Raw genomic sequence first — 46,463 nt, 5'->3', positions numbered from 1 at the left:
TTTAACTAAAAATAAAGCAGCTTAATTAATAATCCGAAATTTAAAAGATTACTCTTGTTTTATAGGGGTCAAAACAATGTCAACAAAGTATCTTCTAGAATAGAAGTGTTTTTTAATATCAACAATAGCGAAGCTCTTAGGCTTAGTCCATGCTCGAAAAGGCTCTGCTCCTTTTCTCCCCGTACTAATCCTAACCACAACCGTTAGCAAATATTTTCGAGCGATATTTTTAGAAATAAAATTTTTGTAAATTTGCAGTATGACTAAAAAAGAAGACATACAAAATTATATATCTAATCTGAAAAATAGATTAAAAGATGAGCTTCCTAGAATTTCAGAAGAAATTCGTGTCTATGAAGAAAAACTTGCAGAAGGAAAATTAAACCCTAATCCTACACCAGGACCACAATTTAATGGATAAACCAATATTACTAGTAATTGCTGGTTGTAACGGTTCTGGAAAATCTTCTTTCTCAAAAGCTTTCACTGAAGGAGAAACAAAAGCTTATGATTATGACAAAGTCTATAAAGAAAAGTACGAATCACTAATTGATACTGAATTTAGAGACAGAATGGCTCATAATCTTGCTAGAAAAGATCTTGAAAATACAATAAAATCTTCTATTAAAAACAGAGCTGATTTCTGTTATGAAACAAACTTCAACTCTACTCCACTGTATTGGCCTAAGATTTTTAAATCTGAAAATTATAGAATTGAAATAGTTTTCTTTTGCTTAGATTCAATTGAAAAAGCAAAGGAAAGAGTTCGTATTAGATTTGAAAATGGTGGTCATTTTGTACCAGATAATGAAGTTAAAGAAAGATATGAATTAGGTTTTAAACATTTAAATGAAAATTGGAAGTTTTTCGATTCCGTTACTCTTTTTGAAACAAGTAAATACAATGATACCCCAAGTCACTTATTTACAATTGAAGAAGAACAATTTATATTAAAAAATGATTTTCCTGAATATCTTGAAGAATACATTCCTAGTATAAAAGAGCTAAATAAAAAACATTAGCCAACCAAGAACTGAGGTAAAAAACAAAAATTTCATCATAAGTCCTACCGGATTTAGCAATGGCAAAACACTGTTTAAGCAACTTATTATCATCCGCTATTAATGCTAGTTTTCTTGCTTTTTACTTTGTAACAAAACTCTTTTAATTTATTTTTATCAAAAAAGGTTTCTTGATTTGAAATTTATTTCTCATCATCTATTTTAGAAGCCCTATAAAAAGAAGAATAAACTCCTAATTTATTTATGGACCTACAAACATTAATAAGCGAGTTAAGTTTTAAAGCTAGTAAAAGTTCTGGAGCAGGTGGACAACATGTCAACAAAGTATCTTCTAGAATAGAAGTGTTATTTAATATCAACAATAGCGAAGCTCTTAATCTAAGAGAAAAAGAAATAATTCTGTTAAAGCTAAAAAACAGAATTAACAAAGAGCAAATACTTAGTTTGAGTTGCGAAGAAACTAGATCACAACATAGAAATAAAGATTTGGTTACAGAACGTTTAATTACTTTACTGAAAGCAAACTTAATCCGTCCAAAAATTAGACGAGCAACAAAACCTACCAAAGCATCTGTAAAACGAAAAACTGAAAACAAGAAAAGACAGTCTTCAATAAAAAACTTACGAAAACCACCTAAATCAGATTGAAAATTCTAAATTTAAAAGATACTGAATTAGAAAAACGCAATAGCCAACACTCGCTAAAATTAATATGAGGTTTGGTGCTTACTCATAGTTTTGCTTATATTTACTAAATTGCCAAATTTTGTTCGTTTGGATTTGTAAAATTAGAAATACACATCTAAATAAAACTTCATATTAGTAGCTGTACTTAAAGGATTTACTCCTTTTGCTCACTAATAAGTTTGACCGAAATAATTGAATAACATGAAAAATTATAATAAATACTAAAAACATGAAAAAATTAATTTTAATAAATTTTATTATCTTTTTCAACACTAATTTATTTTCTCAAGAAACAAAATGTGAATGTTATTCAAAATCTGGAATTAAAGAAAAACACGGTATTGGAGCTTGGACTTCTGTAATTGGAGAAAATGAAAATGGAGAAACATTACAATACCATTTTTACTCTGCTTACTTTCCGCCGCAAGAACTTTGTATACCACGAGATGATATTTGGTGGAGAAAAGTGAACGGAGCAATTCTGAAAGCAATAAAAACCCATCCTATTTATAAAAGTTCACAAGTAGCTATAAAAAAAGGACATTTTACTGCAAATGCCGAACAACTAACAGGTCAAGCATTTATTACTCAATCTGAAATCAATCGCATAAAGGCCAATCCCGGAACAATAGTTCACGTTGATGCCTACCTTCATACTTTTGCTAATAAATTGAGTTTGTGTGATACGGATAATTTAAATGAGGATCCAAAAATTCAACCATCAGAACTTTCTAAAAATGAAAACTCTACCATCATAAACTCCCCTTCAAATAGTATAAACGATGAAAAGCAAATTAGAAGAACAGCTAAAGAAAAGCAACTTGCAGATGCTCAAAATTTTATAGCCAAACAAAATGCTGCAAGTGAGAATTATAATACTGCCTTAAAAAATTTGGGTAATACCTTAACCACTCAATTTACCGAAATATCTAACAATTGGGCAAAAGAACAAGATTATATAAATCAAATATCTAGTCTTTCTCAGATAAACTCAACAAATGTAGACGGTATTATCAGAGAGGCTAAACAAAAACAAAGACAGTTAGAAATTGTTTTTGATAGAAAATCTAGAGACCTAGAAAGAGAATTAGCCACATCAAGAACCCAAGTATTAGCCGCTGCAAAAAATGAAACTCAAGCTGCCGTAGGAGAATTATTAGCGACAACCGCTATAGTAATGGCTAGAAGAAAACTTGAAAAAAATGAGCGTGAAGCACGTCAAAATTTAGAAAGACAAAAAGAAAAAGAATTATCAAAAATAGCAGAAAAATTAAAGAATAAATATCTCCCTCAAAAAAAAGAAGCTTTTAAAGCAGCCATTCTAGCAGTGTCAGAAGAAGCAGAAACATATTACCTAGAAAAGTATGAATTTGCAGATTGTATGATTGAAGATGCAGCAAATATTATACTAGGAAATAGAAACTATTGTGATGACCCTGGGAAACAAAAATTTGTTAACAACAGAAAAAAAAACACGAGCAAAATATATTATGATGCATACAAACGAAAATCAAAAAGTAGATACGATGAGTTTAAAGAAAATGCTCCTTATTTTTTAGAACTAGCTCTCCAAAAAAATCCTAAGAATACTGCTTGGCTTTATGAAAAGTCACAATTAACTAATATTGAACTTATCGATAAATTAGCAATTCTTAAAAAGATTACTCTTTTAGACAGTAAAAATAGTACTTATAAAAATGCTTACAAAGAAACACTAGATAGCTATAAGGATCTTTTAAATCAGCAACGAATTTATGAAGAGCAAAAATCTAAATACGGAAGCGATATTATAAGAAACACACTGTTGAATTTGGTACACGAAAACTACAACTGGGATAGTCACGAAAATTTAAAGCTGATACATGTTAGAGATTATAATGAAATATTCTTTATCAATCAAAAGGGAGAGACCATACTAGAAGTTTCAAATTACAATTCTGTCACAGATTTTAATGAAGGGCTTGCTTTAGTAAGTAAAGATGGATTGTATGGATTTATAAATTCTCTGGGTGAAATTGTGATTCCTATTAAATATCTAGGAGCTAGCAATCTATCAGAAGGACTCGCTGCTATTCAAGATCCAACAACACAACTATGGGGATACACGGACTCCAAAGGAAATTTAGTTATTCCTTTTGCATACTCCGAAGCGGATTCGTTTTCAGAAGATTTAGCTTTTGTGAAAAAAAAGGTTAAAGAAGGAAAATGGATTTTATCAAATAGTTTGTATATAGATCCTAAATACCAAGCCTGTTATATTAATAAAAAAAATGAAATTGCTGTTAAAGAAAGATTTGATACAGGAACACCTTTTAAAAATGGTATCGCCCAAGTAAAAAGATATACAAGAAACGATTCTTTTATGGGAGGCGGAAAAGACAAAACTTATTTTATTGATAAAAACGGAAAAAAGATCAGTCAAAATAAATCTAATTTGGCAAGTTCTTTCAATCCTATTAATGGATATGCTATCTTGAAAAAAGGTAAATATTATGTAATTATTAACAACGAAGGAAAAATTGTATCAGAACTAAAATTTCATAACATCCCAAAATTTATAGACGGAATTGCTATTGTAAGTACTTCTACAGCTTGGAGAGCTGTATTTGGAACTTATACAAAATACGGTTATGTTCATTACACAGGTAAAACAATTTCTAAAATAAAATATACTTCCGCAAAGCCATTTGTTGATGGAAAAGCATTGGTTGAATTAGATGGTCAAACTTTTTATATTGATAAAGAAGGAAATACCATTTCAGACTAGCAAAAATAACTCTAAGCTGATGGTGTTCTCTAAAACCTCAACAATTTTACAATCCACACTGCTGAAGCCTAGCCAAAACTGTAAACAACAATTACACACGCCACAAATTGATTAATACCTATATTGAACGAGATAAATTACTCAACAACAACTTTCAACAAATAGAAATTTATATTAGCTCTTGATTTTCTATATTTGATAGGCAATACAACCACTAGTAAAAAGCTTATTCTTCTTTATTTGGTATTGTCAATAATTAAAAAATGAAAAGACTACTCAGTTTTATTTGGCCACAAACAACAAAAGTAAATTCAGAATACAACGGAATGTTAGAAGTAACATTCGTTAATGGAAAAAAATTGCTTGATAGTAAAAATGCCAATTACTCTTTTGGATCCTTGCAAAAAATATTAGAAACAGGAATTTCTAAGGTTGATTTAACAGCTGTAAATTCCATTTTGTTATTAGGGCTCGGTGGTGGAAGTATCATTACTTCTCTCAACAAAAAATTTAGTTACACTAAAAAAATAGTTGCTGTTGAATTAGATCCTAAAATTATTGAAATTGCGCAACAGGAATTTTCTATTTCTAGTTCTGACAATCTAAAAATAGTAAACCAAGATGCATATCATTTTGTAAATGTCTGTACTGATACATTTGACTTGATAATTGTAGATTTGTTTATAGACAACAGAGTACCAAGTCAATTTTATTCTGTAACATTTTGCTCCAATTTATCCAGACTTTTAACTAAAAAATCTTCACTAATCTTTAACTTAGGAATGGATGAACATGATGCAAAGAAAAAAAACAACGTGCTACAATATTTTAAAAACACCAAAAGCTTTACAGTATCTGAATATGAAAAAGTAACAGGAACAAATTCATTGTTAATTGCACACAAAATTCAAAACTTTTTAATTTGATACGTAGATAACGTTAATTTGGTACTTGATATCTTGATTTGTTAAAAACGATTGCTTCTATTCATTACATACAAACCGTTAAAAATAAAAGCCTTCAAAATCAGAACCTCAAACAAGAATGATTGATTTAAATAGTTGAAAACAATTACAATTCTAGTCAGTCTATTTGATAGGAATCCATATTTCCTCTTCAGAATTTGGATCGTTGTTTTGATATTTTTCTCCCAAAACTTCAAAATGAGGTCTTTTATCTAATTCATATGCTGAATTGGGCAACCATTCTGTAAAAATATATTGAAAAACACTAAAATCATTGCTCAATCCTTTGTAATCAAAAACGGCATACATTCCTCCTTCTAAAACAAACATGTCCATATTTTCGGGAACGTTGTTAAAATTTTCTACTTCTACAGCAGCCCATTTTAAAAATTCTTGATAAGGGTCAAACGTTTTAAAATACAATAGATCATTGTAAATTTGCATAGAAATTTTATCACTAGAAACCCTTTGTTCTATTTCTTGAATTCTGGGAGCAAAACCACTCCAAAGCTCTTTGGTTTTATTATTAGCAATACTCATCACTTTTGTATTTCCAATCAGCTTTTTCTCTTCTAAAATTTCTATTCTTGGTTCCATTTTTTTCAACGAATAAGTTCACCTACGAACATAAAAAAATCCGCTTAGAATAGCGGATTTTTATGGATAAAAGTACAGACATTATTCCAAACCTTTTAAAACATCTTTAAAATCAACTATTTTAAAATTTTGATTGCTAATTACATCCGCATCTTTATTTTGTCCATCTTGTGCGATAAAAAAGCCTTTGGGAAAGTTAGAAAAACTTACCGAAGTTACATCTATTCCGTCTGTATCGTTGGTTCCATCAATATGACCTTCTTCAATCGTAAAACTTTTTATGTATTGATTAGAGACTCTATCAAAAACAGCATAAGAATTGTTTCCTTGAGACGATAAAATCAAATAACCTGTATCTTTTGATTTTTTATAAATAGTTACTCCTTCAAAATCATCCTTTAAATTTACCTCATCTGTTTTAGCCACTAAAACTCTTTCTTTGGTCAAATCATCTGCGTTGTATTTCCAAAGAGCCACGTCTTCTTCGGCAATGTAAACAAAGCCAAACACATCATCTGCAACCATTCCTTCTGTTTGTGAACCAATTTGGATGGTTGTTAACAACTCTCCAACAACACCAAATTCTGTTGCCACCAACTTCCATTTTTCTACACCTCCAGATTTTCCAGAAAGAAAAACAAAAGTTTCATTTGAGGTTTGATACATACACAAACCATAAATTTCTGCAAGGTTAGACTTTATAGGTTCTTGAACAAGATCTTCTAAAGTTCCATCATTATTTACTTTGTGTACCGTAACGGTATTGTTACTTCTGTTAGAAGCGGTAACCACCGAAATTTTTTCTCCTTTGTAGTCAAAACCATCTCTTACGTCTACATTGTTCACCTTTCCTACTAAGTAGTTGTACAACAACTCTCCTTTTAAATTGTAAACGCACAGACCTTGTTTTTTATTGGTTCCAATGATTGTTGATTTTTCTACATCTGTAGGATGAATCCATACACACATATCATCAGCAGCGTCATCGGTTGTTTTTACAGGAGTAGTTTCTGTCACAGCATGTACAGCAAAAACCAATTTTTTATTTTTTAAAGCTTTTTGACAAGAAACCATTCCTACCAAAATCACACTTAAAACTAGTATCTTTTTTTTCATAATTGTTGTATCAAAAAATGCCTATAGTAGAATATAGGCATTTTTATGAATTTTTAGATTGTTTAGAAATTGTATTTTAAACCGATATTCCAATTCATACCGTAATACTCATTTTGCATGGTATAATTTTTAGAACCTTGGTAATATCTTAAAGGTTGATTGGTTAAGTTTTTTAACTCAGCAAAAAATCTTAATCCTTTAGACAGTTCATAGTTTCCGTTAATATCTAAGAACATTTGAGAATCGTAATACCTATCTTCAAACGCTTCACTTCCATATTCATCAATATAATCACCAGCATAGTTTAAAGAAGCTCTCATTGTTAACTTTCTAGTTTCGTAAGCCAATGAAGTGTTGAACATGTTTTTAACAGCTCCTGCCAATGCTAATTTTCCTCTACCTTCTAATTCAACTTCTGAATCTGTGTAGGTATAGTTTACATAAAGACTTACGTTTTCTAATTTTTCAGAAATAAAACTCAATTTGGTTTGTAGTGATGTTTCCAATCCAAAAACAGTTGCTTCGTCACCATTTCTTGGCTGAGAATAACTCTCATATGTATTTCCAGAAATTGGATCTAAATAATCATTTTCAGAATAGTTAAAAATAAAGTTGTCTAGGTTTTTATAGAAGGATCCAAAAGAGACAATTCCTACCGATGAAAAATAGTGTTCAAACATCAAGTCAAAGTTTCTAGCTTCTGTAGCTTTCAATGCTGAATTTCCCGCTTCCAATTCATTGTCATCAGAATTGATGTTTAAATAAGGAACCAAATCGTAATAATTAGGACGAGCAATGGTGTTAGAATAAGCCAAACGAGCAATGGTGTTTTTTGTAAAGTTGTACTTAAATTGTAAGTTAGGCATTACATTGGTATACTCTTTTGTTTGGTTGATTTTTTCAGCATCATCTATAGTTTCAGCAGTTTCTACGTCAATTTTATAACCCGTATAATCAATGTTTGTATTTTCTATACGCAAACCTGCTAGCAAAGATAATTTCTCACTCAAATTCTGCGTAATCATAGCATAAACAGCGTTGATTTTTTCCGTAGCCTTATAGTTTCCGGGTACGTATTCTCCTATAACATCTTCTCTGTCAAACAACGTTTGGTTTTGTAAATTTAAAGAAGCTAAGTATTCTTTAGAAGCAAAATTACCCAATACATATCTTTCTCCAGGCTCAAAATCACTCAATGTTTTGTCTACAAAAGAAATATTTTCCAAATCTGAAACAGGCTCATATTCTGCAAAGTCATTGTTCCTTAATTTGTCTTTTTGTTGAAATTTGTAACCTGTTTTAAGCGTATTTGTATACGTTCCTGATTTTATAATCGGAAATTCAAAATCTGTTTTAAAACTGTAATTCTCTTCAGATGTATATTGATTTTCTTCTGTGATTTCATCCAAATCAAATTTAGAAAGATCATTGTAATCTCCGTTAGATGGCACCATGTAAGGATACTTGGTGTTGTTTAAATTTTGTCTTACTTCTACATCTTCTTGACTAAAAGAAATGTATCTTTCATCTGGTCTTTCTTCAGAAGCTTTAGAATAACTTGCTTTCCAATCTGCTTTAACAATCCCAAATAAAATATGATCTCCATTCAAAGCAAATTTCTGAATTTGCTGTTCTTCCAAACGAGCATCTTTTTTCAAACCTCCTTTGGTTTCTCTTACTACTTCTGTAGAATATAACATTGGATTGTCTTTAGACTCCACATCTTTAAATTGTACTCTATACCTGTTTTCCCAATCTTTTCTATTGTTTAATACAGAGTGGAAATAAATGGTGTTTTCATTGTTAATCTTATAATCTAAATTTAACGCAATACTTTGTCTTTGTCTTGTCAAATCATAACGTCTAATATCGTGTTCTTTAACCACCAATTCATCATTGTCATTTTTATCCCATTCAAACTCCACATTGTCAGAACCAAATTCGTTAGACTGAGAAGAAGCACTAATCACCGCTCCTAATTTGTTGTCAAAAAATCTATCTGCTAAAACTGTAGAAAAGTTGTGAATCAATCCTTCTCTAATTGGGTTTTGTCCGTAAGCAACTGTAGCAGTAATTCTTCTTGCAGATGCAGCACGTGTCACCAAATTTACAGAACCTCCAATGGCATCTCCTTCCATGTCTGGAGTTACTACCTTGTTTACTTCTACTGCTTGTACCATGTCCGATGGAATCAAATCCATTTGCACATTTCTGTTATCTCCTTCTGCAGATGGAATTCTTTCCCCGTTTAACGTTACCGAATTCAACTGTCCTGCCAAACCTCTTACGATGATATTTCTAGCTTCACCTTGGTCATTCTGCACAGCAATACCCGGAATACGTTTTACAGCATCTCCAATATTTGCATCTGGAAACTTCCCTACTTGATCTGCAGCAACAACATTGGTTACATTCATATTGTTTTTCTGCTTGTTCAACGCTTTTGCTTGACCTCTACCGTTACTTCCCTTTAGAACAATTTCATTCAAACTATTTACAATAACTTCTAAAACAAAATTTACCATTTCTGTTTTTTCACCTAGCGTTACCTCTTTGGTCATATCTTCGTAACCTAAATAAGAAGTACTTACTTTGTAGGCTCCTTCTTTCAATCCTAAAAGGATAAAGTTTCCATCAAAGTCTGAAACTGTTTTAGTGTTTAACGATTCAATCGTAATTACAGCTCCTGGTAAAGGCAAATTATTTTCATCAAACACATGTCCGCGAATGATTCCTTTTTGAGCAAAACTTGCCAGTGTGACTAGCAAGAAAATACTTGTTAAATAAAAATTTTTCATTGTTTAGTTTTTAGTTTAGTTGGCAACAAACTTATTACTCTATACATATGTTAACGTTACGATACAATCATCTTACAATCAAAAAAAGGTTTTAAAACTGTTAATTGTAAGTTATCGTAATAACTGTTCTTTACAATTGATTGGTTTTACTAGAAAAATCAAATTTTATCCCACACAATTTTTTAACATCACAAACGGAGAGCATAATAGTATCATAAGAATCTACTAACCTCAAGTTTCCTTATTAACTAGAACTTTACCAAAAACAAACTAATATCGACATGACAAAAAACAACAACAGTAGAAGACAATTTATTCAAAATGCTTTAATGGCTACGGGGGGAATTCTTTTAGCTCCTAATTTTATCAGTTGTAGTGATGATGACGTTACAGATAGCAGCGTAAATACTGAAGGTTATACAAGTACCAATTTTCAACAAGGAGTTGGAAGTTTTGACCCTACTTCATCTCAAGTAATTATTTGGACTCGTTACAACGCAGCCAACAAAGAAATACTATGGGAAGTTGCTACAGATATAGATTTTACAGATATTTTAAGAAATGGATCTGTTGTAACAGAAACATCTAGAGATAACACTATTGCTATTGAGTTGACTGATCTTTCTGAAGGATTGAAATTGTACTACCGTTTTGTTAACAAAGAGGACAAACAAACCTCAGCAATTGGAGAAACCATTACTTTGCCAGAAAATGCTTCTAGTTTAAAGTTGGCAGTTTGTTCTTGTTCTAATTTTCAGGCAGGACTTTTTAATGTATACAATGCCATGGCAAATTCAGAAGCTGACATCATTGTACATTTAGGTGATTACTTTTACGAATACCAAGCGGGTGGTTATGGTAGTTCGGATGAAAACGCATTTTTAAACCGTTTTCACCAACCAGAACACGAAATTGTTTCTTTAGAAGATTACAGAACTCGCTACAAACAATACAAACAAGATGCAGATTTGCAATTGGCTCATCAAAAAAAGCCTTTTATCTGTGTCTGGGATGACCACGAAGTAGCCAACGATACTTACAAAGATGGTGCTGAAAACCATTCTGCTAGCGAAGGTTCTTTTGAAACTAGAAAAAACAATGCTTTGCAAGCCTATAGCGAATTTTTGCCTTTTTCTAGATTGGATGCTGACAACCAAAGTTTGATTTACAGAACCTTTAATTTAGGGAATTTGGTAGATTTGATCATGTTAGACACTCGTGTTATAGGACGTGACAAGCAATTAGACTTAGCAGATTATTACACCGCTACCGGTTTGGACGGAGCTGCTTTTCAATATGCCCTTTTTGATACAAACAGAACGTTGTTAGGAACTACACAACGTGATTGGTTGCTAGGGCAATTGAATACAAGTACTAGCAAGTGGCAAGTTTTAGGACAGCAGGTATTGATGGGAAAAATGTACATTCCTGGTGATTTATTGGCTGCTTTTGGAACTGCTAATTTCAATACTATTTTAGCTGAATTGGTTCAAATAAAAATGAGATACCAAGCTGGAGACCCTACTTTAACTACCGAAGAAATTACAAGAATTCTTACCGTTATACCTTACAACCTAGATGCTTGGGATGGATATCCTGTAGAAAGAGAATTAATTTACAATGCTTTGGGTGATAAGAAAGTAATTGCATTTGCAGGAGACACACACAACGGATGGAGTAGCAAATTAACCAAACAAGATCAAACAGAAGTAGGAATAGAAATTGCAACTGCTGGAATCAGTTCTCCTGGTTTTGAACAATATTTAGGAAATCCTAGCGCAGAAACACTTACTGCTTTTGAAGGTGCCTTAACTACTTTGATAGACGATTTGAATTATTTTGATGCTTCAAGAAGAGGATTTGTCATGACTACTTTTACCAATACAGAAGTAACTTCTGAATGGATTTTTGTAGATACCATTTTATCTCAATCATACGCAACTATAGTTGGACACACAGTTACTTTCTCTTAATTAGCAAACACAACTACTAAAAAAAGAGAAGCTATACAGCTTCTCTTTTTTTATAAAAACATGCTTTCTGCTTCAAATACATTCCATAATTTTACACTATGGATTTTAAAGTGGTTTCTAAATATTCTCCCACAGGAGATCAACCCAATGCTATTAAGGAATTGGTTGCAGGTGTAAACAATGGTGATCAGTACCAAACACTACTAGGTGTAACGGGATCTGGTAAAACCTTTACGGTTGCCAATGTTATTCAAGAAGTCAAAAAGCCAACCTTGGTATTGGCTCATAACAAAACGTTGGCTGCTCAACTGTATTCTGAATTCAAGAATTTTTTTCCAAACAATGCCGTAGAATACTTTGTTTCTTACTACGATTATTACCAACCTGAAGCTTTTATTCCCTCTACAGGAGTTTATATAGAAAAGGATTTGTCTATTAATGAGGAAATTGAACGTTTGCGTTTAAGCACTTCTTCTTCTCTTTTGTGTGGCAGACAAGATGTTTTGGTCGTAGCTTCCGTTTCTTGTCTCTACGGTATGGGAAACCCTGTTGAATTTAAAAACAACGTCATTACCGTTAATGTTGATCAACAAATTAGCAGAACCAAATTTTTACATCAGCTAGTACAAAGTTTGTATGCTCGTACCGAAGCAGATATGAAAAGTGGAAACTTTAAAGTAAAAGGAGATACGGTGACTATTTTTCCATCATATGGTGAATATGCATACAGAGTTCATTTTTTTGGTGATGAAATTGAAGACATAGAATCCTACGATTTAGAAAACAAACAGGTCATAGAACGTTTTGAAACCTTAGATATTTATCCTGCCAATTTGTTTGTAACCTCTCCAGATGTATTGCAAGGAGCCATTCATCAGATTCAAAACGATTTGATGAAACAATACGATTATTTTAACGAAATAGGAAAACCTTTAGAAGCCAAACGTTTGAAAGAACGTACCGAATTTGATTTGGAAATGATTCGTGAATTAGGGTATTGTAGCGGGATTGAAAATTATTCTAGGTATTTAGATGGAAGAAATCCCGGGGAAAGACCTTATTGTTTACTAGATTATTTTCCAGATGATTTTTTAATGGTCATTGATGAAAGTCACGTAACCATTCCACAAACCCATGCCATGTATGGTGGAGACCGCTCTAGAAAAGAAAATTTGGTGGAATTTGGTTTCCGTTTGCCCGCTGCTATGGACAACCGTCCGCTAAAATTTGAAGAGTTTGAAGCCATTCAAAACCAAGTCATCTATGTAACTGCTACTCCTGCAGATTATGAACTAGAAAAATCTGATGGTGTGGTGGTAGAACAAGTCATTCGACCAACAGGATTGTTAGATCCTATTATTGAAGTACGTCCTAGCCAAAATCAAATAGATGATTTGATTGAAGAAATTCACAAACGTATTGAGGTAGATGAACGTGTATTAGTGACCACTTTGACAAAACGAATGGCTGAAGAATTGGCCAAATATTTAACCCGAATTCAAGTCCGTTGTCGTTACATACATTCCGATGTAGATACGTTGGAACGTGTAGAAATTATGCAAGATTTACGTAAAGGCTTGTTTGATGTATTGATTGGTGTCAACCTACTTCGTGAAGGATTGGATTTACCCGAAGTTTCCTTGGTAGCTATTATAGATGCCGATAAAGAAGGTTTTTTACGTTCGCACAGATCTATCACTCAAACCGTAGGTAGAGCAGCAAGAAACGTAAACGGAATGGCTATTTTGTATGCTGATAAAATTACCAAGAGTATGCAGTTAACAATAGATGAAACTGCCAGAAGACGTGAAAAACAAATTGCTTATAATTTAGAAAATAACATTACTCCTACTCAGATTAAAAAAGATTTTGGAAACAATTTAACGGACAATCAAGGTACCAACTACCAAGAAATTCAACATAATTTAGCTGCTGAAGAAGATTTAGATTATTTGTCCAAACCTGCTATTGAAGACCGTATTAGAGAAAAACAACGTGCCATGGAAAAAGCAGCTAAAAATTTAGATTTTATGACTGCTGCTAAATTAAGAGATGAAATAAAAGCTTTAAAAAGTAAATTGTAAATTAATTTAAATTTGTTTCTTCAAAATTCGGATTTGTTTTTACATTTGTGACTCTTAAAAAATAAACATTATGTGGTTCGAAGTAAAAGTAAAATATAGCAAAATAGATGATAACGAAAAGGTAAAAACCTTTAATCAACCTTATTTATTTGATGCTTTAACTTTTACAGAAGCAGAAGCTCGTGCTACAGAAGAAATGGCAAAATACCTTTCTGAAGGTTTTAAAATCACCAACATTAAAGTAGCCAACTTCTCTGAAATTTTTCCGAGTGAACATGGAGACCGTTGGTTTAAATGTAAAGTTTCTTTGGTAACCTTAGACGAAGACAAAGGATTGGAACGCAGAACCAACACCTATGTTTTGGTACAAGCAAACGATGTAAAAGATGCTTATGAATACTTGTTAGACCAATTTTCAGACACCGTTTCTGATTTTTCTATTCCAAGTATTACAGAGTCTCCTATCATTGATATTTTTCCATTTTTTGATGGAGAAGAACCAATAGAAACTATTGCACAACCCAAAGTATATACAGAAAGTTCTTTTGAGGAAGACGAAGAAGAAGCTCCTGTAGCTCTAGACGATGAAATCATAAATGAAGAAGAAGTTATTGAGGACTCTGAAGACATTATAGAAGACTAATGCAACAAATTGCTTATTTACTCGGAGGTATTTTTGGACTTTTAGCCATTGTTTTAGGTGCCTTTGGTAGCCACTTACTCAAAAAAAAATGGAGTAAAGATATTTTAGACAGTTTTGAAATTGGTGTAAAATACCAAATGTACCATGCATTATTTTTAGTCTTGTTAGGTAGTACACTAACATTCAACTCCATAAGCAGTACTCTATCCGTAATTTTTGCTATTTTGGGTATTTTTCTGTTTTCTGGAAGTATTTATGGAATCTGTAGTTTAAAAAGTCGTGAACTTCCTGTTAAATTTTTAGGACCTATCACTCCATTAGGAGGTTTATGCTTACTTTTGTCTTGGTTATTTTTTTTACTAGCCGTATTATAAAATGACAACAAAAAGAAAAAGTAAAACGTATCGCCTTTTTAGAATTTTCATACATAAAAATCGCTCCAAAATAAGTCATGCTTTGGACGTGTTTTTTATGGGGTTAAAAAACGGTGCTAGTGACACCAAAAAAACAACTACAATCATACAAGCCTTTGTTACCAAAGGAACCATTAGTAAAGAAGAAGAAAAATTCTTAAAAATATATGTTTATGATTTGTTAAAAGTAGCGGGAATTGGAATTCCTTTTGTGCTCTTACCTGGTGCAAGTATTATCATTCCTTTTGTAATTCGTGCTGCAGAAAAACGCAATATAGATTTGATCCCTTCCAATTTTAAAAACAAACCTAAAGAACAAATAAAACCTTAAAATTAATTTTAGCATTTTTGGTTTTTATAATTCTACTAGTTGTTCAATCAAAATAGAGTTCTTAAAAAAAATATAAAACAACCATACAAATACATTTTGTATGGTTGTCTTTTTAAAACTATGCTATTTTAATCATTTCATCCTCACAAAAAACCATAGGTCATCTTTCATTTCATCATTATACAATAGCTTTAACATCCTATTAATTATGGTAACTATGATCAAACTACGCTCTTTTTTAATACTACTAATTACTTTTGTTAGCTGTACCCATAACAACGATGACAACGTATACATTCCACCAGCTGTGGAATCAAAAGAAGAAATTTTAACATCTACAAAAGACCAACCTACATTTATCAATGGCGAAGATCCAAAACCAGACAACAAAATCTGGGAAAAAGTAGATCTTTTATCTGATGAATTTGAAGAAAATACTTTAGACAGTAACAAATGGGCTTTATTAATCAGTTCTTGGGCAGGTCGTCCCCCAGCTCTTTTTACAGAAGAAGCAGTAACCCTAAGTAACGGAAACTTAAACGTTACTAATTACTTATTAAACACCTCGCAAGTAGTCAATGGAAACACTTATACCCATGCTGGGAGTTTGGTAAGATCTATTCACAATGGTAGCCCCGGAATGTATTTTGAATGTAGAATGAAAGCCAATAAAACTTTTATGTCTTCTACTTTTTGGTTGATTAATGATCGAAATTCTAATTCAGGTTGTGACAGAAGAACTACTGAATTAGATATTCAAGAATGTGTGGGAGAAATAACCACAGATGCTACTTGGGCACAAAAAATGAACCACGGTATGAATTCTAACACACACAGTAGAAATACCTCTTGTGATGAAACCAATATAGGTAGTAAAGGTGGTGAAGTTGAAACTGATGAAAACTGGAAAGATTATCATATATATGCTGCTTGGTGGAAGAATGAAACTGAAATTTTATTCTTTTTAGACGGAAAACATCAATTTACAGTGAATCCTATAGAAAAATTTAACCTTCCCATGTCTCTTAGAATGGTTACGGAAACCTACGATTGGAACCCTGAACCTACAGACGGAGGGATGACAGGTAATTGGGAAGATAGAACTACCAAATATGATTGGGTAAGAACTTGGCAATTAGCAGAGATTATTGAATAATTTTGATATCAATTCCAATCTGATTTTTCGAAATTTAGGCTACCTTTGAAACAAACTTATATCAAATGATAAACATCAAAACTTTCAAAATAATTGCCATATTAGAAGGTGTTTCTTACTTACTTTTACTAGGCGTAGGAACTCCTTTAAAACATTTTACAGGAAACGAAATTTTAGTAAAAACCTTAGGAATGCCACATGGTTTGTTATTTATTACTTACATCATCATGGCTTTTTTACTTAAAAACGAAATGAAATGGACGTTAAAAGAATTTGCTATTATTTTAGTTTGTTCTATTTTGCCTTTTGGAACTTTTTACGCAGATAAAAAATATTTACAAACAACATAACACGCTCCCATGAAAAGATATCTTTTATTACCTATCATCGTTTTTTTTGTTAGTTGTACTTCCTCTCACAAGAGTAAATTATCACTAAAAGAAAGACCTCTCTACAAAGTTCACAAAGCAAACTCTGAACTTGTGATTGATGGTAAATTAGACGATACTGCATGGGAAAAAGCAGAAGCTCGAACTTTTGATTATTACTATCTAACTGACAAAGAAGAGGAAAAACAAAAAACAACATTTAGAATGTTATGGGATGAAAAATATCTTTACGTTCATTACGACTTGAATGATAAGTTCATCAATGCTGCCGAAACAAAAAGAGACGGAGCACCTTATTTAGACGATTGTGCTGAGTTGTTTTTAATTCCCGCTCCCAACGGAGAAAACATTCATTATTGTTTTGAAATCAACCCGAACAAAGCCATCAATGATTTGGTTTTTGTGAATGACTTTTACCAAGGACAAAATGTAGCCATAAGAGCTTTTAACCCTGATTTTAAATTAGAAGTTGCTATCAATGGTACACTGAACAACAATTCTGATATTGACAAAGGATGGTCTTTAGAAATGGCAATTCCACACGAAACTTTTAATGCTGTTTCTAATGAATTTCCAATAAAAAAAGGAAGTCAGTGGGCATTTTTAGCATTGAAACAAATCAGAGATGATGAAAATATTGGAAGAAGAGTCATGTCTACTTTATTTCCTGTAGAAAACGTTAAAGAAAAAGATGTACACCAGCCTAGTATGTTTGGTTTGTTAGAGTTTGTAGATCAATAAATAAAAATAGCTCTGTAAATATTTCCTGCTTTTAACATATAAGCTCCCTCCCTATACAAAGAAGTCTCTATAACTATTGCTGAATTGACATTGTTATTTTGATACAAAACATCTCCTACTGTGTTTAACAATTGGATTGGACCATTTTGAATTAGAGATACATCGACAACTATTTTGGTTATATAAAGCTCATCCATTTATCTATTTATTTATATTTGACATTCAATACAAATAAACTTTAAAAAGTTAAATATCAACACAATTCTCTATTTATTAAATGTTTCTACACATCCTAATTTGATAGACAATTACTGGACATTTCTATTTTTAGCAATTTTAAAGCAATCTGAGTAGCAAAATTCCTATTTTTCATTAAAAAAGCATCTTTACGCTATGCAATATAATACCCATTTTTCTCTAAAAAAATACAATACGTTTGGTATTGATGTAACTGCTGATCGATTTATTTCTGTTCACACCTTAAAAGACTTAAAAACCGTTGTTCAAGAAAACAAGGATTTATTTTTATTGGGTGGAGGTAGCAATATGTTGTTGACACAGAATCTAAAAAAGACAGTGGTTCACCTAAATTTAAAAGGGGTAATTGTTAACAATGAAACTGAAAATACTATTGAAGTAACTGCATATGCAGGAGAAAATTGGCATGAATTTGTGCTGTGGTGTATTGATCAAAATTATGGAGGCTTGGAAAACCTTTCTTTGATTCCTGGAAACGTAGGAACCTGCCCAATTCAGAATATTGGAGCTTACGGTTTTGAAGTAAAAGATACCATTATTTCTCTAGAAGCGTTGAATGTTGATACTTTAGAAATTGAAACCTTTACCAACAAACAATGTGAATTTGGTTACAGAAATTCCATTTTTAAAACTTGGGCTAAAGGAAAATATATTATTGTGAATGTTACTTTTAAATTAACAACTCAAAATCATCAAACCAACACCTCTTACGGAGCTATTCAAGAAGAATTAAAAGGAAATACAACTCCTAGTTTAAAAGAGATTAGTAATGCTGTAGTTGCTATTAGGAACAGTAAATTACCAAACCCTAAAGAAATTGGGAACAGTGGAAGTTTTTTTAAAAATCCTGTTATAGATATTACTCTATTTAAAAAATTACAACAACAATATCCTGAAATTCCCTTTTATCCAGTTTCAGAATCAACTGTAAAAGTACCTGCAGGTTGGATTATTGAAAAAGCGGGGTTTAAGGGACAACGTTTTGGAAACGCGGGAGTACATAACAAACAAGCTTTGGTTCTGGTAAACTACGGAAATGCTACGGGTAAAGAGATTCACGAAATCGCAAAAAAAATCCAGAAAAAAATCAAAAATGAATTTGATATTTCTCTGGAAATTGAAGTGAATGTTTTTTAGAAAACTACTTCTCTAAATCGTTAGAAATTCTGGTTCCTACATACTCATCATCTATAATATCTAAAATGATGTTTTCCGTTTTTCCATTTGCAATGTAAGTTGGAATGTTGTTTTTGGCAGCTTTTTGAGCCACACTAATTTTAGACCTCATACCTCCTCTACCTTCACCTTCTCCTTTGGTGTTTTCTTGAATGTATTGGTCTAAATTTTCTGTAGAGGTAACCTCTTCAATCAACTCTGTGCCTTCATCGGTAGGATTTCCTGTATACACACCGTCAATATCTGTTAAAATAATCAATTTATCAGCATCTACCAACTCAGCAATCAAACTTGCCATTTCGTCATTGTCTGTAAACATGGTAGATGTTAGAGAAACCGTATCGTCTTCATTAGCAACAGGAATTACCCCCTCTTCTAACAAGCCCATATAACAATTCACCATATTGTCTCGGTGAACTCCAGGCTGAAAATCTCTTTTTGTAGGTAATACTTGTGCACAGTTAATTCCATAATCATGGAATATATTGTAATACAAACGCATCATTCTTGGTTGACCTATAGAAGAATAAACTTGTCTTCTAATAGACTTATCTTTAATTTTTGAAGGCCCTATAACTTCTTTCCCAGCAATAGCAGAACCCGAAGAAACTAGAATCGTCATGATATTACGTTCATATAAGGTAGCTATTTGAGAGACTAAGTTTTGAAGCACTGGGCGAACGATTCTATTGTTCTTGTTCTTCATTACATTAGTTCCAACTTTTACAACTATTAATTGATCGTACATAAAATATTTTTTTGTTAAATTTTACACAAATCTACAAAAACCCACAGGGACAAACGCTCTAACAGTCAAAAAATTAACTTTAATTATTAAAAAAATCTTCCTGTAAAAGTTTCACATGACGTGTTATTCTGCTCATTTCCAGACTTAAAGTTCCGTTATACACACCTCTAATACATCCGTCTGGATCTATCAATAAAAAATTCTCATTATGAATAAAAGTACTCGGTTTTTGCGTTATTCCAAAATCGTCGTCTGCAAAATAAGAGGTTCTTGCCTGTTTGTAAATTGCCTTTTTATCACCCGTTACCAAGTTCCATTGTTTGCTGTTTATATTGTGAAATTCTGCATAATCTTTTAGTTTTTGAACGGAATCAATTTCTGGTGTTACAGAATGAGATAAAAACTTGACCGAAGCATCATTTTTAAAATTTTCTTGTAAAATAGATAGATTTTTTATCAACGTTTGGCAAATTCCAGAACAACTGGTAAAGAAAAAATGAGTGACATAAATTTTACCTTTATAATCTTGTTCGGTCACCTTTTGTCCTTCTTGATTTACAAATTGAAAAGGTGCAATGTGGTGTTTTTTTGCTTCAGTTCCCCATTCTGGTGTCAAATCGTACGAATTGAAATACGGTAGTTTTTGTACTGTTTGCTTTTCTTTAGAAAAATTGCAAGCCATCAACATTAAAAAAACACATATTATTAGCTTTTTCATTCTGTTCTTTTTAATTCAAACCATCACATCCTTTAGATCCTATCAATCCAAATTTTTCTCCATTTTTTATCACATAATTGGCTCTGTAAGTTCCATCATTCAAATACATTTTCTGGCTTCCCTCTTCATGTCCATTTGTGTAATTAAAATCTTTGTACAATTGCCCGTTTTCAAACCATTCTTTTGCATTGCCATGATACACGCCTTCATCATTGTAAGTGAATATAAATTTTTGATTGCCATTTGACCACCATCCTTTGTGAGTTTTCACTTTATTCCCTGCTTGGTAAACTCTAAATTCTGCCAAAACTCCATTGGAATACCATTTTTTAGACACTCCATTCAACAAACCACTTTTGTACTGTTTGTCAAACCTCAAAAGTGTGTCGTTGTATTTTTGGTACACACGTCCTGTGTAAGGTTCTTCCAAATGATACAACACACGGTTTTTCTCCACAAAATCTTGAGAATATTCTAATTTTTTTTCTTGTTGACAAGCCATCAACACTGTCAACAAGATTGCCAAAACAATTTTCTTTTTCATTGCTTAATTGCTAACAGTTCCTGGATTTCCAAAAAATCCGTCTCCGTTAATATAAGGGGCATCTGGTGTAATATGATAATGGTAAATTCCGTTAGGAAAATCTGCTGTAACTCCAAAATGACCATGATATTCATCCAATCTATCTCCATCAACTGCGGTTCCTTTTTCCATAGGACCATATACTGGAAATCCATCCAAAAGCAATCCTAAAAACGCTTCAGAACCGTATTCATCTGTCAAATAAGTAGGCTCTATGTGGTAATGGTAATTTCCTCTTGCGGTTGGGTGTCCGTTGTACTGGTCAAAAGATCGAATTTCTCTAGTCAATGCTGCACCACCTGCTGCATATTGATTGAAAAAAGGAACTCCGTTTATTGCAATTCCCATAGGCCCCATGTTGGTGGCTCTTTTTACACGACTTTCTTTGGGATGTAACGGAATTCTAAATTCATAATCTTGCGTTTCTATTCTGTTAGGATTCAAATGAAAACCTCTGCTAGTATTGTCTACATACTTTTCTTTTTCCCATTGGGTATCTATAAAATACGGTGATTTGTGATTGGGAACTCCCGTAGCATACACATACACCATGTCTCCTACTATTTTGTAAGATACCGTTTCTAAAGCAGTCAACTTTTCTAAAACAGGTGTAATGTCGTAACTTGTTTCTGCAAAAATTGTGACATTGTTAAATGGTTCTGTTGCTATTTTTTCTGCTCCGTTAAGAGAGGCTATATAACCTGTTAAGGTAGCCATTGCAAACAATTTAATGACACTTATAATTTTCATGCGCTATAATTTTATGAGGTTGGTAAATTTAAAACATGCTTGAACACAAAAACCCTACCCTAGAAAAAATTTGATATCTTTGTTCTAAGTTACAAAAATATTTATATGAAACTATTTATCATTTCATTTGGATTGTTAGCTTTGGCATTTGCAGGAATTGCCATTAAAATATGGGGAAAAAAAGACGGAAAATTTGCAGGTACTTGTGCCAGTCAAAACAGCAATTTTAACGATTCTGGAGAACCTTGTGGATTTTGTGGAAAAATGCCCGAAGATTGCGAAAACAAGTAATTAATTTTACTGCATTGCAACCAAAAACTGCCACATAGTATGTGGCAGTTTTTGGTTTTTATAACATTCTCTATAGTTTCTAAGACCTATCTCTTCTTTTCTTAATTAACATTTCTTAGCTTTTTTATAAAAACAGTATTTATTACTGACTAAAAAACAATACTTTTAGAACTGATAAAAGTACTTGTAAAGCGGTGTTGTCCGTTAATTTTTATAGGATGGCATTATTTTTAGTAAGTATATAATAAGTTGCCAAAAATTTAAAAAAACACCTATGATACAATCATTTGAAGTAAAGAATTTAAACAATAAAATTAGTGGCTATTATGAATTCAATGAAGATTTAAACATTCTTACTGGAAAAAATGGTTGCGGGAAAACCACTCTACTAAAACTTTTATGGTTTATGGTAAGTGGTAATTTCGATAAAATTTTTGAAGAAATGTACTTCGAATATGCGGAAATAAAATACAAAGAAGGAGGTAAAATTACTATAGTTTTAAAAGAAAATGAAAAACAAGAAAAAATTATTCATTTCTCAGTTATAAGTGAAAGATCGGAATTAGAAATTAAAGAAGAAATACCCTTTAGTCAATTTGAGAATTTACCTAACAGCTATAATACTAGAGAAGGTTCACTATTCTTTCCTACATTTAGAAGAATAGAAGGTGGGTTTGGTGTAGATTCTAACACTCAAAATAGACGACGATTTAGAAGGAATCAATTGAGAGAAGCACTTGATACAATATCTGATAATCTCTCTACAAGTAGCAATCACAAATTTATAGCCTCATTATCTACCGAAGATATTGATTACTTATTGAGTAATAAATATGCCGATATTTCAGAAAAGATACGTAAATTAGAAGCCAATCAATCAAGAAATATTCTAAATATAGTTGCTAATAGTGATACTAAAGAAAAAGAATCATTAGAACGAATTCGAAAAATTGTAAAAGAAAATGATGGAGAAAAATTTAAGATTCTAAGACCTTTTCTAGTTTTATCAAATTTAATAGATTTTTAAAGAAAAATCAATTAAAATCTCTGGTAACTTAGAATTAGGTCAAGCCAAAGAAGCTATTCTATCTAATAAATTATCCGCTGGTGAAAAACAAATGTTAAGTTTTTTATGCTATAATTTTTTCTTCGATAATTCAGTAATATTCATAGATGAACCAGAGTTAAGTCTACATACTGATTGGCAAAGACTACTTTTCCCTACACTCCTTAAACAAAAAAAAGATAATCAATTTATAATAGCTACACACTCACCGTTTATTTACTCAAAATATGAAAGTAAAGAAATTATTATTAATGAAGACAAAGGAAATAATTAATGGCTAAAAGAAAAACACCTTTAACTCCAGAAATAATAATCGCTACTCTTAAAAAAAGTAGTTTAAAAACTGTTTTAATAGAAGGTAAAGACGATTTATCAATATATAATCAAATTGAAAATCAAATAGATGACTTAGATATCAATATTCTACCATGCAATGGTAGAACAGCTTTATTGAAAGTTTATGAGTCAAAAGATAAAATCGAGTCTGATTTACTTTTTATATGTGATTCTGATTTATGGATATTTGAAGAAGATAAAACGACCAATACTGACCTTATTACAACTAATGGCTACTCAATTGAAAATGAATTATATCAAGATGGTATTAACTTCTTAAACTCACTTTTAACACCCGAGGAAATTAACACTAAAAAAGAAATTCTCAATAATATTTGTGAATGGTTTTCTTACGAGATTGAAAAGTATCTAAACAAAGACGTTAGTGATTGTAAATTCTCCGAAGTTACAATTCTAAATCACCAAGTCATGGAAAAAAAATCAACTATATTCACTGAAAAATTTATTGAAAAGAGAAAAGTAAAAAAAGCTAAAATTGAATTAGAACAAATGGTAAAAGATAATTATCAGACTCATTTAAGAGGTAAATTCTTATTTCAAATTTTCGAGAAAATATTCCAACAAAGGAAGAAAAATGAAGTTAAATATAGTACTGATCAGCTTTTTGATTTAATTTTTAAAACTACAACTAGTGGAACTGATCATTCAAAAAATTTAAATCTACGAAAGAATCAAATTTTAAATTTCTTTAAATAATAACTATTGCCTAACACCTCCACTTAATACGGATTTAGTACTTCCTCAAAAGTTTGTGTATATTTAGGAAATGACCGAGTAGAAAAAATGAAAGATGCAGAAGATTATTGTCCTTCTAACCAGCAAGACTGGAGAGAATGGCTTGAATTGAATCACACAAATAAAGAATCCGTTTGGGTTATTTTTTACAAGAAAAGCTCCGCTAATGTTAATTTGAGTTGGAGTGAATCCGTTGATGAAGCACTTTGTTTTGGTTGGATTGATAGTACCAAAAAAACAATAGACAACGAAAAGTACAGACAATACTTCTCCAAAAGAAAAGCAAAAAGTAATTGGTCAAAGGTAAATAAGGAAAAAGTAAAAACCTTAATTGAACAAGGACTTATGAGAGAAGAAGGTTACAAAAGCATTGAAATTGCCAAAGAAAATGGTTCTTGGACAATTTTAGATGAAGTTGAAGCTCTTGTAATACCAACCGATTTACATGAAGAGTTCTTGAATTACAAAGGTTCTATGGAGTTTTTTAATAGTCTGAGCAATTCAGCTAAAAAAATCTTATTGTACTGGATTGTTTCTGCCAAAAGAAAAGAAACACGACAAAAAAGAATTCTAGAAATTGTTGAAAATGCAAGCAACAATTTGAAACCTAAACAATTTAGATAAAAAACCTTACAACAATACGACTCAAAACCATTGATCCAATTAAAAATGAATCATTTGAAAAATCTATTTCTACTATCAATTTTCATATTTTGTAATTCTTGTGTTGTCATTTCACCTAAAAAAATTCAATTAGTTGACAACAGAACCTCCAAGATATCTCAAGGAATACAGATAACAATAAATGAAGCCCCTAGGCCTTTAGGAAGCAATACAACAACTATTGAAATCTATGATGATTCTGACAATCAATTAACCAGAGGAAAACTTGTTGATAAAAAAGAATACAAATGGCTGACTGTCAATAATTTTAAACTTGATAACGGTAATTATAAATTAGTTACTTATTTTCATTATGTAGGAAAAGATAGACTAAAAACTGAAACAACATTTGAAATTGATGATAATATAGTAGATATTGAGCTTGAATATCCTCTTTTTGTAACAGGAAAAGCGAAATTAAAAATGAATGGTATAAATTATGAGAATTGATGACAGAAATGCCCATCTGCCTATTTTTATTTGATGGTGGCAACTTACATGTTTTTTAAAGTCCATTATTATACGCAATTTGAACATATTCTATAGACTGTTTGACATGAAATAAGATTTCTAAAATTCAACATTTTTTTTCACTAAAAATCTTTGCATTTCATTATTTTTGCCTTTGCACTTTTATAAAAAAAGTCTGATTTTAAGTATCCAAAGATTAAAGTAACAAAAATCTAAAATTGAAAAAGCAAAGCAACCTATTCAGTATCTTATTTCTGATCTCAATTTATTGTTTGAGTATAGGTTTGTCTGTGCAAAAAACAGTTGTTCCTAAGAATTTTATTGAAGAAGAAAAACAAGAAAAACAATTTTCTGCTCTTTCTAACGCTCTTTGCTTTTACACTACAAATACTGAAACAGCTTTTTCTGTAATCACAGAATATGCTACTCCCAATTTCAATTCTAATTTAAATGATTTTTGGGCTGTTTTTCCTTGTTTAGAATTGCATTTTGGTGCAAAATTCAAACAATACAACAACTATTTAAAAACCATATTGGTCAGGTATCGAAAATCTGACCTCATTTTTCCTTTCCATAATTTTTGGTAATACTATTGTTTCAAAACTAATTTTTTAGTCTTAAAAACGATTTTATGCGTTGTGATTTTTCACATCGTAAACAACTAGTATATCAAAATTCAAACACCTTAAACATGGATTTAGGAACAGCAATCGTAGGAATTGTATGCGTTACGGCAGCAGCAATGCCGTTTGTTTTAACAAATAAAAACAAGAAAAAGAAAGAAAAACAATTGTTAAACGCTATAAAAAATTTAGCAGAACAACAACATTGTCAACTAACCCAACATGAACTTTGTGGAGCATACGCCATTGGGATAGATACTACTAAGAATTTTTTATTCTTTCAATTAAACACAAATGAGGGACCAAAACAACAATATATTGATCTCTCTACCATTAAAAACTGTAACGTTTCTAGCAGCAACAAAATTATTAGCAACAACAACATAATAGATAGACTTGACCTAGAACTGATTTCTACAGACAAAAACAAACCTAGCTTTCTTTTAGAATTCTATAGCTTTGATTTGAGCTACCAGTTAAGTGGAGAACTACAGTCTATTGAACAATGGAACAATTTGATTCAAAAACAGTTGTCCAAAAACGAATAATTGCGATAACCGCTATTCATCAACAAAATTTAAATTTGTAAAGTAACTCTAAAACTGTCTCAAAAAGGCAGTTTTTTTTTGACAAACTAATTTTACATGCTCATTTCTAAATTATTAAAGTTTTAGAAAGCAACTTAGGATAATTTTAAATACATTTGAAAAAAATTTAAAACAGCAATGTTAACCAACGTCACTATTTATAGAAAGTTATGTACCTCTCGTTCTAAGAGAACAGGTTGGGCTTGCTATGTATTGCGATGATGTAAAAATATATTATTACCAATATTTAAAAAGTCCGACTTCACAGTCGGACTTTTTTTTTAACCAATTTTTAACAAAACACTTTTTCAAAAGTTCCTTAAGTAAGGAAATTAAAAACCATTAAAATGAAAACGCTATTTCACAATTACATCAACACCTTTAAAGGTCTATCGCACGAGGTGTGGTGGCTTGCACTCATTACGTTGATCAACAGAGCCGGAACCATGGTCATCCCTTTTCTATCACTTTATTTAACCCAAAACCTTAATTTCACCTTAAAAGACATTGGCTGGATTATGAGTGCTTTTGGCCTTGGTTCTGTGGTTGGTTCTTGGCTTGGCGGACAATTGACCGATAAAATAGGCTATTATAAAGTAATGGTTAGAAGCTTAATTTCTACAGGAATTCTATTCATAGCACTTCAATTTCTAACCTCTTTTGTAGGATTTTGCATCGGTATATTTTTGGTAATGTTGGTTGCAGATATGTTTCGTCCAGCAATGTTTGTTGCACTTAGTGCGTACAGCAAACCACAAAATAAAACAAGGTCTGTTACGTTGATTAGGCTTGCAATCAACCTTGGTTTTTCTGCAGGTCCAGCTATTGGAGGTATCATCATTACCACATTAAGTTACGGAGGCTTGTTTTGGGTTGATGGTGTTACTTGTATTTTAGCAACAATATTGCTTATCAAGATTTTAAATCCTAAAAAAGCCAAAGTTTCGGACGATGTAAAAACAGAAAATCCAACTTCTGCTTACCAAGACAGAGCTTTTTTTATATTTTTAATTGCTATGGTGATTTTTGGAATTGTATTCTTGCAATATTTTTCTACAATGCCTCTGTACTACAAAGATGTTCATCATTTGACAGAATTTGAAATTGGAATTCTCTTAGGTTTTAATGGCTTTGTTATTTTTCTATTAGAAATGCCATTGATCAAATGGTTAGAAGCCACAAAATTCACAAAATCTGGCTTGATGCTATTTGGAACCCTACTCCTTGGCTTAAGTCTATTGGTTCTAAATCTTAGCTCTTGGGTTGGTGTTTTAGTTATAGGAATGTTTCTAATGAGTTTGGGTGAAATGATTACATTTCCATTTTCAAATGCATTTGCTTTAGACAGAGCAAAAAAAGGTAACCAAGGAGAATACATGGCACTTTATTCTATCTCTTTTTCTGTAGCACATATTTTTGCACACAATGCAGGTATGCACATGGTTGATGGTTTAGGCTTTAGCAACTCTTGGTATATTTTCACATTATTGGCAGGTTTTTGCATGCTTTTGTTATTCTCTTTAAGCAACTATTTAAACAAACAAAAGAGTAAAAAAACCGTAAATATTGACCCACAAGAAATTGCGTTAAAAAACAATTCTATTACATTCTAGTACTGTCATCGTTTTAAAAGCTTGATTGAATTCATCTAAAAATCTATTTTTAATGGATATTGATTTCTTTTAAGCTTTTAATACTTTTTGCATTTCTCAGCACCTTAATATAAATTAATTGTGATTCTTAAAACCCACACATACATCTGACCAACAGCAGTCAAATATAAAGTATTGTTATTTTTATAGAGGTTTATTCTATATTCACTAATCTTGTAAATTAAAGCTTTGAACCAAAAAGACCTTGCTGAATATAATTATGATGAAAAAAGCAGAAGCTACAAGACAAACAATTTTACAAAAAGGGTTTGATTTGATCTATACAAAAGGATATCAAACCACCAGTATTGAAGACATTCTTTCTACTACTCAAGTAACCAAAGGTGCTTTTTACTATCATTTTAGAAACAAAGAAGAAATGGGATTGGCCATCATAAATGAATTGATGAAACCCACTTTACAAACTAGTTTTGTAGACCTTCAAAAAGAAGAAAATCCTTTGAAAGGCATCTACAATTTAATGAAACACCTTTTACTAGAAAATGATTTTTTAAAGGTAGAATATGGTTGTCCTGCTTCCAATTTTACTCAAGAAATGACTCCTTGGAACACTCATTTTAGCAAAGCCCTGAACGAAATCATCCAAACATGGATCCAAGTAATGACCGATGCATTAAATTCAGGTATTGAAAAAGGATTTGTAAGCAAAGAAACAAATACAAAACAGGTAACAATCTTTGTGATTTCTGGCTATTGGGGTATAAGAAATCTGGGAAGATTAGAAGACAATACAACTGTGTATACAACCTATTTAAACGGTCTTAATAATTATTTACACTCGTTAGTATAATTTTCTTCACTAAAAACATACCAAACAGTATCTTTACTTTATCTTTGCCTCAGAAAATAAAAATAATGTATCAAGCAATTCTATTTTTTCACTCAACAGTACGTTGGTTTGTGTTGATAAGTTTGGTTTTTGCAATTTTTAAAGCGTACAAAGGCTACATTGCAAAAACTACTTTTAGCAAAACAGACAATTTAATTAGGCATTGGACAGCTACCTTGGCACATATTCAATTAATGATTGGAATTCTTCTATATGCTCAAAGTCCAATCATCAAGTATTTTTGGTCAAATTTTAAAGAAGCAATTCAAGAAATAGATACGTTTTTTTTTGGATTGATTCATCTAATTTTAATGACCATCGCAATACTTTTTATAACTCTTGGTTCTGCATTTGCAAAAAGAAAACAAACAGATCAAGCAAAATTTAAAACCATGCTTCTTTGGTTTTCTATTGCATTGTTCATCATTTTTATAGCCATTCCCTGGCCTTTTTCACCCTTAGCAAACAGACCTTATTTTAGATAATATGATACATTTATTCAAATCAAAAGTTGGGAGATTACGGATTATTGGATTCTTAGAAGGTATTTCATTATTAATTCTAATATTTATAGCCGCACCAATGAATCATTATTTTAACAATCCAAGTTTGACAAAAGCTTTAGGTCCTATTCACGGAGCTATATTTTTGCTTTTTGTTTTCAATACCATCAGCGTAGGTATTGAACAACATTGGAAATTTAAAACTACTACTTGGAAAGTTATTATAGCTTGCTTTATCCCTTTTGGAACTTTTTATATTGATCGTAAAATATTAAGAAAACTTCACTACTAAACAGTAAAACCACTTTAAAAAGTCATCAAAAAACAGCTATTTACTACTGAAATCCAACACCTTAAACTAACTTTCAACAGAAGTAAACACCATTATGTTTAAACACCAAGGAAAAAGCAGAACATTAAAACACAACTTAAGAATTGCTACAGTTTTGTCTTTTGTTGCAGGTATTGTTAATGTTACTGGATTTTTGTCATTTAAACAATTAACCACAAACGTAACTGGACATTTTGCACTGTTCATGAACGATGTTGCCCATTTTGAATTTTGGAAAGGAACCGTTTATTTTCTGTATATTTTTTCTTTCTTTTTTGGTTCTTTCTTCTCTAGTTTTTTGATTGAATTGTTTAAAGAAAATAAAAAATTCAATGTTTATGTAGTCCCCACAACAATAGAATGTTTGATTCTAATTTCCATTGCCACAATCAGCAATTTTATAGAGATCCATTCTCCAAATTTGATAGCTTGTCTGTTACTTTTTGCTATGGGATTGCAAAATTCTTACGTTACCAAAATTTCTAATACCCTAGTAAGAACTACACATTTGACAGGACTTTTTACAGATTTAGGAATTGAAATTTCTCACTTATTTTTCCCGAAATCACATCCAAACAGAGATCAATTAAAAGCCAACATCAAACTTAGGTTTTACATTATTTCTTTCTTTTTTATGGGTGGACTTGTGGGTGGTTTTTTATATTCCAAAATCAACTTAAAACTAAATACGTTGATTTTTGGAGCAGTAATTTTAGCACTCAGTTTGTATTTTGATGATTTTAGATACCAATTCTTAAAAACAAAAAGGAAGTACATTTTCAGAAAAAAACAACGCTAAAAATGTACATTTTAAAATATTATTTATGTGTTAAGACCCAAAGTTCAACTTCTTCAGAAGCTCTCCAATGCTGATCTCTTTTGGTTTTGTCAGAAGCTGTTTTCACACCTTTTTTCAAACATTTTTCCAATTGAAACCTACCGCCTTCCGCCAACTCTTTTTCTATAGGATGCTCTTGAGTTACCTCTGTGATTTGTGCCAAATTAGAGAACAGAAGTACTATTTTTCCCTCTGGAAATAACTTCTTTTTAGCCGCTTCAAAAAAATCAGGAAACAAATTTTCATCGTAATATATGGCCTCGTCTATTCTATTTAAGTTGTATGATTGTGGCAACCAAGGTGGATTGAAAACAATCAGTTCCGTTGGTTTTTCCCATTTTCCAAAAAGAGGAGCAAAATCCAACATTATTTTTCTAGACAGCTTTGTATCTTTCATAAATTCCTCCAAACCAACAATGGCATTGGGATTGGTATCCGTACCATAAACTTTCTGAAAACCATGTTTCACCATTTGAAAAGAAAGAATTCCAGACCCTACTCCTACGTCTATAGCAGATTTTTTAGTTCCTTCATAGCGTTTTAGCCAATTGTCAAAAAGTTCTAAATGTTCAAAACGTGTTGGAAAGTAAGTTCCATAATAAGGATGTAATTTATTTCTTAATACAGGAATAGAAATTCCTTTTTCATACCATTGCCAAGCACTATTCAATCCTTGAATTTGAACAAATGGCAATAAAAAACCACTTGTTTCTGCATACAATTTTTCCAACCAACCTATAGCAGGAGCTTTTTTTACAATCAATTTATGATCTACAATTTCTATTAAAATAAGATTGGATAGTTTGTGATACTCTGAACGATATGCTCGTTGTTCTTGAAAAGATTTGTTAGGAAACGTTTTTTTCAAATGCAACTCCAACTCTTTTAAAAGTAGCAATCCATTGCTATAAAATGCTGTAATTAGTACTGCTTTTCCTGCTTCTAATGCTTTTATTGTATGTTTAACATCTGATGCTTGGTTAAACAACCTCAATTGTTTTTCAGAAACAATAGCCTCTGGTTTGTTTATCTTGATATCTGTAATCATTATTTCTTGTCCTTTTGTAATAAATCAAATATGTTTTTTAGCTGTTTAAATGATGAGGGTAGTCTCTCTTACGATTCTGAAACTGAAGAATGGTATCTTTTACAATCACCCCTTTGTCTATATTGATAGCATTTTTAATAGTCATATTATCGTACCAATGCGATCTACCATAAATTACAGAAGGTAAATGCACTATCAACGCAGCAGAGATAGATCTAGATGCACTTTCCCAAAAATAACTTGGTGTGTGATCTACAGCATAGTAATCAATCTTATCAATAGAAATAATTGGATTTTTAAATGTAGTTGGTTTTGCAAAATAAAACCCCATTCCCTCATCACAACTTACATCAACAATCAAAGCTCCAGGTTTTAGCATGTGCTTTTCCTCTTCTATAATGTAATCAATAGGATCTCTGGTGTCTTGATATGTTCCGTTGATAATGATTTCAGATTCCTGTACAACCTCTAGCAGTGGTCTTTCGGAACCATCGTGTTCTACAACAATCAATCTAGGTTCGTCTTTATTTCCTTTTCTTAATCTGGCATAATGTACATCCAATACTTCTTCTCTAACCTCATGATCTGGCCTTTGAATATAAATAGTAATGTCTCTAAAACCGTGTGCTTTTAATGCGTAAATAGCACCTCTACTTACGGCACCAAAACTAAAAATGATGGCTTTTCTTTGATTTCCATAATGCCCATCAATACCTTTTAATTGCAATGCATGAATTACAGCACTGTATCCTGCCATTTCATTGTTTTTATAAAATGTATGTCTTCCCATTTGTCCGCTTGGACTCCACACATACATATCTTCAAACGCAATCAACGTAAGTTTTTTATCTATGGAAATTTGTGTAATGTTTTTTTGTTGAGCACAATGAGGATATCCCCAAACTGTACCGCCTTCTTTCATTTCTTCCAAATCCGATAAAATTGGCTTGGCTATAATTACGTTTCCAATATCTGAAAGAAGTTCATTTCGTGATGCGATTCCTCCAGTTAAGTCTCGAATTTCATTATCTTCTATATTAAAAGGCAATCCATAGCCTTTTTCAAAAATAAGTTGTTTGCGAATTTGCTCTGGAAGTCTTTTTAAATGTTCCGGATGAATAGGCACACGTCTTTCGTCTTCTTTTTTTGAAGTACCAATAACCCCCATTTTTAATAGAGCCATGTATTTTTAAGGTTGAAACGGGTTGCAGAGTAATGAGATAAGCAAAGCGTAAGGTTAAAACCACGATTAGATAGTTGTTTGTGTTCTAGCAATCAGGCATTAAGTGCTCACTAGGATTTTATGAATCAAAACAAAGACTACAGAAAATAAAGTCTTTACAAATCGCTGAAGTAGTGCGAAAAGGTCATTCGATCAACAGATAAATAATACGATACAAAGATACTTTATTAAAACACATGATAGAGAGAATACTTCAACAATCAACTGAAGGATAAAAGGCTGAACCTAAAAACTCTTTGTAAAACAAAAAAATCATGTGGACTCCACATGATTTTTCAAATTTATTCTTTATAAAAACCTAGCTTATTTGTATTGAATAGCCAGTCTTTTTGCTTCTGGTAAATAATCTTTTAAGGTCTGAATTCTAGTATCATTTGAAGGGTGTGTACTCATAAATTCTGGCTGAGATCCGTCACTCAAAGCTTTCATACGTTCCCAAACACCAACAGCTTCTGCTCCATTGTACCCTGCCATAATCATAAAAACCAACCCTAACTTATCTGCTTCTGTCTCATGAGTTCTACTGTATTTTAGCATTCCTAACTGAGACCCTACTCCATAAGCCATGTTCCACATTTGTTGTGTTTTTTCATCTTGAGAGGAGGTTCCTATTGCAATAGCTGCTGCTCCATATTCTTGAATTTGACTAGAACTCATTCTTTCTTGTCCATGTTTTGCAAAAGCGTGCGCAACTTCATGCCCCATAATAGCAGCTATCCCATCTTTATTTTTAGCTACAGGTAAAATTCCTGTATAAAAAACTACTTTTCCTCCAGGCATACACCATGCGTTCAACTGCTCATCTTCTACCAAATTGAACTCCCACTTATAACTATCTGCCTCTGCTGTCATTCCATTTTTTCTCATAAACAAATCCACTGCTTTAGAAATTTTAGCTCCAACATCTTTAATTTCCTGTGTTTTCGTTTTGTTAGTAGACAACTTATTTTCTTTTAAAAAGGCATCGTATTGTGCAAAACTAGTTGGTAAAACAGAAGCATCAGATACAAAATTCAAACGCTTTCTACCTGTAATTGGCACTGTTGAGCAAGCAATTAAAAGAGTAAATATAGTTATGATCGATATTGTTTTTTTCATCTTAAGTATTTTTATTTTAAATACAAAGATACTATTTGCTAACAAAAAACGTAATCTATAGAAAGTATAATCGACCAAAAGACAAACCTTTATTTATGAAACCCATACAAATATTTATAACCACAGCTATTTTTGCCATTTCTTTTGCCAGCAATGCACAACAAAAAGTTGTAAAAACAGAAGCAGAATGGAAAAAACAATTAACCGAAAAGCAATTTACTATTTTAAGAAAAAAAGGAACTGAATATGCTTTTAGTGGCAAACTAAACAAAGAATACGGACAAGGAATTTACTATTGTTCGGGTTGCAACACTCCTCTATTTTCTTCAGAAACCAAGTTTGATTCAGGTACGGGTTGGCCATCTTTTGACAATCATATAGCCAACAATGTCTCTTTTCTAGAAGACCATAAATACGGTATGTTACGTACCGAGGTTGTATGCAATATATGCGATGGACATTTGGGACATGTTTTTTTAGACGGTCCTAAAAAAACAACAGGAAAACGTTATTGTGTAAACTCTGCAGCTTTAGTATTCAAAAAAAACAAAGACAACTAACACAAGTTAATGATTATCAATTATTTATTTCTTAAATTTATAAAAATATAAGTTTTTGATTTGCTTTTTTAAGCATCGAAAACTTGATAGATGTAAATAGTTTTTGTTTTTAGTTTTACAAATTGAACCTTCCTCTTTGGGAAGGTTTTTTGTTGCTTTTAAAATCTTTAAAATTTAGGATATTCTTGTATATTTGCACTTTAACTATAATGAAGCAAAAAACAGCATATGTTTAATAATTTATCAGATAAACTAGATAAAGCCTTACATCTTTTAAAAGGACACGGAAAAATAACGGAAGTAAATGTAGCAGAGACCTTAAAAGAAGTTCGTAGAGCATTGTTAGATGCCGACGTTAACTTTAAAATTGCTAAAGATTTTACTGTACGTGTTAAAGAAAAAGCCATTGGTCAAAATGTATTAACCACATTAAACCCAAGTCAATTGATGGTGAAACTCGTAAAAGACGAGTTGACAGATTTGATGGGAGGAGAAACTGCTGGGGTAAATTTAAGCGGAAACCCTACAGTAATTTTAATGGCTGGTTTGCAAGGTTCTGGAAAAACTACTTTTTCTGGTAAATTAGCCAACTATTTAAAAACAAAAAAAACAAGACAAGTATTGTTGGTTGGAGCCGATGTTTATAGACCTGCTGCCATCAATCAACTACAGGTTGTGGGAGAGCAAATAGGTGTAGAAGTATATGCCGAAGTTGACAATAAAAATCCTGTTGAAATTGCCAAAAATGCCATTGCTTATGCCAAAGCAAATGGAAAAAATACCGTAATTATAGATACTGCGGGTCGTTTGGCTATTGACGAAGCTTTGATGACCGAGATCTCTAACATTCACAAAGCAGTACATCCAGAAGAAACCTTGTTTGTGGTAGATTCTATGACAGGACAAGATGCTGTAAACACTGCCAAAGCTTTTAACGACTTGTTAAACTTTGATGGAGTTGTACTTACCAAATTGGATGGTGATACTCGTGGTGGAGCTGCGTTGACGATCAAATCTGTGGTAGACAAACCTATCAAGTTTATTGGTACAGGAGAAAAGATGGAAGCTATTGACGTTTTCCACCCAGATCGTATGGCCGATCGTATTTTGGGAATGGGAGATGTTGTTTCCTTGGTAGAACGTGCTCAAGAACAGTTTGATGAAGAAGAATCTAGAAAGCTTCAGAAAAAAATCGCAAAAAATCAATTTGGTTTTGATGATTTCTTAAGTCAGATTCAACAAATCAAAAAAATGGGTAACATGAAAGACTTGGTAGGAATGATACCAGGTGCAGGAAAAGCCCTAAAAGATGTAGATATAGATGACGATGCTTTTAAAGGTATTGAAGCAATTATCAATTCTATGACTCCTTTAGAAAGAACAGAACCTAAAACGATTGATGCTTCTCGTAAAAAAAGAATTGCTAAAGGGTCTGGTACTTCTATCACTGAAGTAAACCAACTATTAAAGCAGTTTTTTCAAATGAGCAAAATGATGAAAATGATGCAAGGTGGTGGTGCTAAAAAAATGATGCAGATGATGCAAGGTGCTAAAAACGGAATGCCAGGAATGTAATATTTTAGTATTCAGCACACAATACTGAGTAATTAGTTTTACAAGCAACAATTAAACTTACTACTGTGTACTAAGTACTCAGTACTAAAAATAACAAGATGACCATATTAGACGGTAAAAAAACCTCTGCAGACATCAAAATAGAAATTGCAGAAAAAGTAAAAGAATTAAAAGCACAAGGTAAAAAAACACCTCACTTGGCTGCTGTAATTGTTGGAAACGATGGTGCTAGTAAAACCTACGTAGGTGCCAAAGTAAAAGCTTGTGAGTTGGTTGGTTTTGACTCTACCTTGATAGAATTGTCAGAAGATACTACCGAAGCTGATTTACTTGCCAAAATTGAAGAGTTGAACAACAACAGTGCTATTGACGGTTACATTGTTCAATTACCTTTACCGAAACATATAGACGAACACAAAGTCTTATTGGCTGTAGATCCTACAAAAGATGTAGATGGTTTTCATCCTGCCAATGTAGGACGAATGGCTTTAGAATTACCTACTTTTTTACCCGCAACTCCTTATGGGGTGATGGAATTGTTAGAGCGTTACAAAGTTCCAACTTCTGGTAAAAACGTAGTCGTAATTGGTCGTTCTCATATTGTTGGTAGACCCATGAGTATTTTAATGTCTCAAAAAAGAGCAGCCGGTGACGCTACCGTTACAGTGGCTCATTCTAGAACAGCCAACTTAAAAGAATTAACATTAAAAGCAGACATTATTGTAGTTGCTTTAGGAGTTGCAGAATTCCTAACGGGTGACATGGTAAAACAAGGTGTAACCATTATTGATGTGGGAATTACACGTTTGAACGATGCTACCAAGAAAAGTGGTTTCCGTTTGGCTGGAGATGTACATTTTGAATCTGTTGCTCCCAAAGCAGATTTCATTACTCCTGTTCCTGGAGGTGTAGGGCCAATGACCATTGCTATGTTACTAAAAAACACATTATTAGCCGGAGAAAATAGAGCCTAATAAAATCTAAATAAAAAAAGAAGCCCTTTGAATCAATTCAAAGGGCTTCTTTTTTTGTTATCACGTTTTAAATATTACTCTTCAAACCAAACAGTCATCGAAGTAAACTTTGCGTTTTCTGGAATTTGTGATTTGTCTACAGCTCCTAAAGTAAACGCTTTGATTCCTAATTCTTGTTTGTCCAATGTAAAGGTAGCGTTGATGTCTTTTACAAAAACGGTAACCAATTTAAAAGTTGCTTCCAACTTCTCTATATTGTGATGCACATTCAAATCATTAAACGAAGAAGAAATTCCAACTCCTTCTTCTGTTTTATATACATCACTAAAAACCGTGACGCTTTTTATCTTAGAAACAGAATCTAACGGATTTACAGGTGCTACAGATAACAACAGCTCTCCTCCTTTTTTGTAAATTAGATGAGTATCATTGTCTTGTACATACACATTTAAATTCCCCAAATCTCCTTCGCTCAATCTAGAAACGATAGAATCTTTAGAAAATAACTCTTTGATATTTTCAATGGTGGTGGTCTTAGAAATTGGACCTACGTTGTTAAGTGAAATAGTGTTGCTGTTTTGGGTACATGCTGCCAACAACATTCCTAAAAGGAAAAGGGAAACTAGTTTATTCATGTTAAAAATTTTGAACCCTAAAATTAAGCAAATTGAATTGGATATTGATAAAATAACCTTTTTGTCACAAATAATTTTTATTCTTTATTTTCTTGTATCTTTGCACTCCAAAAGAAAACCGATGGACTTAAAAACCAAAGAACTTGTAAACAAAGGAGTTATGCTCCCTTTAATGGAAGAATTCTACACCATACAAGGTGAAGGAAATCATACTGGTACTGCTGCTTATTTTATTAGAGTTGGTGGTTGTGATGTTGGTTGCCATTGGTGTGATGTAAAAGAGAGCTGGGATGCCAACTTACACCCACCTACACATGCAGATATCATTGTTGAAAACGCTAATAAATACGCAAAAACAATTGTAATTACAGGTGGAGAACCTTTGATGTGGGACATGCAGTACTTGACTTCTTCTTTACAAAACAAAGGCTTACAAACCCATATAGAAACCTCTGGTGCTTACCCTTTAAGTGGTCAGTGGAATTGGATTTGTTTGTCTCCTAAAAAAACAAAATTACCTTTAGAAGGTATTTACCCAGAAGCTCATGAACTAAAAATGATCATTCACAATCAGAATGATTTTCTATTTGCGGAAGAAGAAGCTGCAAAAGTATCGGCTAAGTGTACTTTATATTTGCAACCTGAGTGGAGTAAAAAAGAAAAAATGACTCCTTTAATTGTTGATTATGTGATGAAAAATCCACAATGGAAAATTTCTTTACAAACACACAAGTATTTAAATATTCCTTAAATTTTAGTTGCTACTAAAGATAGAATATAGTCAAACTGCTCCTTTCTAGTTAGATTGGAGTTATCTATTTCTATTGCATCTTTTGCCATTACCAAAGGAGAATCTTCTCTTGTTGAATCTATTTGATCACGTTCTACTACGTTGTGGTAAACTTCATCAAAAGTTACAGAACTATTTCCTTTGGCCACTAATTCATCAAACCTACGTTGTGCTCTTGTTTTTGCAGAAGCTGTCATGAACAATTTCAGTTCAGCATTCGGAAACACTACAGTTCCTATATCTCTACCGTCCATTACAATTCCTCTGTCAACTCCCATTTGTTGTTGCAAAGCCACTAATTTTTGTCTTACAGCAGAAATTACAGCCACTTTACTAACATAAGAAGAAACTTCCATTTCTCTAATTTCACTTTCAGAATTGACACCATTCAAATACACTTCTGAAAAACCTAAAGAAGCATTGTACTGAAACGTTATTTCTATATTTTTTAAATTCTGAGTCAATAAGAACTCATCAACTTCTCCATCTTTTGCAAAACCATTTTGCAAGGCATACAAAGCTACAACTCTGTACATAGCTCCTGTATCTACATAAATATACCCTAAGTGTTTGGCCAATTCTTTGGCAACAGTACTCTTTCCGGTTGATGAATGTCCATCAATAGCAATGATAATTTTTGAACTCATAAATTATAAGTGAAGTGTCAAACCAAAAGTACTGTACTTAGCACCTTCTTGAAATTTTGAAAAAGCATAATCAAACTTAATCAAACGTGTATTGATCCCAAAACCGTAAGACAAACCTGCGGACGTACGTACTTCTTCCAATTGAAATTCTTGAGCTCTACGATGATTGTAACCAATTCTTAAATTGATTTTCTTTTCTGGCCATAACTCAGCTCCTACTGACAAATGACGAAAAGCATTTGATAATTCTGATATATTTTCTTCTGTTACTTCTCCATTCAAATCTACCTTCTCTCTAGATGGATTGGATTCACTGATGTCCCAATTGTTCAATTCATCCAAGGCTCCGTAAAACTTAATAGGCATATGTTCCAAACTGTACTCCACAGCCAAAATTACGTTGTTGCTTACCTTTTCTTCTGTATCTATATATTGTGTCAACTGTTTTCCTGAATTCCTCACAACCAAAGACGCTACAAAAGATGAATTTGGATCTAAATATGTAATTCCAAAGTCATACAACAAAGCCGTAGAAGTGTACACATCTATTTTAGAAGACACATATTTTAACGTGGCTCCAACCGAAACCATTTTGTACACATATCCATATCCCAAACTAAAAGCCAAATCTCTAGAAGAAAAACTCCCTAAAATTTCAGGACCAGAAGCTTCCGTTCTGTCCAAATCTCCATAATCAAAATATTGCACTCCTAAAAAAGCCATTCCATATTTAGGATTGATAGATTTTGCATAAACCAAAGAACCTACATTGATATCTGCAATGTAATTCACAAAGTTTATAGAAACATCTCCATCTATTTCTTCATTCAATGAAGAAGGATTCCACAACAACTGAGAAACATCATTTCTACTGGTTAAGGTAACACCTCCAAGTGCAATTTGCTTTGGTGATGTAGGAGTGTTTAGAAACGAATACAACGATTCTCCTCCTGTTTGGGAGAACAGATTTTGAAACAAAAACGTTAAAAAAAGTAAAATTTTATACTTCATATTTTTGACAAGCGTTTGGCAAATATAAACGCTTAAATTTTAAAAATAATAACAATCTCATTTTTTGATAAAAAATCAAATTACAGACTGTAGGTTTGCAATTGTTTGTGTAGTTGCAACACTTGTGATTCCAATTGCTCAACATGATTATTCTGTATGATAAAATCTGCTTTTTTCACTTTATCCTCTTGACTCCATTGATTGTTCATTCGTTCTAAAACGGATGCTCTACTGACACCATCACGCTTTATTACTCTTGAAATTCTTTCTTCTAAATCTGCAGTAACTACAACAATCTTGTCACACAATACATCCGTATTATTTTCAAATAAAATAGCACTCTCATACACCAAGTAAGGAGTTGTCTGCATTTTTATAAAATCTTGAAAATGTTTACGGACTGCAGGATGTACAATAGCATTCAACTGCTTTAATAATTTTTTATCACTAAAAACTTTTTCAGCTATATACCCTCTGTTTAAGACATCATTCAAATATGCTTTTTCTCCTAACAAAGCTTTTATTTGGCTCTTTACTTCTTCTGAACTATTCATTATTTTTTTGGCCTCTACATCTGCTATATAAGTAGGAACTCCAAGTTTTTCAAACTCAGTCAACACGGTGCTTTTTCCACTTCCAATCCCCCCTGTCAATCCAACAACCATTACTTTAAAATTAAATATTCTACTTTGTTTCTTGCAATCTTAACTGCTGTAACTTCGGTAGGTCTTTCTGTCAATTCAGCTTCCATATAATTGTCTTTTCTTTTTTTATAATCACAGACAATAGTGAAATCTTTTGCCGTAATTTTATGAAAATCTGACAATTTAACCTGACAACTTAATTTGATTTTTTTTGGATAAATGACCACTTCACTTGCGGGAGTATTGATGATTTTTACAGGAACTAAGATTGTTTTTTCAGTAATTTTTTCTACCAAAACACTCAGTTTTACTTTTGTTTCACTGTAACTAACTTTGGGAATGTCGGCTTTCAGTATTTCTAACTCTTCTTCAATAGAAGACATTACATCTTCTTTATGAAAGGGTTTTAATTTGATGTGTTTTATTTTAGCAATTTGCATTTCTGGTCCAGAAACTTCAATAGAATCTGGTTGAATGACATAATCAGAAAACGATTTGTATCCAGAATGGTAATCCAAATTCACATCTGGTTTTATGGGTACTTTTTTAAAACTTTTTTTTCCCAACGTAACAAACAACGTATCTTTTAATACGTCTAAAATAGCTATTCGATCGTTGAATTTTTCATGTGCTTGTCTTTTGAGTTCATTCCCCAATAAATAATAACGAAACTTGTCTTTTCTTTTAATTTTTTTTAAAGACACAGTCAAATCCTTATTTTTAAACGCTGCATTGAAAAGATAAAAACCATTGGCTCTTACCAAAAAAGCAAGTTGTTCAGGTGGATCCTCTTGAAACACAAACTTATTAGGAAGCTCTGTATAAGATATATTGCAATAAATATCTTGTGTGTATTCTTTTGACAATTTGTTTAAAAACCAAAAAATAAAAGTTGCTATCACAAAAATAAAGAAAACAACATCTCTTCTTTTGTTAAACTTAAAAAGGGTTGGTTTTGTACCTAGTTTCATAGTAGCTAAAATAAGAAATGCTCTCTAAAAAGCACTATAGATTCTTAAAAACAAAAACGTCTTTAGTAAAAACTAAAGACGTTTAGAACTTGCTTAAAAAAGCTTATTGATTATTTCTTCTTTTCAGGAGTTGCCGGTGCGTTGTATTGCTTGGTCAATTCCATGTTTAATGCTGATTTTTCTAGCAATAATTTTCCTGCATTGGTTTCAATCATTACAGTACCTTCGTTAATTTCTAACAATTTACCATGAATACCTCCTGTAGTTACTACTTTAGTTCCTTTGGTCAAAGATGCTTTAAATTTCTTTTCATTCTTACTTTTTCTTACTTGTGGAATGATCATAAAAAATACTACGAAAATTGCCATCACTATTAAGAATATAGGACTCATTGGACTTTCTTGTAATGCTATCATTTTAAACTTATTTAATGTCTATTTTTAATTTATTTTAATACGGTAAATATAGAAGGATATTTTAATTTTTTAAGGAATTTTACAAAGTTCCTCTTCCTATTTTATTCAATATTTTTCTTTCTTCAAAATCTTTCCAAATTTTGTCTAAAACTCCATTGATAAATACACTACTCTTATCTGTAGAATAGTCTTTTGCTATTTCTAAATATTCGTTGATACTTGCTTTTACCGGAATGGATGGAAACTTTAAAAATTCACAAATTGCCATTTTGATTAGAATCATGTCTACATCGGCAATACGATCTGTTTCCCAGTTAGGAGTTTTGTCTTCTATTTCTTTTTCAAACATAGCCAAGTTCAACACTACCTTTCTAAACAAATGAGAAGCAAATTCTTCATCATCAGAATTTTTGTATAGTTTTCCTAAGACAAAGGGTTTTTGTGATTTTAGATCTTGTAACGTTCTAACAATCCATGTATTTACAAATGGAATATCATCTACCCAACTAATGTTTTCACCTTCGTAGTATTCCGCTAATTTTTCATTAGGAGCTACAAATTCCTCAAAAAACTTAATGACAAACTTCTGGTCTTTTTTAAAGGTATTTTCCTCTTCGGCCATGTAATCTTTGTACAAATCACTTGTCATCAATGCCTTGTAAAGATTTCCAACATACGAACTATCTAAATACCAATTGTTCAACTTGTGGTCTTCTATATAATTCTGCAAGGATACACTCTCTTTTAAAAGAGCAATTACCTTGTTGTTGATAAATTTTTTATTGGGATTTAAGTCTTCTTTTGTCGCAAAATATTTTTTCTTAGAAGCTTCTAAATTGTTTTCTGCGTGTTGATTAACTCTTACCAACATATCTAAAGATAATACGTACAAATCGTACATTTTATCAATACTCATCCTTAGAAATTTTTCTTCTTTGATAAGATTGTCACTTTTAGCATGAATCATTGCGTAAACGGATTGCATCACCTTTACACGAATATGTCTTCTGTTAATCATTTGAAAAGAACTTATAGTTTTTACGACCACAAAAGTAATACTAAATTTAAGTAATGGGAAGAATTCTAACAAAAATATTCTTCTAAATTTACACAGACTATGGCACTCTATTTGAACCCCAATAATGTTAAAATTCTAGTATCTTCGTAAACTTAAAAATGAATCCCCTTTCCCATGAAAGAACTACAATATATCAACCAATTTTTCTACAAATACAGGTTTCGTTTCTTATTAGGAATTTTAATCTCTATAGCTTCTAGATATTTGGCTGTAAAAATTCCAGAAGTCGTAAAAAACTCCCTAAACACAGCCAATGACTATACACAAGGAATTACCACAGACCTAAATATGGTAAAACAAGACTTGTTGTACAATATATTATACATTGTAGGATTGGCAGTGCTTTCTGGTTTCTTCACTTTTTTAATGAGGCAGACTATTATAGTTACTTCAAGACTGGTTGAATTTGACCTGAAAAATGAAATTTATCAACAATACCAACGTTTGAGTCTTAATTTTTACAAAAAGAACAGAACAGGTGATTTGATGAACCGTATTAGTGAAGATGTAGGAAAAGTTAGAATGTATGTAGGACCTGCACTAATGTATACCATCAACATGTTGGTAATGTTTTCTGTAGCTATTTATAAAATGGTGCAAATAGACATTAAATTAACTTTATATACGTTGATTCCTTTTCCTGTGCTTTCCGTTTCCATTTTTATATTGAGTAAAAGCATCAACAACAAAAGTACCATTGTACAACAACAGCTTTCTAGATTAACGACATTTACACAAGAAATATTTTCTGGAATCAATGTGATCAAATCATATGCTATTGAAGCAACAATCCGTAAAGATTTTATGGAAATAGCTGATACTAACAAAGAAAAAAACATTGATTTGTACAAAGTACAAGCTTTATTCTTCCCATTAATGATATTACTTGTTGGTGTTTCTAACATTATTGTTCTGTACATTGGAGGAATGCAATACATCAAAGGTTTTATATCCATAGGTGTAATTGCCGAATTCATCATATATACCAACATGCTTACTTGGCCTGTTGCCATGGTTGGCTGGGTAACTTCTACCATTCAACAAGCAGAAGCTTCTCAAAAAAGAATCAATGAATTTTTAGACCAAAAACCTGAAATTCAAAACCACTCAGAGGTTGTTGACCCTATTCAAGGTGCTATTGCTTTTAAAAACGTTTCGCTAACGTATGATGACACCAATATAGAGGCCTTAAAAGACATTTCGTTTACCGTAAATCCAGGAGAAAGTTTGGCCATATTAGGAAAAACAGGTTCTGGTAAATCTAGTATTTTAAACTTAGTGAGTAGATTGTACGATCCTACTTCTGGAGAAGTTTTAGTTGATGGAAAATCCATTCAAGAGCACAATGTATATCATTTGAGAAACCACATTGGGTTTGTTCCTCAAGATCCTTTTTTGTTTTCTGACACTATTGAAAACAATGTTCGATTTGGAAAAGAAGATGCCACCGAAGAAGAAGTTGTACAAGCTTGTAAAAAAGCTGTAGTTCACAACAACATTATTGAGTTTAATAAAAAATACAAAACCATTTTAGGAGAACGTGGAGTAACACTTTCTGGAGGACAAAAACAACGTGTATCCATAGCTAGAGCCATCATTAAAAATCCTAAAATCTATGTGTTTGACGATTGTTTGTCAGCTGTCGACACAGAAACTGAAGAAAAGATTTTACGCAATTTAAAATCCGTTAGTGCAAACAATACGACTCTAATTGTGAGTCACCGTATTAGTGCTGCGCAACATTCGGATAAAATTATTGTGTTAGATAATGGAAAAATAGCTCAACAAGGAACTCACAAAGAGCTGGTTAGCAGTAAGGGAATCTACCAAGAAATCTACCAACAACAACTAGAAGAAAAAGAAATAGAATAATTTATCTACAACAAATTATTTTATATATTTGGTATGACAACTTACAATCAAACTAAAAATGAAAGAAAGAGAAGGGCAAGAAGAAATTTTTTCTCAAATCCTAAGAGCTGGAAGGAGAACTTATTTTTTTGATGTTAGAGGGACCAAAGCAGGAGACTATTATTTGACCATTACGGAAAGTAAAAAGTTTACTCATGACGACGGAACTTTCCACTATCAAAAACACAAAATCTACCTTTACAAAGAAGACTTTACCGAGTTTATGGAGCAGTTGAAACAAGCGACTGATTTTATCATTAACGAAAAAGGAGAAGAAGTAATTAGTGAAAGACACCAGAAAGACTTTAAAAAAGAAGAAAATGATTCCGATGGAGATTCGATAGCATCATCCGATTTCACAGAAATCAATTTTGACGATATTTAGACCGAAAAACTCAACTTACCACAAGTTGAGTTTTTTTATGTTCTTTTTTAAGCAAAAACCAATTTATTCCACTGCATTTCATTAACGGAAGTAGGATGATTTAGGATTCGCCAGATCATCCTCAAAAGTTGTGTTTGAGCAAAAAAATTGCTCTTCTAGAATAGGGACAAACTCAATATTACCAACAGCTCTAAAAGCTTCAATTTCATATTGAAAATTCAACAATAGCAACTAGTACTTCTATCAATGAAATAACTATTGAAATGTATTTACACCTCTTTATCGTTCATCATAGAAACTACCAATATTATGTCAATTATTAACTTTGACACCTTTTTAGACAAGCCCTAAAATTGGCCGTAATGCTAATTCTCCGTGCTACCAAACCAAAACCTCTACCACATGATCAATATGGAGGTCTTATACTACCATCTACGGGCTTTTGTAAGGAAATAAGCAATATTCCTCTCCAAACGGAAATCTTCCATGACAAGCTATTTATAAAAGCGGATCAATCTCAAAAGTTGGGTCTAAATTGAAAATTAACTTTCTTTGTGTTTTAAATTACCTAGATGAAAAAAGACATTGAGTTATC

Annotated in this window: 51 protein-coding genes; 33 read left to right on the top strand and 18 right to left on the bottom strand. The window is 32.0% G+C overall.

The genetic code is table 11. The features are described from left to right. Positions 1–259 precede the first annotated feature (259 nt). From Q4548_RS15055 to Q4548_RS15035, 5 genes are all read left to right on the top strand, one after another. Complete coding sequence (locus Q4548_RS15055; RefSeq protein WP_303456359.1) at positions 260–421, top strand: hypothetical protein; 162 nt, start codon at positions 260–262, stop codon at positions 419–421. After that, positions 414–1,022, top strand: coding sequence for a zeta toxin family protein (locus Q4548_RS15050; protein WP_303456357.1), 609 nt, complete (start codon positions 414–416; stop codon positions 1,020–1,022). Before Q4548_RS15055 ends, Q4548_RS15050 begins: the two co-directional genes overlap by 8 nt. Positions 1,023–1,265: 243 nt before the next feature. Then, positions 1,266–1,670 carry an alternative ribosome rescue aminoacyl-tRNA hydrolase ArfB gene (arfB, locus tag Q4548_RS15045; RefSeq protein WP_303456355.1) on the top strand — a complete coding sequence of 135 codons (405 nt, stop codon included), beginning with the start codon at positions 1,266–1,268 and terminating at the stop codon, positions 1,668–1,670. 268 nt (positions 1,671–1,938) lie between these two features. Further along, positions 1,939–4,476 carry a WG repeat-containing protein gene (locus tag Q4548_RS15040; RefSeq protein ID WP_303456351.1) on the top strand — a complete coding sequence of 846 codons (2,538 nt, stop codon included), beginning with the start codon at positions 1,939–1,941 and terminating at the stop codon, positions 4,474–4,476. A 263-nt stretch (positions 4,477–4,739) separates the two neighbouring features. Next, a complete protein-coding gene (locus Q4548_RS15035) occupies positions 4,740–5,402 on the top strand; it encodes a spermidine synthase (protein WP_303456350.1) in 663 nt (220 codons plus the stop codon). A gap of 162 nt (positions 5,403–5,564) precedes the next feature. On the opposite strand, the gene Q4548_RS15030 is transcribed toward Q4548_RS15035, so the two are convergent. The 3 genes from Q4548_RS15030 to Q4548_RS15020 form a co-directional block, all read right to left on the bottom strand. Further along, the gene (locus tag Q4548_RS15030) at positions 5,565–6,038 is read right to left on the bottom strand and encodes a GyrI-like domain-containing protein (protein WP_303456348.1); all 474 of its coding nucleotides are present in this window, start codon (positions 6,036–6,038) and stop codon (positions 5,565–5,567) included. 81 nt (positions 6,039–6,119) lie between these two features. Next, positions 6,120–7,154: a phytase gene (locus Q4548_RS15025; RefSeq protein ID WP_303456346.1), complete on the bottom strand. Its 1,035-nt coding sequence runs from the start codon at positions 7,152–7,154 to the stop codon at positions 6,120–6,122. 62 nt (positions 7,155–7,216) lie between these two features. Then, positions 7,217–9,952 (bottom strand): TonB-dependent receptor, encoded by a 2,736-nt coding sequence (locus tag Q4548_RS15020; protein ID WP_303456342.1) that lies wholly within the window; start codon positions 9,950–9,952, stop codon positions 7,217–7,219. 281 nt (positions 9,953–10,233) lie between these two features. On the opposite strand from Q4548_RS15020, the gene Q4548_RS15015 reads away from it, so the two are divergent. The 8 genes from Q4548_RS15015 to Q4548_RS14980 all read left to right on the top strand — a co-directional run bounded on the left by Q4548_RS15015 (position 10,234) and on the right by Q4548_RS14980 (position 17,682). Continuing rightward, positions 10,234–11,925 (top strand): alkaline phosphatase, encoded by a 1,692-nt coding sequence (locus Q4548_RS15015; protein WP_303456339.1) that lies wholly within the window; start codon positions 10,234–10,236, stop codon positions 11,923–11,925. A gap of 98 nt (positions 11,926–12,023) precedes the next feature. Beyond that, a complete protein-coding gene (gene uvrB / locus Q4548_RS15010; RefSeq protein WP_303456337.1) occupies positions 12,024–14,009 on the top strand; it encodes an excinuclease ABC subunit UvrB in 1,986 nt (661 codons plus the stop codon). Between the two features lie 70 nt (positions 14,010–14,079). After that, a complete protein-coding gene (locus Q4548_RS15005; RefSeq protein WP_303456335.1) occupies positions 14,080–14,652 on the top strand; it encodes a DUF4494 domain-containing protein in 573 nt (190 codons plus the stop codon). Beyond that, positions 14,652–15,026, top strand: coding sequence for a DUF423 domain-containing protein (locus Q4548_RS15000; RefSeq protein ID WP_303456332.1), 375 nt, complete (start codon positions 14,652–14,654; stop codon positions 15,024–15,026). Before Q4548_RS15005 ends, Q4548_RS15000 begins: the two co-directional genes overlap by 1 nt. A gap of 1 nt (position 15,027) precedes the next feature. Next, entirely contained in the window at positions 15,028–15,396 is a 369-nt protein-coding gene (locus Q4548_RS14995; protein ID WP_303456329.1) for an LETM1 domain-containing protein, read from the top strand. A gap of 217 nt (positions 15,397–15,613) precedes the next feature. Further along, complete coding sequence (locus tag Q4548_RS14990; protein WP_303456326.1) at positions 15,614–16,552, top strand: glycoside hydrolase; 939 nt, start codon at positions 15,614–15,616, stop codon at positions 16,550–16,552. Positions 16,553–16,617: 65 nt separating this feature from the next. Then, on the top strand, positions 16,618–16,902 hold the full coding sequence (locus Q4548_RS14985) for a DUF3817 domain-containing protein (RefSeq protein WP_303456323.1): 285 nt from the start codon (positions 16,618–16,620) through the stop codon (positions 16,900–16,902). A gap of 9 nt (positions 16,903–16,911) precedes the next feature. Further along, positions 16,912–17,682: a carbohydrate-binding family 9-like protein gene (locus Q4548_RS14980; protein ID WP_303456321.1), complete on the top strand. Its 771-nt coding sequence runs from the start codon at positions 16,912–16,914 to the stop codon at positions 17,680–17,682. Here the strand turns inward: Q4548_RS14980 and Q4548_RS14975 are convergent. Then, complete coding sequence (locus Q4548_RS14975; RefSeq protein WP_303456318.1) at positions 17,676–17,879, bottom strand: hypothetical protein; 204 nt, start codon at positions 17,877–17,879, stop codon at positions 17,676–17,678. The genes Q4548_RS14980 and Q4548_RS14975 overlap by 7 nt on opposite strands. 196 nt (positions 17,880–18,075) lie before the next feature. Here Q4548_RS14975 and murB point away from each other — a divergent pair, with 196 nt between their 5' ends. Further along, the gene (gene murB / locus Q4548_RS14970; RefSeq protein WP_303456315.1) at positions 18,076–19,077 is read left to right on the top strand and encodes a UDP-N-acetylmuramate dehydrogenase; all 1,002 of its coding nucleotides are present in this window, start codon (positions 18,076–18,078) and stop codon (positions 19,075–19,077) included. Between the two features lie 4 nt (positions 19,078–19,081). On the opposite strand, the gene proB is transcribed toward murB, so the two are convergent. The 4 genes from proB to Q4548_RS14950 all read right to left on the bottom strand — a co-directional run bounded on the left by proB (position 19,082) and on the right by Q4548_RS14950 (position 21,915). Further along, positions 19,082–19,864 (bottom strand): glutamate 5-kinase, encoded by a 783-nt coding sequence (proB, locus tag Q4548_RS14965; protein WP_303456312.1) that lies wholly within the window; start codon positions 19,862–19,864, stop codon positions 19,082–19,084. Between the two features lie 79 nt (positions 19,865–19,943). Continuing rightward, entirely contained in the window at positions 19,944–20,582 is a 639-nt protein-coding gene (locus Q4548_RS14960; RefSeq protein WP_303456309.1) for an SCO family protein, read from the bottom strand. A gap of 10 nt (positions 20,583–20,592) precedes the next feature. Next, positions 20,593–21,126, bottom strand: coding sequence for a toxin-antitoxin system YwqK family antitoxin (locus Q4548_RS14955; RefSeq protein WP_303456307.1), 534 nt, complete (start codon positions 21,124–21,126; stop codon positions 20,593–20,595). A 3-nt stretch (positions 21,127–21,129) separates the two neighbouring features. Then, positions 21,130–21,915 carry a YHYH protein gene (locus Q4548_RS14950; RefSeq protein WP_303456305.1) on the bottom strand — a complete coding sequence of 262 codons (786 nt, stop codon included), beginning with the start codon at positions 21,913–21,915 and terminating at the stop codon, positions 21,130–21,132. A 105-nt stretch (positions 21,916–22,020) separates the two neighbouring features. On the opposite strand from Q4548_RS14950, the gene Q4548_RS14945 reads away from it, so the two are divergent. The 13 genes from Q4548_RS14945 (at position 22,021) to Q4548_RS14890 (ending at position 30,843) form a co-directional block, all read left to right on the top strand. After that, on the top strand, positions 22,021–22,206 hold the full coding sequence (locus Q4548_RS14945; protein ID WP_303456303.1) for a membrane or secreted protein: 186 nt from the start codon (positions 22,021–22,023) through the stop codon (positions 22,204–22,206). Positions 22,207–22,480: 274 nt separating this feature from the next. Next, on the top strand, positions 22,481–23,233 hold the full coding sequence (locus Q4548_RS14940) for an AAA family ATPase (protein WP_303456300.1): 753 nt from the start codon (positions 22,481–22,483) through the stop codon (positions 23,231–23,233). After that, positions 23,226–23,546 carry an AAA family ATPase gene (locus Q4548_RS17245; RefSeq protein WP_369281301.1) on the top strand — a complete coding sequence of 107 codons (321 nt, stop codon included), beginning with the start codon at positions 23,226–23,228 and terminating at the stop codon, positions 23,544–23,546. Before Q4548_RS14940 ends, Q4548_RS17245 begins: the two co-directional genes overlap by 8 nt. Then, complete coding sequence (locus tag Q4548_RS14935; RefSeq protein WP_303456298.1) at positions 23,546–24,325, top strand: hypothetical protein; 780 nt, start codon at positions 23,546–23,548, stop codon at positions 24,323–24,325. Before Q4548_RS17245 ends, Q4548_RS14935 begins: the two co-directional genes overlap by 1 nt. Before the next feature lie 87 nt (positions 24,326–24,412). Continuing rightward, entirely contained in the window at positions 24,413–24,988 is a 576-nt protein-coding gene (locus tag Q4548_RS14930; protein ID WP_303456296.1) for a YdeI family protein, read from the top strand. Between the two features lie 54 nt (positions 24,989–25,042). Continuing rightward, positions 25,043–25,477, top strand: coding sequence for a hypothetical protein (locus Q4548_RS14925; RefSeq protein WP_303456295.1), 435 nt, complete (start codon positions 25,043–25,045; stop codon positions 25,475–25,477). Between the two features lie 239 nt (positions 25,478–25,716). After that, the gene (locus Q4548_RS14920; RefSeq protein WP_303456293.1) at positions 25,717–26,085 is read left to right on the top strand and encodes a hypothetical protein; all 369 of its coding nucleotides are present in this window, start codon (positions 25,717–25,719) and stop codon (positions 26,083–26,085) included. 104 nt (positions 26,086–26,189) lie between these two features. After that, a complete protein-coding gene (locus tag Q4548_RS14915; RefSeq protein ID WP_303456292.1) occupies positions 26,190–26,669 on the top strand; it encodes a hypothetical protein in 480 nt (159 codons plus the stop codon). 386 nt (positions 26,670–27,055) lie between these two features. Then, positions 27,056–28,321: an MFS transporter gene (locus Q4548_RS14910; RefSeq protein WP_303456290.1), complete on the top strand. Its 1,266-nt coding sequence runs from the start codon at positions 27,056–27,058 to the stop codon at positions 28,319–28,321. Between the two features lie 259 nt (positions 28,322–28,580). Further along, positions 28,581–29,171, top strand: a complete 591-nt coding sequence (locus Q4548_RS14905; RefSeq protein WP_336622744.1) for a TetR/AcrR family transcriptional regulator — start codon at positions 28,581–28,583, stop codon at positions 29,169–29,171. Between the two features lie 65 nt (positions 29,172–29,236). Then, on the top strand, positions 29,237–29,695 hold the full coding sequence (locus tag Q4548_RS14900) for a hypothetical protein (protein WP_303456289.1): 459 nt from the start codon (positions 29,237–29,239) through the stop codon (positions 29,693–29,695). A gap of 1 nt (position 29,696) precedes the next feature. Beyond that, positions 29,697–30,005: a DUF3817 domain-containing protein gene (locus tag Q4548_RS14895; RefSeq protein ID WP_303456288.1), complete on the top strand. Its 309-nt coding sequence runs from the start codon at positions 29,697–29,699 to the stop codon at positions 30,003–30,005. A gap of 94 nt (positions 30,006–30,099) precedes the next feature. Next, entirely contained in the window at positions 30,100–30,843 is a 744-nt protein-coding gene (locus tag Q4548_RS14890; RefSeq protein WP_303456286.1) for a YoaK family protein, read from the top strand. Positions 30,844–30,862: 19 nt separating this feature from the next. On the opposite strand, the gene Q4548_RS14885 is transcribed toward Q4548_RS14890, so the two are convergent. The 3 genes from Q4548_RS14885 to Q4548_RS14875 all read right to left on the bottom strand — a co-directional run bounded on the left by Q4548_RS14885 (position 30,863) and on the right by Q4548_RS14875 (position 34,271). Continuing rightward, complete coding sequence (locus Q4548_RS14885; RefSeq protein ID WP_303456284.1) at positions 30,863–31,930, bottom strand: 50S ribosomal protein L11 methyltransferase; 1,068 nt, start codon at positions 31,928–31,930, stop codon at positions 30,863–30,865. Positions 31,931–31,967: 37 nt separating this feature from the next. Beyond that, positions 31,968–33,113 (bottom strand): N(5)-(carboxyethyl)ornithine synthase, encoded by a 1,146-nt coding sequence (locus Q4548_RS14880; protein WP_303456283.1) that lies wholly within the window; start codon positions 33,111–33,113, stop codon positions 31,968–31,970. Between the two features lie 363 nt (positions 33,114–33,476). Further along, positions 33,477–34,271, bottom strand: coding sequence for a M48 family metallopeptidase (locus tag Q4548_RS14875; protein ID WP_303456282.1), 795 nt, complete (start codon positions 34,269–34,271; stop codon positions 33,477–33,479). 95 nt (positions 34,272–34,366) lie between these two features. Between Q4548_RS14875 and msrB the strand changes: the two genes are divergently transcribed. From msrB to Q4548_RS14860, 3 genes are all read left to right on the top strand, one after another. Further along, entirely contained in the window at positions 34,367–34,831 is a 465-nt protein-coding gene (gene msrB, locus Q4548_RS14870; RefSeq protein WP_303456281.1) for a peptide-methionine (R)-S-oxide reductase MsrB, read from the top strand. 228 nt (positions 34,832–35,059) lie between these two features. Further along, positions 35,060–36,406, top strand: coding sequence for a signal recognition particle protein (ffh, locus tag Q4548_RS14865; RefSeq protein ID WP_303456279.1), 1,347 nt, complete (start codon positions 35,060–35,062; stop codon positions 36,404–36,406). Between the two features lie 98 nt (positions 36,407–36,504). After that, positions 36,505–37,380 carry a bifunctional 5,10-methylenetetrahydrofolate dehydrogenase/5,10-methenyltetrahydrofolate cyclohydrolase gene (locus Q4548_RS14860; RefSeq protein WP_303456278.1) on the top strand — a complete coding sequence of 292 codons (876 nt, stop codon included), beginning with the start codon at positions 36,505–36,507 and terminating at the stop codon, positions 37,378–37,380. Between the two features lie 74 nt (positions 37,381–37,454). Here Q4548_RS14860 and Q4548_RS14855 read toward each other — a convergent pair whose 3' ends face one another. After that, positions 37,455–38,015: a hypothetical protein gene (locus Q4548_RS14855; RefSeq protein ID WP_303456277.1), complete on the bottom strand. Its 561-nt coding sequence runs from the start codon at positions 38,013–38,015 to the stop codon at positions 37,455–37,457. A gap of 121 nt (positions 38,016–38,136) precedes the next feature. Between Q4548_RS14855 and Q4548_RS14850 the strand changes: the two genes are divergently transcribed. Beyond that, positions 38,137–38,766 carry a 7-carboxy-7-deazaguanine synthase QueE gene (locus tag Q4548_RS14850; RefSeq protein ID WP_303456276.1) on the top strand — a complete coding sequence of 210 codons (630 nt, stop codon included), beginning with the start codon at positions 38,137–38,139 and terminating at the stop codon, positions 38,764–38,766. On the opposite strand, the gene cmk is transcribed toward Q4548_RS14850, so the two are convergent. From cmk to nusB, 6 genes are all read right to left on the bottom strand, one after another. Then, the gene (gene cmk / locus Q4548_RS14845) at positions 38,763–39,452 is read right to left on the bottom strand and encodes a (d)CMP kinase (protein ID WP_303456274.1); all 690 of its coding nucleotides are present in this window, start codon (positions 39,450–39,452) and stop codon (positions 38,763–38,765) included. The genes Q4548_RS14850 and cmk overlap by 4 nt on opposite strands. A 3-nt stretch (positions 39,453–39,455) precedes the next feature. Further along, positions 39,456–40,463, bottom strand: coding sequence for a type IX secretion system protein PorQ (gene porQ / locus Q4548_RS14840; RefSeq protein ID WP_303456272.1), 1,008 nt, complete (start codon positions 40,461–40,463; stop codon positions 39,456–39,458). Between the two features lie 80 nt (positions 40,464–40,543). Continuing rightward, a complete protein-coding gene (gene coaE, locus Q4548_RS14835) occupies positions 40,544–41,128 on the bottom strand; it encodes a dephospho-CoA kinase (protein WP_303456270.1) in 585 nt (194 codons plus the stop codon). Further along, positions 41,128–42,078, bottom strand: coding sequence for a hypothetical protein (locus Q4548_RS14830; RefSeq protein WP_303456268.1), 951 nt, complete (start codon positions 42,076–42,078; stop codon positions 41,128–41,130). Before Q4548_RS14830 ends, coaE begins: the two co-directional genes overlap by 1 nt. A 110-nt stretch (positions 42,079–42,188) precedes the next feature. Further along, complete coding sequence (gene yajC, locus Q4548_RS14825; RefSeq protein WP_303456266.1) at positions 42,189–42,494, bottom strand: preprotein translocase subunit YajC; 306 nt, start codon at positions 42,492–42,494, stop codon at positions 42,189–42,191. A gap of 79 nt (positions 42,495–42,573) precedes the next feature. Continuing rightward, positions 42,574–43,512, bottom strand: a complete 939-nt coding sequence (gene nusB, locus Q4548_RS14820; RefSeq protein ID WP_303456264.1) for a transcription antitermination factor NusB — start codon at positions 43,510–43,512, stop codon at positions 42,574–42,576. A gap of 174 nt (positions 43,513–43,686) precedes the next feature. Here nusB and Q4548_RS14815 point away from each other — a divergent pair, with 174 nt between their 5' ends. Next, a complete protein-coding gene (locus tag Q4548_RS14815; RefSeq protein WP_303456262.1) occupies positions 43,687–45,444 on the top strand; it encodes an ABC transporter ATP-binding protein in 1,758 nt (585 codons plus the stop codon). 58 nt (positions 45,445–45,502) lie between these two features. Further along, positions 45,503–45,868 carry a PUR family DNA/RNA-binding protein gene (locus tag Q4548_RS14810; protein WP_303456260.1) on the top strand — a complete coding sequence of 122 codons (366 nt, stop codon included), beginning with the start codon at positions 45,503–45,505 and terminating at the stop codon, positions 45,866–45,868. The last annotated feature ends 595 nt before the right edge of the window (positions 45,869–46,463 follow it).

This window comes from Wenyingzhuangia sp. 2_MG-2023 (genome assembly GCF_030548295.1).
Classification (GTDB): Bacteria; Bacteroidota; Bacteroidia; order Flavobacteriales; family Flavobacteriaceae; genus Wenyingzhuangia.
This window is presented reverse-complemented; position numbering and strand designations above follow the sequence as displayed.

Coding starts and splice junctions, on each gene's coding strand:
- Q4548_RS14935 (WP_303456298.1), top strand. CDS start 23,546: ATGGCTAAAAGAAAAACACCTTTAACTCCAGAAATAATAATCGCTACT.
- Q4548_RS14830 (WP_303456268.1), bottom strand. CDS start 42,078: ATGAAACTAGGTACAAAACCAACCCTTTTTAAGTTTAACAAAAGAAGA.
- Q4548_RS15025 (WP_303456346.1), bottom strand. CDS start 7,154: ATGAAAAAAAAGATACTAGTTTTAAGTGTGATTTTGGTAGGAATGGTT.
- Q4548_RS15050 (WP_303456357.1), top strand. CDS start 414: ATGGATAAACCAATATTACTAGTAATTGCTGGTTGTAACGGTTCTGGA.
- arfB (WP_303456355.1), top strand. CDS start 1,266: ATGGACCTACAAACATTAATAAGCGAGTTAAGTTTTAAAGCTAGTAAA.
- Q4548_RS14885 (WP_303456284.1), bottom strand. CDS start 31,930: ATGATTACAGATATCAAGATAAACAAACCAGAGGCTATTGTTTCTGAA.
- msrB (WP_303456281.1), top strand. CDS start 34,367: ATGAAACCCATACAAATATTTATAACCACAGCTATTTTTGCCATTTCT.
- Q4548_RS14940 (WP_303456300.1), top strand. CDS start 22,481: ATGATACAATCATTTGAAGTAAAGAATTTAAACAATAAAATTAGTGGC.
- Q4548_RS14910 (WP_303456290.1), top strand. CDS start 27,056: ATGAAAACGCTATTTCACAATTACATCAACACCTTTAAAGGTCTATCG.
- Q4548_RS14880 (WP_303456283.1), bottom strand. CDS start 33,113: ATGGCTCTATTAAAAATGGGGGTTATTGGTACTTCAAAAAAAGAAGAC.
- Q4548_RS14890 (WP_303456286.1), top strand. CDS start 30,100: ATGTTTAAACACCAAGGAAAAAGCAGAACATTAAAACACAACTTAAGA.
- ffh (WP_303456279.1), top strand. CDS start 35,060: ATGTTTAATAATTTATCAGATAAACTAGATAAAGCCTTACATCTTTTA.
- Q4548_RS14995 (WP_303456329.1), top strand. CDS start 15,028: ATGACAACAAAAAGAAAAAGTAAAACGTATCGCCTTTTTAGAATTTTC.
- yajC (WP_303456266.1), bottom strand. CDS start 42,494: ATGATAGCATTACAAGAAAGTCCAATGAGTCCTATATTCTTAATAGTG.
- Q4548_RS14850 (WP_303456276.1), top strand. CDS start 38,137: ATGGACTTAAAAACCAAAGAACTTGTAAACAAAGGAGTTATGCTCCCT.
- Q4548_RS14990 (WP_303456326.1), top strand. CDS start 15,614: ATGATCAAACTACGCTCTTTTTTAATACTACTAATTACTTTTGTTAGC.
- uvrB (WP_303456337.1), top strand. CDS start 12,024: ATGGATTTTAAAGTGGTTTCTAAATATTCTCCCACAGGAGATCAACCC.
- Q4548_RS14985 (WP_303456323.1), top strand. CDS start 16,618: ATGATAAACATCAAAACTTTCAAAATAATTGCCATATTAGAAGGTGTT.
- Q4548_RS14915 (WP_303456292.1), top strand. CDS start 26,190: ATGGATTTAGGAACAGCAATCGTAGGAATTGTATGCGTTACGGCAGCA.
- Q4548_RS14875 (WP_303456282.1), bottom strand. CDS start 34,271: ATGAAAAAAACAATATCGATCATAACTATATTTACTCTTTTAATTGCT.
- Q4548_RS14980 (WP_303456321.1), top strand. CDS start 16,912: ATGAAAAGATATCTTTTATTACCTATCATCGTTTTTTTTGTTAGTTGT.
- Q4548_RS15005 (WP_303456335.1), top strand. CDS start 14,080: ATGTGGTTCGAAGTAAAAGTAAAATATAGCAAAATAGATGATAACGAA.
- Q4548_RS14900 (WP_303456289.1), top strand. CDS start 29,237: ATGTATCAAGCAATTCTATTTTTTCACTCAACAGTACGTTGGTTTGTG.
- nusB (WP_303456264.1), bottom strand. CDS start 43,512: ATGATTAACAGAAGACATATTCGTGTAAAGGTGATGCAATCCGTTTAC.
- Q4548_RS14855 (WP_303456277.1), bottom strand. CDS start 38,015: ATGAATAAACTAGTTTCCCTTTTCCTTTTAGGAATGTTGTTGGCAGCA.
- Q4548_RS14945 (WP_303456303.1), top strand. CDS start 22,021: ATGAAACTATTTATCATTTCATTTGGATTGTTAGCTTTGGCATTTGCA.
- proB (WP_303456312.1), bottom strand. CDS start 19,864: ATGTACGATCAATTAATAGTTGTAAAAGTTGGAACTAATGTAATGAAG.
- Q4548_RS14975 (WP_303456318.1), bottom strand. CDS start 17,879: ATGGATGAGCTTTATATAACCAAAATAGTTGTCGATGTATCTCTAATT.
- Q4548_RS15040 (WP_303456351.1), top strand. CDS start 1,939: ATGAAAAAATTAATTTTAATAAATTTTATTATCTTTTTCAACACTAAT.
- Q4548_RS14860 (WP_303456278.1), top strand. CDS start 36,505: ATGACCATATTAGACGGTAAAAAAACCTCTGCAGACATCAAAATAGAA.
- Q4548_RS15000 (WP_303456332.1), top strand. CDS start 14,652: ATGCAACAAATTGCTTATTTACTCGGAGGTATTTTTGGACTTTTAGCC.
- Q4548_RS15035 (WP_303456350.1), top strand. CDS start 4,740: ATGAAAAGACTACTCAGTTTTATTTGGCCACAAACAACAAAAGTAAAT.
- Q4548_RS14895 (WP_303456288.1), top strand. CDS start 29,697: ATGATACATTTATTCAAATCAAAAGTTGGGAGATTACGGATTATTGGA.
- Q4548_RS14955 (WP_303456307.1), bottom strand. CDS start 21,126: ATGAAAAAGAAAATTGTTTTGGCAATCTTGTTGACAGTGTTGATGGCT.
- Q4548_RS14905 (WP_336622744.1), top strand. CDS start 28,581: ATGATGAAAAAAGCAGAAGCTACAAGACAAACAATTTTACAAAAAGGG.
- Q4548_RS14950 (WP_303456305.1), bottom strand. CDS start 21,915: ATGAAAATTATAAGTGTCATTAAATTGTTTGCAATGGCTACCTTAACA.
- Q4548_RS15020 (WP_303456342.1), bottom strand. CDS start 9,952: ATGAAAAATTTTTATTTAACAAGTATTTTCTTGCTAGTCACACTGGCA.
- Q4548_RS15015 (WP_303456339.1), top strand. CDS start 10,234: ATGACAAAAAACAACAACAGTAGAAGACAATTTATTCAAAATGCTTTA.
- coaE (WP_303456270.1), bottom strand. CDS start 41,128: ATGGTTGTTGGATTGACAGGGGGGATTGGAAGTGGAAAAAGCACCGTG.
- Q4548_RS14960 (WP_303456309.1), bottom strand. CDS start 20,582: ATGAAAAAGCTAATAATATGTGTTTTTTTAATGTTGATGGCTTGCAAT.
- Q4548_RS14930 (WP_303456296.1), top strand. CDS start 24,413: ATGAAAGATGCAGAAGATTATTGTCCTTCTAACCAGCAAGACTGGAGA.
- Q4548_RS15055 (WP_303456359.1), top strand. CDS start 260: ATGACTAAAAAAGAAGACATACAAAATTATATATCTAATCTGAAAAAT.
- murB (WP_303456315.1), top strand. CDS start 18,076: ATGCAATATAATACCCATTTTTCTCTAAAAAAATACAATACGTTTGGT.
- cmk (WP_303456274.1), bottom strand. CDS start 39,452: ATGAGTTCAAAAATTATCATTGCTATTGATGGACATTCATCAACCGGA.
- porQ (WP_303456272.1), bottom strand. CDS start 40,463: ATGAAGTATAAAATTTTACTTTTTTTAACGTTTTTGTTTCAAAATCTG.
- Q4548_RS15030 (WP_303456348.1), bottom strand. CDS start 6,038: ATGGAACCAAGAATAGAAATTTTAGAAGAGAAAAAGCTGATTGGAAAT.
- Q4548_RS14815 (WP_303456262.1), top strand. CDS start 43,687: ATGAAAGAACTACAATATATCAACCAATTTTTCTACAAATACAGGTTT.
- Q4548_RS14810 (WP_303456260.1), top strand. CDS start 45,503: ATGAAAGAAAGAGAAGGGCAAGAAGAAATTTTTTCTCAAATCCTAAGA.